The sequence below is a fragment of the Yersinia sp. J1 genome (genome assembly GCF_050586585.1).
Lineage (GTDB): Bacteria > Pseudomonadota > Gammaproteobacteria > Enterobacterales > Enterobacteriaceae > Yersinia > Yersinia entomophaga.
The window spans coordinates 1-57,671 of record NZ_JBOBDP010000016.1; the positions used below are offsets into that span (position 1 = coordinate 1).

The window sequence follows — 57,671 nt, forward strand, 5'->3', positions numbered from 1 at the left end:
AACCGTTAATGTTAGAAGTGAAACGGTTGGCAATCGCCTGACCCGCTGCATCGTCCTTCGCGCTGTTGATACGCAGGCCGGAAGACAGACGCTCAATGGCGGTGCCCAAAGAAGACTGGGATTTGTTCAGGTTGTTCTGTGTCATCAGAGACAGGCTATTTGTATTAATTACCGCCATAGTGATATTCCTTCAATGTAGCTAATGAGTATTATTGGCGATTGGACTGAGTTATCGTCGCCATCACAAAAGGCTATCGGCACCTGCGCCGAGAACTTTAATCCGCAATTGAAATCATTCTGCCTTGATGCATAAATATGCACACGATATACCCGTCATTCAGTTCAATAGCGCAAATAGCTGTACTTAATGCCCCGCTATTCCATCCATCACTATTTGTATTTTATGTGTAAACTTTTTTTCCTCCTGGCCGATAACGCTATCACGACACTTGAATATTAAGGATTAGACATGGCAAGTATCAGCTCATTAGGTAGCGGTTCAGGAATGAATTTAAGTGAACTGTTAGACGGTTTGTCTGCAGCAGAACAAAAGCGTCTTACCCCTCTGACCCAGCAACAAACCAGCTTTAAAGGGAAACTATCTGCATTTGGCGTGCTGCAAAACGCACTGGCAAAAGTGGAAACTGCTGCGGCGGCCCTGAAAAAAGCAGACACAATAAACGGCACGTCGGTCAGCAGTAAAAATGAAGCATTTAGTGCAACAACCGACAGTGCTGCCAGCGCCGGTAGCTATAATATTGAAATTTCTCAATTGGCTAAGGCGCAATCCTTGCTATCCGGCAAGATGCCTAACACAAAAGATAATTTGGGCAATAGTAATGAAACAAGAACCATTACTATTACTCAGCCTGGCCAAGAAAAGCCGATGGAAGTTACATTGGCAAAAGATAAAACCTCCCTGAATGATATCCGCGATGCTATCAACAAGCAGGAAGGCAATGTTACCGCCAGTATTATGAAGGGTGATGACGATACCTATTACCTTTCGCTGACTTCAAAAGAAACCGGCACCAAGTCGGAAATGACCGTTAGCGTGACTGGCGATGATGATTTAGGCAAGATCCTGAACTATACGCCGGGAAGCACCAGCACCGATGGCATGAAGCAAACCGTTCCAGCAGCGGATGCCAAATTGAAAGTCAACGGCATTGATATTACTCGTCAAAGTAACGTAATTACCGATGCACCTGCTGGTGTGACGCTTACGTTGAAGAGCGTCACCAAACCTGACACCCCAGAAGTTCTGAGTGTGGTACGCGATCCCAAAGCGACCAAAGATGCGATCCAGGCTTTTGTTGATGCCTATAACTCACTGCAAACCACTTTTAGCTCACTGACCAAATATACCGCGGTTGAAGCGGGTCAAGAGCAGTCGTCCGGCAACGGTGAATTGGTCGGTGACAATACGCTGCGTAATATTCAGACCCAACTGAAAGCCCAGTTATCTTCTGCTCAAGGCGGCGATGTCAAAACCTTAGCTAGCCTGGGGATCACTCAGGATCTTAATGGGAAGCTGAAAATCGACAACGAGAAACTGGATAAAGCGCTGAAAGAAAAACCAGGCAGCGTTAACCAGTTCTTTGCCGGGGACGGTGAAACTACCGGGTTTGCTACCCAAATGGATAAACTGCTGAATGGTGCCCTTGATACCTCGAAAGGTACGCTGAAAAGTGCAACCGACGGGATCAACCGTTCATTGAAAAATCTGGATAAACAGGTTATTTCAACAACAGCCAATATCAATGCCACGATTGAACGCTACAAGATCCAGTTCGGTCAGCTAGATAAATTGGTTACCTCGTTCAAAAACACAGGCAACATGCTGTTGGCACAATTTAAATAACAAAGGATAGAAAACATGTACAACCGGTCAGGGAGCCAGGCTTACGCACAGGTAGGATTGGAAAGCGGAGTCATGAGCGCCAGCCCCCACCAGTTGATCGTGATGCTGTTCGACGGGGCGCAAAGCGCCCTGGTTCGCGCACGTATTTTGATGAATCAGGGGGAGATTGCCGCAAAGGGATTAGCTATTTCCAAAGCTATCAATATTATTGATAACGGCCTGCGTACTGGGCTTGATATGGAAAAAGGCGGCGAGCTGGCAGAAAATCTGTCAGCGTTGTATGACTATATGTCACGTCGCTTACTGCATGCCAATTTGCATAATGACGAGCAGGCTATTGTCGAAGTCGAAGCCTTGCTTGAAAATATTGCTGATGCCTGGCGGCAGATCGGCCCCAATTATCAACCCAATTAGGACCCCATTTAATGGAACGTCACCAGCACCTTCTATCCGAATATCAACATATCCTGACCCTCAGTGAACAAATGCTTGCCTTTGCAATTGAGGGAAATTGGGATGCGCTGGTTGATCTGGAAATGACTTATCTGAAAGCTGTTGAGAGTACCGCCAACGTGACCATTTCTTCTTGTTCGTCTCTTTCACTGCAAGAGATATTAAGAAAGAAATTAAAAAACATTTTAGATAATGAAACTGAAATTAAGCGCTTATTACAGCTACGCCTTAATGAATTAAGCGAACTGGTCGGACAATCAACCCGACAACAAGTGGTAAATAATACTTATGGTCAGTTCCCAGACCATGCGGTGTTATTAGGTGAAACACAATAGCGATGGTTTTATCAACATAACAACAAGATAGATATTCTCATTTTACATTCGAATGAAATCATTAACATTGCAAGTAATGTTTTTTTATTACTCCGGATGAGCGTGATTTTATCGGTGTGTTTGCCCTGTTTACATGGCTATTTGTGTGCGCCAACAAACCAGTTTTTTTTCTCGACGAAATAGCACTACGCACTAAATTTGTATTAAAATAAGTTGCTTGTCTGGTGCGCAACGCGTAAAGATATTCTCAGGTAAAGACTGTGAAATGAATATCGATGGAACGTACAATTAATCTATGTTCGGGGATTGGCAGTTCAAGGCATGTTATTCAACATACTGAACTTGCACTCACCTCGATTTATATACAACACCCACTGCTGATTATGGTTAACCACGGCCATAAGGTTATTCGCTGGGAAAACCAGGAATGTATAATCCTGCCCGGCGAGATGGCCGCTATCAGCGGTGGTCAAACTATAGATATAGTCAACGGGTTATCTGCTGATGGGGTTTTCTTCAGCCATACGCTGAGTATTGAACCTCAGTTAATCAATACATTTGCCCATAATCCCAAAGCCCATGACCTGTCCGTAATACCAGATGTCATGCCGGTGCGTAATCCTGCGCCGGAGTTTATCAATGCTTTCACCAATACTTTTAAGGTATTAGCTGATAACAATGATATTCCGAAGCCCATCATTCGCCATCGCATGGTGGAGCTATTGCTTTGGCTGACCCAGCGTGGCGTTAAGTTCTTAATAAAAGATGCAGAAACGCTGACAGAAAAAGTACGCTGTTGTCTGGCAACCGACCCTCATAAAATATGGACGGTTGCCGAGGTCGCAGAGCGAATGTCTATGAGCGAAGTGGTATTACGACGGAAACTTTCTGCCGAGAACGTTGTATTACGCAATTTAATGATCGATGTCCGCATGACTAGCGCATTAACGCTGTTACAAGCGACCGACTGGCCGATATCATTAATTGCCAACCGCGTCGGCTATGAAAGTTCATCACGCTTTGCAGAGCGATTCCGTAAACGTTTTGGCTTCGCGCCAACAGCCATACGCGGCCACCACCGACTGGCGTCAGGCTCGTTGGAAACAGAGTCGCAATACAATAGTGATTTCAAACCGTCTTATTCCTAGCCTATTCCTGTTATAGAGCAAGGCGGCGGGTAAGCTATTTTAAAATGTTTAATGTTATTCTTAGTTGAATCTAGACGCGTTAGCGTATTACCAACCCGCATTTTTTATCTTCGAAAAAATAAATAAAAGAGTTTAATATCAACAAATTAATGATGATACTTATGTCTCTTGAATACAGTTTTTGCAATAACAACTATTATAAAAGTAATCGGAGGTAATCTGCACGCAGGTACCTATGCTACGAATGACTTTGAGTCTTAAAAACCGTTACCCTCTTCATATCCAGATAGCATCCTTATTTACGCTGCTAATTCTGATCATTGGCACCGTCATTATTTTGTTTAATCACCACCAGCTCACCAAACTGACCGAAAGCAGTACTCTGGAACAATATCAAAAAACAGGGAAAGCCATTGCCACAGAACTGGATAGCATTACTCACTCTATGTCTATGTCAGTCAATATCTTAGCTAGCTTACCCATAACCGACAACACCGTCTTTGAACGACAAATGGTCTCGATTGAACGGCTCAGCGAGATTTTAAATTCAAATAAGTATGCCAGTGCTATTTATAGTGGTTATGACAACGGTGATTTCTTTCTGCTAAGGCGAGCCAGTAATACTAATCGCCCTATATTAGGTGCTCCCCCCAATACCGAATGGATAATACAGCGCAGCCAAATAGCCGGTGAATCACCAATAAAAGACTATATTTTCCTTGATGCGAAGCAACAAATAATTGCTAACAGGCGGTTAGAAAAGGATCCTTTCGATCCGCGATTACGCACCTGGTTTACCTCGGCATTGCAGAATAACGGTGTCACTATTTCGCCAGTTTATATCTATCATGCGACTAAAGAACCGGGGATAACCTTTAGCAAAAGAGCGTTAAATAGAAGCTCAGTAGTGGGAATGGATATATCTCTCGCTTCACTGAGTGAGTTCTTACAACAGCAAAATTTACCTATTGGCAGCCAGGCCGTCATTATTGACGCAAAGAATGATGCTATCGCGAGTTTAAATTCAAGAGGAGAGAGTCAAAGTATTAGCCCAGTATTAGTGTCATTGTTAGGCCTCAAAACATCATCTACGGGGGCAACCAGCCAAAGCCATATATTCACCAGTGAACAGCAAGAATGGTATGGCAGCATCATTCCGATAAATGAGAATAAATATCAGTTAATTATTGCCACACCATCGTCGTATCTTACCGCTAATGCTAACCAGATTCGTAATAACTCGACTCTCATTGCCTGCGCGCTCCTGTTATTAACCTTACCCATCATTTGGTTCTTTTCTCTGAGAATATCTCACCCCTTAATACGGCTACGTCAGGATGCCGATGCCATTAGCCATTTACATTTTGATGAACGGGAAAGTGAACCGTCAGTTATTCAGGAAATTGACGAATTACACGCATCAATGAAGAAGATGAAATTGACGCTCAATCAATTTATTTCGATGGGGAATATACTCGCCGCTGGCCACAATTTTGCGGCACAAATGGAAGGTTTATTATTGGAAACCACGCAAATTGCGAGTATGTCCGGCGGTGTTATTTTCCTGAATGATGCCAAAAACCCCGCATTCCTCCCTATCGCCTTTCAATGGAAAAACCAGTCCATTGACGTTAGCAACATGCCTAAACTGGCTATTAGCGATAGCTATTTCACTCCGTTTAATCCTGTGATGTACGGCAGAACCTCATCGGGAATAGTGAATAAAGATAATTTATGGCCTGCCCTGTATGAGGTATTGGCCGACCAGCTTCCTCTGCGTTTTATTATTGCCCCGATACGAGGACATGACGATCATTTACTCGGATTCTTATTACTCTTTGATGATGAGTCGATCAATCACGAAAGGAAGTATTCACGGATACAACTGGTTAATGCGCTAGTCGGTAGCCTGTCCATTTCTGTCGAGGCTCAGCATTTGCTGCAGGAACAAAAAAACCTGCTGGATTCCTTTATCAAGCTGATTGCAGGCGCTATTGATGCCAAAAGCGCTTATACCGGCGGCCATTGTCAACGGGTTCCGGTTATTACCGAAATGCTGGCGAAGGTTGCCGTTGAAATGAAAGAAGGCCCCTTTGCCGATTTCAGTTTAAGTAATGACGAATGGGAAGAACTGCGTACTGCGTGCTGGTTACATGACTGCGGGAAAATTACCACTCCTGAATTTATTGTTGATAAAGCCACCAAGCTGGAAACCATTTATAACCGGATTCATGAAATTCGTATGCGTTTCGAAGTATTAAAACGAGAGAAAGAAATCGATTTTTTACGCCAATGCCTAGCCCAATCTGGGCAAGAGCCAGATTGCTCGCAAATAAATCAGGAATTACGGAAACTGGATGAGGACTACTATTTCATCGCCCAGACCAATATTGGTCAGGAGGGATTATCCGATGAAGCCATTAAGCGCATTCATGATATTGCTCAACACCGCTGGACACGGACGCTCGATGATAGAACCGGCCTAGGCAATGAAGAGATGTCTAGGAAAAACCGCACACCGCAAAAACCCTTACCGGCTCAAGAGCCACTTTTGGCCGACAAAGAGGAACATATTATTTATCGGGACGATAAAATCAAACATCCGGAATATTATGACTTCAAATTGCAACCACCCACTCATCTGTATAACCATGGTGAAATGTATAACCTCAGTATTAGACGAGGGACACTGACGGAAGAAGATCGTTATAAAATCAATGAACACATCATGCAGACGATCATCATGCTGAAAAAGCTCCCCTTCCCTCGTACCATGTCAAACGTACCAACCATTGCCGGTGGACATCACGAAAGAATGGATGGGAAAGGTTATCCTAACCAACTGAATGCCCAGCAGATGAGTCTGACCATGCGTATGATGGCCATTGCTGACGTATTTGAAGCGCTGACTGCAGCAGATCGCCCTTATAAAGCAGGTAAAAAACTGTCCGAGTCATTGAATATCATGGCGAATATGGTTAACGACAATCATCTTGATCGACAATTGTTTATCTTGTTTATCGAATCGGGAATCTGGCAAGACTATGCCAAAACCTATATTCAACCAGAACAAGTCGATCTCATCGATATTACCACTCTGCTACGTAAGGTTGGCACCCCGTAATACCAAGAGATATGACCGTGAGCGCTACGGATACAGATTATGGTGATTAAAGATATCGTTGCTGATAATAGCTCCACGCCGGAATGGGCGTTACCGGCGTGGGATAAAGGCTATTGGCACTTAACGGAATATCGTCAGTGCTGTCTGAAAAATCAATTTGCCTTCACGCAACTGCCAAAGAACATTTCAGTGATCAGCTCATTATTGATAGTTTCACCACTGAGTGTTCTGACTAACAATTCACTCCCCAATAGCTGTAGAGAAAAAACCATATCGGGATTAACTCGCTTAATTTTCGGCTGATTCTGGCTTTCATTGACTAACGAAATTGTTTTCGTCTCTGGCCCTGCCACTTCTTTCGCAGCCAAAAGGGTAAAGACATTCTCGGCATCGCTATTACATAGGGTAATAATATATTTCGCCTTATCTGCACCTGCGACTTTCAAAGTCGCTACGGATGACGGATCGCCAGTCACCACGTCTGCGCCTTTCGGTAACTCCGCCGTTGTTCCGGTAGCCACCACCAGGGTAACCAGTTCGCCACGATCCCGCAGACCTTGATACACATTCAGTGCCAATGGGGTTGTACCGACAATAATAAAATGATTTTTACGTATCACGTGAGAGATCCTGCCTTTAACGATTCGCTGGATATTATGGCTAATCATCGGCCCGACAATGGCTGTAATCGATGCCGCAAATACCGTAATACCCATAATAATAATCGAAAGCGTAAACATGCGAGCATGCGTGGTCGCCGGAACAATATCGCCAAATCCTACCGTTGACATCGCCACTATCGCGAAATAGAACGCCGTCGGTAGATCCTCCACCGCAGGAGAGAATTCAGCGCCTAAATAAAGCGTGCCAATCACCGCGTACAACAATAATGAAGAAATACTGACGATAGCAAATAAGCTGCTACTGGCCAGGCTTTGATGATCGAACTGCCGCCAACAAATCAGTAAGCCAAGAATAATAGCGACGGACAAACCGGTAATATGCACATCACTATTACCGTTCATAAAATTCAGCAATGTCATTGCCAGCAGCAAAAACAGAGTGAAAACCCAAGCAGTACGCGCTTTAAGAGCTAAACCTATCGCCATCAGAATAAGGCTAAGACCAATGACAAAACGGGGAATTTCCAATAGCCCTAACATGGACAACGTTTCTTTCCATGTACCTATGCTACCCAGGGTTTGGGGAACATAACTTAAGGTACGGGAAAGTACCGGCCCTAATATCAGGTAACCGTTAATAGCGACCATGACGGCCAGACAAAAAGTGGGGGATATACGCCCTTTAATCCTGTGAAATAATCTCATCAATAGACTAACCATCAGTGATAAAGTGGCTTCAGTATAGGTTTTATCTGAGTGAAAATATAGGGTTAAGCCGCCGATGACTCTACGACAGATAAAACCCGGAATATATCTCCCGGGTTTATTTCTTTTTTAGGCTGCCCCACTACATTTTATGCTTTGGCTGGCGAGCATCCCATTTGCTCTGATAATACGCCGGGCGTTTTTTTCAATCCCGCCTGAATTTCAGTCGGTAAGTTCGACCACAAAGTTAAACCGGCGCGACGTTCAACGTCACTGACCGTGGCTTGAAAATCACAGAAATTGGCCGTGGCGGGCGTATCCTGATCCAGGATAAAAGTGGCGTAATGATTGACTGCCGGGCTGTTATTGATAAAAATGATTTTCCAGTAACCGCTTGGAATTTGGTGCGGTTTTTTCGCATTAGGCAGTTTTTCCATAGAACGTTCATACAGCGGGCCGGTGACGGTGTAAACCGCGCTAATGTCTGCCCTGTTCGCCAGTTTACGTTCCTGATCTTCCAGCCTCGCCCATGCCCCCTGATTTAACGCGGCTTTTTGCGGTGTAATATTGGACAAATAATTAAGACTCTGCCAGTCAGGGGCAGCGGCCAAACTGGCTAGTGGAGCCTGATGTCCCCGATCGATTTTCAGCACTTGATTCGCATTCTTATAATCATCAGGGCTTAGAGTATCGCTGGCAGGTAAATCAGGATCGGTTTTCCAGTTACGCGGTCGGCTGCTGGCCTGAGTAGATTTTGTAATCTTGTAGGCAACCCAGTTAGCAAACTTAGTACTTGGATTATTGTTCAACGTATAACTATCTCGAACCAGGGTTTCATCACTCTGGCTTCCCGTTGGACACCCTACCGCACAGTTATCTATTCCTGCCATGCCGCGATCTACGCCCAGCAAAGCCTGCGGTACTGGGGGTAATGGCGTCGTGGTACAGGCTGCGACCAACAATACCGGAGCAAAAGCAAAGATTTTACTGCTTAATTTCATACTCATGGATTCATCCTTTTTATTCCAAGATTTGTATGTAAACACAGCATTGATTAATACAACAATTGTGTTGATAACAAATAGTGAGTTTTAACTGTGGCATGACAATATCCCTAGACTCCACCCATTATCACTAAAATGAATGTAATTAAAGGATGTACAAAAAATCAATTAAATCATGTCGAATATAGCATTCGACTATAGCTGTTCCTTTCATGTTAATTGGCCATTCTTATTTAACATTAATTGAAATAAACAAACATATAAATAATAGACGCCAACACATATAATAGCGACGCTTTATAATATAAGGCTTTCCTGCTGACTGATTGAGTCCTTACTGCGGAAACTCCGTTGATTAATTGAGGCTTGATTAATAAATTCAGTTAAACGAAAGATTAATCGAAATTTAAATTAAGGATATTTAATATCATACGCCACATATCATTACTGGCTATTCCGATATTAAGCGCCTGCTGCCTAGGCTTCTTTTAATATGATTCTCTGCCCGTTGTTCAGGCGACGATTTTCACTACCTAAGCCACTAAACAATCGGGGATAAACACCGGCGGGACACCGTATATCATGATGATAATCAGTAAGATAAGAGGGGGTTGCCTTCATGATACTTAACGGAAAGATGGCCATAGCTCACCGTTCTTCGTCGCCTTAAACCGTTATAATCAGGCAGTAGAACAGGGTTATATGAATTGTCCGGAAGCTGACAGCAGGATTACGTCGAATAGCCCCCCTGAATGACTCCACATTATCCTATGACAATGTGGAGTCATTCAGGGAAAAGCATTTCAGTGGCGCTAGGAAATCAGCGTTTTGCTAAGCGTCATAACATAAATAGAAAAATAATGATCAACTCGGGCAGCCCTATCGTTCGGAGCTACCAGTAGCATTGATGACAAGTGGGGAGCCAATAATAATAGAAAATTATAATCCCGTAGTATGTTTAATTACGTACCATACCAGATAACCAACGCCACCTATGGCCGCAAACATAGCAATTCTTTGATTCTTACTCATACATTCATCCTTGTTAGTTAATTATCTTAGTCCATTATATCCATGAAAATAACTTTTCTGCTCTCAACCTTATTTTATGGGCAAGCATCATCTGAATAGCTGCGTTGCCATCAAACGCCCATATTCATCACTTCCTGATAGGCCGAAACCAGCTTATTACGTACCTGAATTCCCATTTGCATGGAGATTGAGGATTTTTGCATATCGACCATCACATCGTTTAAACCAATGCCCGGTTTGCCTAGTTCGAAATTCTGCGCCTGAGTACGAGCCGTTTGCTGCACTTCACTGATTTTACCCAGTGCGGCCTTCAGTTCGCTGGCAAAACCCGGCTCAGCCGGCAGCACTTTGGCCGTTCCTGCCGCCTGTAATGCGCTGACCTGCATTTGTTGCAAAACACCTTCAATACCTTGAATGGACATAAAACCTCAGTAAAAAGCGCGTGCTCAGGACGGATATTCTTTAAGCCCGGCACAGATTGGTATTTTCAGGCTGACACCCTAACACATCATTTTTTAGCTAAACCGGCTAATTAGATACAAAAACATCGCCTTATTGACTCATCAAATTCCCTTAATCCGACAAATAATGGCATGCCCATAAAAGGGGAGACCGGCGATTGCTGCTTTGTCGCTTACGTACCAGGGAGTCTGTTTTGTTTCGATACACTACTTACACAAATACTAACGTCAACGTTGTCCAGCCTGGCAAGGAATGCGTATGAATGCCTCGATAACTGGCGTAGAGAACCGTGAGAATGGCTTTAGCGGGCTGTTGAATCGCCTGCGCGCCAATCCAAAAATTCCGTTACTTATCGCCGCTGCTGCCGCAGTGTCGATCGTTGTCGCCTTAATGTTATGGGCGAAAAGCCCGGATTATCGCGTCCTTTACAGCAATTTGAGCGATCGCGATGGCGGCGCTATTGTCACTCAACTGACTCAGCTCAATATTCCTTATCGCTTTGCCGAAAACGGCGGTGCGCTGCTGATTCCGGCAGACAAGGTGCATGAAACCCGTCTGCGCCTGGCGCAGCAAGGGCTGCCGAAAGGCGGTGCCGTTGGCTTTGAACTGCTGGATCAGGAAAAATTCGGCATCAGCCAGTTCAGTGAACAAATCAACTACCAACGGGCGTTGGAGGGAGAATTATCCCGCACCATCGAAACCCTCGGCCCGGTCATGAACGTACGCGTTCATTTGGCATTGCCGAAGCCTTCGCTGTTTGTTCGTGAACAAAAATCCCCCTCGGCTTCCGTCACACTGGCTTTACAGCCTGGGCGCGCATTGGATGATGGCCAGATTAACGCCATTGTTTATATGGTTTCCAGCAGCGTGGCCGGTCTACCTCCGGGTAACGTCACCGTCGTTGACCAAACGGGCCGCCTGTTGACGCAATCAGATAGCGCCGGTCGCGATTTGAATGCCGCTCAGTTGAAATTTACCAATGAGGTGGAAGCCCGCTTCCAACGCCGCATTGAGTCTATTTTGGCTCCGATGGTCGGTAACGGAAATGTCCACGCTCAGGTCACCGCGCAGGTTGATTTTGCGACCCGCGAGCAGACGGACGAAGAATACAAACCAAACCAACGCCCTGAACAGGGCGCGGTACGGTCACAGCAGCTAAGCCAAAGCGAACAGGTTGGCGGCACGCCAATCGGCGGCGTTCCGGGCGCTTTATCCAATCAGCCTTCGGCCACGCCGGTTGCTCCGATTGAAACTCCGCCAGTTGGCGCAGCGCCGGGGGCTACCGGTGCAGCAGCGAATACCGCCGCAGCCACTGCGGCTAACCGCAACAACACCGCCGGCACTGGCAACCGCAATAGCGTTCCGGGCAGCAGTCGTCGGGATGAAACCACTAACTATGAAGTTGACCGGACTATTCGTCACACCCAGCAACAGGCTGGCATGGTGCAACGCCTGTCCGTCGCCGTGGTGGTTAACTATCTGGATATCGACAAGAAAACCGGCAAGCCGATCGCGCTGAGCAAAGATCAGTTGGCGCAAATTGAGGCGCTAACCCGTGAAGCCATGGGCTTCTCTACCGCGCGTGGCGATACGCTAAACGTGGTCAATACGCCGTTTACCGCAACCGAAGAAACCAGCAGCGCCCTGCCGTTCTGGAAACAACAATCCTTCTTCGAGCAGTTGATGAGTGCCGGTCGTTATCTGTTGATTCTGCTGGTTGCCTGGATTCTGTGGCGCAAACTGGTACGTCCGTTTATCGCTAAGAAACAGGAAGTGAATCCGGCGATTACTGCGGCTAATAACGCAGCGCAGACGGCACAAACCGCTGAAACAGTGAAACAGAGCAAAGAAGAGCTGGCCCTGCGTAAGAAATCACAACAGCGTGTAAGCGCTGAAGTTCAGGCCCAGCGTATCCGCGAACTTGCAGATAAAGATCCACGCGTTGTCGCGCTGGTAATTCGTCAATGGATGAGTACAGACCAATGAGCCTGACCGGAACTGAAAAGAGCGCCATCATGCTGATGACGTTGGGCGAAGACCACGCCGCAGAAGTTTTCAAACACCTCTCGTCGCGGGAGGTGCAGCAACTGAGTACCACCATGGCGAGTATGCGTCAGGTTTCTCATCAGCAATTAATTGACGTGTTAGTCGAGTTTGAAGACGACGCCGAGCAATATGCAGCGCTGAGCGTCAACGCCAGCGAATACCTGCGCGGCGTGCTGGTGAAAGCCTTGGGGGAAGAACGTGCCTCCAGCCTGCTGGAAGATATTCTGGAGTCTCGCGAAACCACCAGCGGCATGGAAACCCTCAACTTTATGGAACCGCAGATGGCTGCGGATCTGATTCGGGACGAGCACCCGCAGATCATCGCCACCATTTTGGTTCACCTGAAACGCGGTCAGGCTGCCGATATTCTGGCGCTGTTCGACGAACGTCTGCGCAACGATGTCATGCTGCGTATCGCCACCTTCGGTGGGGTTCAACCGGCGGCGCTGGCGGAATTGACTGAAGTGCTGAACAACCTGTTGGACGGCCAGAATCTCAAACGCAGCAAAATGGGCGGTATCCGCACCGCTGCCGAGATTATCAACCTGATGAAAACCCAGCAGGAAGAAGCGGTTATGGACGCCATGCGCGAATACGATGGCGAACTGGCACAAAAGATTATCGACGAGATGTTCCTGTTCGAAAATCTGGTTGGCGTCGACGACCGCAGCATTCAGCGTTTGCTGCAAGAGATCGACTCCGAGTCCCTATTGGTGGCATTGAAAGGGTCGGATCAGGCTCTGCGCGAACGTTTCCTCAGCAACATGTCTCTGCGTGCTGCCGAGATTCTGCGCGACGATCTGGCCACGCGTGGGCCAGTGCGTATGTCACTGGTGGAAAGCGAACAGAAAGCGATCCTGCTTATCGTCCGTCGTTTGGCGGAAAGCGGCGAGATCGTAATTGGCGGCGGCGAGGACATCTATGTCTGATCAGCTTAATGCCCTGCCCTGGCAGCCTTGGGCTCCCAAGGATTTCGCCAGTCAGTTTGATGACGCTCCGGCTACCCAGCCGGAAGTCGCGATGACCGAGTTTACCGACGAAGCAGGCGAACCACAGGAACCCGACCAACAGCAGGTGCTGCAAAGTTTGCAACAGCAGGCGGAGCAACAGGGTCGGCAGCAAGGTTTCGCCAAAGGTTTGCAGGAAGGTCTGGATCAGGGCTATCAAACCGGGCTGCTGGAAGGGCGTGAACAAGGTTTGCTGGAAGCGCAGAAACTGCAAGAGCCGATGACCGCTCACTGGCAGGCGCTGGTCGCTGATTTCCAAAATACGCTCGATTCCCTCGACAGCGTCATCGCCTCTCGTTTGATGCAATTGGCGCTGACGGCGGCGAAACAGATTTTGGGGCAACCGGCTATTTGTGACGGCACCGCACTGCTGGGTCAAATCCAACAGCTGATTCAGCAAGAGCCAATGTTTAACGGCAAACCGCAGTTGCGCGTAAATCCGGACGATTTGGCGATGGTGGAGCAGCGCTTAGGCGCCACCCTGAGCCTGCACGGTTGGCGTTTGCTGGCCGACAGCCAGATTCACGCCGGTGGTTGTAAAGTCAGCGCGGAAGAAGGCGATCTGGATGCCAGCGTCGCAACCCGTTGGCATGAGCTGTGCCGCCTGGCCGCACCGGGAGATTTGTAATGACCGCCCGTCTTGGCCGCTGGCTGACTACACTGGATAAACTGGAACAGCGAATCGTTCAGTCGCCTTCGGTTCGGCGCTATGGTCGTCTGACCCGCGCCACCGGTCTGGTTTTGGAAGCCACTGGCTTGCAATTGCCCCTTGGCGCAACCTGCCTGATTGAACGACACGACGGCGGCGAAGTGCAGGAAGTAGAAAGCGAAGTGGTTGGTTTTAACGGCCAGCGCCTGTTTTTGATGCCGTTGGAAGAAGTGGAAGGCATTGTGCCCGGCGCGCGCGTCTATGCACGCATTACCGCCAATGGCGCTTCCGCCAGTAAACAACTGCCTCTCGGCCCTGAATTGCTCGGACGCGTACTGGATGGCAGCGCCAAGCCGCTGGACGGTTTACCCGCGCCAGAAACCGGCTATCGCGCACCATTGATTACGCCGCCGGTTAACCCGTTGCAGCGTACCGCTATCGAACAGGTTCTGGACGTGGGCGTGCGCACTATCAACGCCCTGCTCACCGTTGGTCGCGGTCAGCGTATGGGTCTGTTTGCCGGTTCCGGCGTCGGTAAAAGCGTGTTGCTTGGCATGATGGCACGCTATACCCAGGCGGACGTCATTGTGGTCGGGCTAATCGGTGAACGTGGTCGTGAAGTAAAAGACTTTATTGAAAATATTCTTGGGGCAGAAGGTCGCGCACGTTCGGTAGTCATTGCCGCACCGGCCGACGTTTCCCCTTTATTACGTATGCAGGGTGCCGCTTACGCGACTCGTATCGCCGAAGACTTCCGCGATCGCGGTCAGCATGTGCTGCTGATTATGGACTCCCTGACGCGTTATGCCATGGCACAGCGTGAAATCGCGCTGGCCATTGGCGAGCCGCCTGCCACCAAAGGCTACCCGCCTTCTGTCTTCGCCAAGCTACCGGCGTTGGTCGAAAGAGCCGGTAACGGCGTCAGCGGCGGCGGTTCTATCACCGCTTTCTATACCGTATTGACCGAGGGCGACGATCAGCAAGATCCGATTGCCGACTCCGCCCGCGCCATTTTGGATGGCCACGTGGTGCTGTCCCGCCGTTTGGCCGAATCCGGCCATTATCCGGCTATTGATATCGAAGCCTCCATCAGCCGAGCCATGACGGCGCTGATTGATGAGGATCACTACAGCAAAGTTCGTCAGTTCAAACAGTTACTGGCGAGCTACCAACGCAACCGCGATTTGGTCAGCGTCGGTGCCTACGCGGCAGGGAGCGATCCGCTGCTCGACCGCGCAATCTTGCTTTACCCCCAGATGGAAACCTTCTTGCAGCAAGGAATGTTTGAGCGAAGTAGCTATGAGGATGCCTGTCAGCATCTGAAGGCGCTGTTTCCCGGCTGATTGGCCGTCAGCTCACTGACGCCAATCTTCATTCCGTAATAGATGAGGAATACGATGAAAAGTCAATCACCTCTCGTTACCCTGCGCGACTTGGCGCAGAAGGCCGTCGAAAAGGCCAGTACACAGTTGGGACAGGTGCGTCAATCGTACCTGCAAGCCGAGCAGCAATTGAATATGTTGCTCAACTATCAGGATGAATATCGGGTCAAGCTGAACGATACCTTATCCGACGGGATGGCCTCCTCAACCTGGCAGAATTATCAGCAGTTTATTCAGACGTTGGAATTGGCAATCGATCAGCACCGGCAGCAGCTATTGCAATGGAATCAGCGCGTCGATTTAGCCGTCAAGCACTGGCAAGAGAAACAGCAACGCCTCAACGCGTTCGAAACCTTGCAGGAACGGGCGGAAACCACCCAGCGTCACCATGAAAACCGTATGGATCAAAAATTGATGGATGAGTTTGCCCAGCGCAGCTCACAAAGGAGCCTGAATTCATGAATCTGTCTGTACTGCCCGGTGTTGCGACACCAACCGAAACTGAGGGTGCAGCGTCTTCTTCTATCGCTGCGTTATTCAGCGATGCGGGTTTACCGGCGGATTTTGCCGAGCTGCTAGGCGGCCAATTGAGCCAATTGGCTCAGAAGCTGGATGCCGCCGATGCCAAAGCGCTGAAATCTTCTTTAGCCGCCGTCACCGGTAACATTGCCGATGTCGAAGGGGATAAAACCAGCCAAGGCAGTAGCAAGCTTAACCAGTTGCTGGCCGCATTGGGTGATATCACCGCGACCCTGCCGGCAGGATTAACGGCCGCAGGTCAGACAGGCGAGTCTCATGGCAAGAAAACAACGCCAGAAGACGATCAAAAACTGGAAATTCAGCGCGATAAACCCGACCTGAACCCATTACATACTTTGCTGGCGATGTTGCCCCATCAGGTAGCGACTACACTGGCAAGCGGTAACAGCCTGAAATCAGGGCTGACCGCACAGGATAATCTGAATGCTGGCTCCAAAAGTAGCCCCGCAGGTAAAGGCGAAGCGCTGGGCAGTCTGCTGGGCTTAACCGGTCAGGATAAAGAGCTGGGCGCGCTGTTGAGTACCACTTTGAGTAACGGTAAAAAAGAGGGTGGTAACCCCGCGAATAACCTATTGGCCGAGGTAAAAACCAAAACCGAAAAGGTAGAACTGCGTCAGAACCGCCCTACCGGTCAGACACAGGACAACAGCGCCATAGCCGCCAATAAAACCGCTGCGCTGAGTGCGTTAATCGCCCCGACAGAAGCAGTCAATAGCGGCGAGAAAGCCTTGTTAACCAGCGCTATCACCCCTTCATTACCGCCGGTCTCCAGCCCAATCATGGCTGCGCCTACCGGCGGCCTTGCTTCCGCCCCGGTTGCCGGCCATTTGAGCGCTCAGTTGGGCAGTCAGGAATGGCAGCAGGCGTTAGGCCAGCAGGTATTAATGTTTAGCCGCAACGGCCAGCAAAATGCCGAACTGCGTTTGCATCCGCAGGAATTGGGCGCGCTGCAAATCAGTCTGAAGATCGAAGATAATCAGGCGCAGCTGCACTTCGCCTCAGCTCACGGTCAGGTTCGCGCCGCGCTAGAAGCCGCTCTGCCGGGGCTGCGTCATGCTTTAGCTGAAAGTGGGATTCAATTGGGCCAGAGCAGTGTCAGTAGCGAAGGATCGTCTCAGTGGCAGCAGGCTCAGCAACAGCAGCATCAACAAAATCAGCAAAACTATGCGGCTAATGGCCAGCCTGCTTACGGCGAAAACGCTGAATCGGCTGATTCTCTGACACCGTTGGTGACGCCAGCCGCACTGCAATCTTTAGCATCCGGCAACGGCGGTGTTGATATTTTCGCCTAAAATTGAACAAACGGGCGAGGTAGGCCGTTTTTTCCCACCTATTCTGCCTATTGCCGGCGGTGATACGCGGGATAATCATCACCATTATTCGTTTAACGCGGGTAGGTTGTCAGAAGTTGCCAAGGTGGCGACATCCGTCAACGAGTCATACCCGCGTTATTATGCAGATACACGAAACAGGAATTTGTCTTCCCCATGTCTGATAACACCATCCCGGCCAAGCGTAAAAGTTCAATCTGGGTGATTCTGCTAGTACTGATTGCCGTGGCTTCTGCTGCGGGCGGCGGCTATAGCTGGTGGGTACTGCACAACAGCAAGCCTGCGAACGTTAAACCTGTCCCTGTGGCTCCGGTCTTTATGCCGCTTGATACCTTTACCGTTAATCTGATCACGCCGGACAACAACCTGGATCGCGTGCTGTACATCGGTTTGACTCTGCGCCTGCCAGACGAGAATACCCGTCGCGCGCTGAACGACTATTTACCGGAAGTTCGCAGCCGTCTGCTGTTGTTGCTGTCTCGCCAGACTGCCGAAAGCCTGGCGAACGAAGAAGGCAAACAGCGGTTAATGGCGCAAATCAAAACCGTCCTCAGCCCGCCAATGGTTAAAGGTCAACCTAATCAGGTAATCAGCGACGTGCTGTTTACCGCATTCATACTGCGATAATCATTATGGGCGACAGCATACTTTCACAAGCAGAGATTGACGCACTGTTAAACGGCGACAGCGGAAACGATGAGCCGGTTGCCATAGTCGGCAGTGACAGTGACGTTAAGCCTTACGATCCGACAACCCAGCGCCGCGTGGTGCGTGAGCGTCTGCACGCGCTGGAGATCATTAACGAGCGTTTTGCCCGTCAGTTCCGCATGGGGTTGTTCAACCTGCTCCGTCGTAGCCCGGACATCACGGTAGGCCCGATTAAAATCCAGCCTTACCATGAATTTGCCCGTAACCTGCCGGTGCCAACCAACCTGAACCTGGTACATCTCAAACCGCTGCGCGGCACTGCCCTATTTGTGTTTGAGCCAAGTTTGGTGTTTATCGCCGTCGATAACCTGTTCGGCGGGGATGGCCGTTTCCCGACTAAAGTGGAAGGCCGCGAATTTACCCATACTGAACAACGGGTGATTACCCGCATGCTGCGTTTGGCGCTGGACGCCTACCGCGACGCCTGGGCCGCCATTTACAAGATCGACGTGGAATATGTCCGTTCCGAGATTCAGGTGAAATTTACCAACATCACTACCTCGCCGAACGACATCGTGGTCACCACGCCATTCCACGTGGAAATCGGCGCGCTAAGCGGCGAATTCAATATCTGTATTCCTTTCGCCATGATCGAACCGCTGCGCGAGCTATTGACCAATCCGCCGCTGGAAAACTCACGTCAGGAAGACACCCACTGGCGCGAAACGTTGGTAAAACAGGTTCAACACTCCGAGCTGGAGCTGGTGGCCAATTTTGCCGAGATCTCGCTGCGTTTGTCTCAGATTTTAAAACTGAAACCGGGCGATGTATTGCCGATAGATAAGCCAGACCGGCTGATCGCCCACGTTGATGGCGTACCGGTGCTAACCAGCCAGTACGGTACTCTGAACGGGCAATACGCCCTTCGTGTTGAACATCTGATTAACCCTATTTTGAATGCTCTAAATGAGGAACAGCCCAATGAGTGACCCTAAGCTGCCGTCTGGCGATGGAAAGGAATCCGTGGATGATCTGTGGGCTGATGCGTTTAACGAGCAGCAAGCGACAGAAAAACCAACGGCAACAACTGAAGGCGTATTCAAATCGCTGGAGGCACCGGACGCACTTGGCAATTTGCAGGAAATCGATCTGATTCTTGATATTCCGGTAAAACTGTCCGTAGAGCTGGGCCGCACCAAAATGACCATCAAAGAATTGCTGCGCCTATCGCAAGGTTCAGTGGTTTCTCTGGATGGTCTGGCTGGTGAGCCGCTGGATATCCTGATTAACGGTTACCTGATAGCGCAAGGTGAAGTGGTAGTGGTTGCGGATAAATACGGCGTACGTATTACCGACATCATTACGCCATCTGAGCGTATGCGCCGTTTAAGCCGCTAATGAGTGAAGCACAAACGCCGGTCACCGGTTTCGCCAATTCTCACCCTGGAGTGAGTAGCCAAACAGCCGTTCCCGCGGCACCTGCCCTTCCGGCTGGTGCGGTATTAACGCAGGTTGGCAGCGTTCTCGGCGGCGTTATTTTACTGATTCTGTGCGGTGCCTGGCTGGTAAAACGGCTGGGCTTTGCTCCGCAGGCGCGCAATAACAAATTGCTGAATGTGCGCGCTAGCTGTCAGGTTGGCCAGCGCGAGCGCGTAGTCATTGTGGAAGTAGATAACACCTGGTTAGTGCTGGGCGTCACTTCACAGCAGGTCACTCAGTTGCACACGATGGAACGCCCTCCGGTAGACCCTACCGTCGAGCCAGATACCACTAAACCGGCTGATTTTCGTCAGCTACTGCAAAAAATCCTGAAACACCCGGAAAAATCGGCATGACGTCTCAGCGCCCTGAATTCAAGGCCACTTTTGCCTTAACGGTGCGGATGCGCCGTCTGCTTACCCCCCTATTCACTTTCACCGCCCTGTTGTTCTCACCGGCGGTGTTTGCGCAATTACCCGGTATTATCAGCCAGCCTCTCGCCAACGGCGGGCAAAGCTGGTCACTACCGGTACAAACCTTAGTCCTGATCACTTCGCTGAGCTTCTTACCGGCGGCGTTGCTGATGATGACCAGTTTTACCCGAATCATTATCGTGCTGGGTTTGTTACGTAACGCCCTCGGCACGCCATCGGCACCGCCGAATCAGGTTTTGTTAGGTCTGGCGCTGTTTTTGACCTTCTTTATCATGTCACCGGTGTTCGACAAAGTTTATCAGGATGCTTATCTGCCGTTTAGCCAGGATAAGATCACCATGGACATCGCCATAGATAAAGGCTCGCAGCCGCTGCGGGAATTTATGCTGCGACAAACCCGGGAAACCGATTTGGCGCTGTACGCCCGTTTAGCCAATCTGCCTGCGTTTGAAGGCCCAGAAGCGGTGCCAATGCGTATTTTGCTTCCGGCCTACGTCACCAGCGAGCTGAAAACCGCCTTCCAGATCGGTTTTACCGTATTTATTCCGTTCCTGATTATCGATTTGGTGGTCGCTAGCGTATTAATGGCCCTCGGTATGATGATGGTGCCGCCGGCGACGATCTCGCTCCCCTTTAAGCTGATGTTGTTTGTTCTGGTGGACGGCTGGCAATTGCTGCTAGGTTCACTGGCGCAAAGTTTCTACAGTTAGCCTGAAATTATCTCATCCAGCTCATTTTATACAAAGGTAGGCTATGACTCCTGAATCGGTAATGGCGCTTGGCACTGAAGCGATGAAAATCGCCCTGGCACTGGCCGCGCCGCTATTGCTGGCTGCGTTGGTCAGCGGTCTGTTGGTCAGCCTGCTACAGGCCGCCACGCAGATTAACGAAATGACCCTGTCTTTCATTCCTAAAATTCTGGCAGTCTTCGCCACTTTGGTTATCGCCGGGCCATGGATGCTGAATTTGATTCTGGATTACATGCGTAATCTTTTCACCAGCTTGCCTACGCTGATCGGCTAAACATGCTTTCTTTTGATACCAGCCAGCTTAGCCATTTAGTCAGCCAATATTTTTGGCCGCTGGTTCGTGTATTGGCGCTGATCAGCACCGCGCCGGTTCTGAATGAAAAATCGATCAACCGTAAGGTCAAAGTCGGCCTTGGGGTAATGATTACCTTTCTGATTGCACCGTCCCTGCCGGTCATTGATATTCCCATTTTTTCCGTCGGCGCTATTTGGGTCGCCATTCAGCAAGTGATCATCGGCGTCGCTATTGGCCTGACCATGCAGTTCGCCTTTGCAGCCATTCGTTTAGCGGGAGAAATCATCGGGTTACAAATGGGGCTGTCTTTCGCTACCTTCTTCGATCCCTCCGGTGGCCCCAATATGCCCGTGCTGGCGCGATTGCTGAATCTAATCGCAATGCTGCTCTTTTTGTCCCTCAACGGCCATTTATGGCTGATTTCTATGTTGTCCGACAGCTTCCACACGCTGCCCATTCAGTTTGCGCCCCTAAACGGCGGCGGGTTCCGCGCCTTAACCGAGATCGGTTCTCTGATCTTTATCAGTGGACTTATGCTCGCGTTACCCATGATCACTATTCTGCTCACGCTAAACATGGCACTGGGGATGTTAAACCGCATGACGCCGCAGCTTTCGGTATTCGTGATCGGTTTCCCCCTCACTTTAACCATAGGTATGCTGGTTCTGGGCTTGTTAATGCCGAGTCTTGCTCCCTACTGCGAGCATCTGTTCGGTGAGTTCTTCGATCGTCTGGCCGGTGTTGTTGGCGGGATGGCCTGAAGTTAGCGCCCTCTTTCTCTGAGCCCCATCATTTCACGTCACTAATTACTTGCAGCAATAGCAATAATCACTCTGCCATAACGGATTGTTATAGCGATGCTTTAGGGTTGGAAGTTAACTTGAAACGAGGCTAAAGATGGGGGGACGAATAAAAAGGTGGTATGCCATCCCAAACCTTAGTGGGAAAAGATGACATACCGAAAAGTGCACCCGGTTTAAGTACACTTAAAAGGGGACCCGCCGAGCTGGTCAGCGGGTAAGAACGCAGGGTATTAACGGTTAAGCTGGAACAGGGACATGCCTTGCATATCGCTGAAAGCTTTATACGAAGCCTGTAATGCGGCTTGTTGCATAACGTAGGATGAAATCGCGGCGTTCCAATCTACATCCTGTAAATCGCTAAGCTGTTGTTTGTTTATCAGAGTACGGTCGTCGCCCAGGCTATCCAGACTGTCCAATTCCTGCAATTGGGTACCAATTTCGGCCTGAACGGACAGGATATTATTCAACGAGTTGTCTAACCCGCGAATCCCTTTATCCATCGCATCCGCGGAGAGCTTTTTATCTGCTTCCGATGCGCCATTCATTGGCATTTTCAGCGCGTTCAATACGGTATCGATGGTATTGAAAATATTGCTTTCTGACGCTGGCGTCGTGCCGGTAGCCGGATCCGTTGGCTCCGGACGCGCATTGGCGGTCAGACTCATAAACACGCTGGACCCCGTGTGGCCTACGGTCATGTTACGGAAAGAATCAACCTGTTGAGTCTTAGGCTCATCACCACCGTTATAGGTTACCGCGCCGGTCACCGGATCGGCAACGAAAGGAGGTTTGTCATTCTTGAAACCGCCAAACATGTAGTTGCCGTTGCCATCCGTGGAGTTAGCCTGATTTAACAATTGATCCTTCAGGCCCTGCAACTGAGTTGCGTAAGAAGCTCGGTCATCATCACTCAGGGAGTCTTTACTGGCACTGATCACCAATGCTTGCATTTGCTGCACGGTGCTGGTTGACTGCGCCAAAAAGTTGGTTTCCAAAGATGAAGTCTGGCGCGCATAGCTGCGGCCTAAGGCAAATTGCGCATTCTCAGACTGAGCCTGAGACAGCATGATCACCTGTGAGGCTGCCATGGGATCATCCGATGGGTTAATCACTCGTTTGCCGGTAGAAATCTGTTGGCCAGACTGCAACCACAGAGATTGGGCATCAGTGATGCCGCGCATATTTTGCTGATACAGCATGCTGGTACTAAGGCGCACGATGTCAGTTCCTTTTAGCGTCTGTTCTGCGAGCCGTATCGCAGAACAGTGATTGAGTATTTATCCCCGCAGGGTTCGGTTTAACGAATTTCCAGCAAGGAATTAAACAGAGTCGAAGCCACTTGGATAACCTGCGCATTGGCCAGGTAATATTGCTGGAAACGCTGAAGATTGCCGTACTCTTCATCCAGGTTTACCCCGGAAATGGACTGCTGCTGCTCATCAAGCTGCTTCACGATATTGAACTGCGCGGTACTGTTCACTTTCGCCGTACTGGTTTGGTTACCCACGTTACTGACTAAACCGGCGTAAGCACCGGACAACGTCGCTTTGCCGTTGACCAATTGTTTGTTTTGCAGATCCAGTAACGCCTTGGCGTTGTTATTATCGCCTTTCCCACCGTCTACACCGGTTGGATCCGCGCCCGCAGCAGCAATTTTGGAGGAATCCTTGATTGCCACATCCAGGTTAGAAATGGTATTAGCCACCGGTTTGATGGTGAACTTATCGTTCGCCGCTACGCCTGCGCCGACAGAAACATTCAGGCCATCAAAGCTCAGACTGCCGTCAGCTTCGGTTTTAGGCGCGATTTTACTGTTATCTGATAGACGCGTAACCTGCCAGTTGGTGCCGTCGAATTCCATGCTGTAATCACTGGCCTGCACTTCGCTAGTGTTGCTGTAGCTCACATCCAGATGGCCGGTGCCGGTGTTTTTGGCATTGCTGACGCTGTTTGGCTGAGCAAAGTTGAAGAACTTCTCTCCTGGATCGCCGTTGATATCAAAGCCTTTTTCGTGCTGCTGGTTAAAGCTGTCGGCCATCACCAACGCCAACTGCCCTAATTGGTTGCGAGCGCTATCCAGTGCTTCACTGCGGAATTTCAGCGTACCGCCCAAAGAACCGGATGTAATGCGGGATTCGTCCAGCTCAGCCACACCGCCCAGACCGCGGTCATAACCGATGGTCATACGAGTACCGTCTGCGCTAGAAGGAATTGCACGCATATTATAAGAATTCGACCCCTGTACCAGCGATAAACCACCGGCGAAGGACACGTTATAAGCGTCGCCGTCTTGCTGGGTTACGGTGACAGGAATAATGGTGTTCAGCTCGCTAACCAACTGATCGCGCTGATCGAGCAAAGCATTTGGCTCGCTGCCGCTGCTGCCGCGTAAACGGGTGATCTGGTCGTTAAGTTTGGCGATCTGCTCAGAATAGTTATTAATCTGGTTAACGCTGTCGCTAATTTTCTGGTTAACACCGTTATTCATGTCTTGCAGATATTTATCCGCATTCTTGAATTGGTTTACCAAACCTTCGGCTTTACCCAACACGGTTTTACGCGTCGCGTCGTCATTAGGAAGCGTTTCCAGACCTTTTAGATTGCTGAAAAAATCCTGCATGGTAACGGACAGGCTGTTATTTTTATCCGCCAACAGGTTATCAATCTGCGAGATCTGATTGTAATAAGTTGTCAGACCGGCGCTTTGAGTTTGGGCTGAGCGTAACTGATTATTAATAAAGGAGTTGTACTCACGATTTACGCCGGTCACGTTAACACCATTACCGAGGAAACCCGCTGGAGACAAGGTGCCGCCCGCTTGCGCAAAAATAGCGTTCTGGCGGTTATACCCGGCGACCTGGAAGTTGGTAATATTATTACCCACGGTGCTCAGGGCGTATTGCGCCGCACTCAGACCACTCATCGCGGTATTAATCAGATTGTTGGACATAAAGAAATCCTTTTACGGCAGGCGATCGGTAGTTTGTGTCACCTGCGGTGATGAATAAGGTTACTGTCTGAGGGGTACAAGTCCCCGCGCAGCCTGTAATATTTATCGGCCAAAGATCGGATAACTTGAGTAAATTTGGCAAAAAATACCCATTTTTCCCGATGGATTACGGCGATATTCCTGCTAAAAAAAACCGCCCGGGGATAAATCACAGGGCGGTCGGGGTTTTACGCCGTCAGTTTGCTGCCTGCCGTTAGAAAATTTGACTTAAATCATGGGTATAGGCTTTGACCGCCTGATTCCCAGCGCTCTTCATTTGCTGAATAACGCCCACCAATTTCTGCGCGTATTGTGGATCGGTTGCGTAACCCGCTCGCTGCAAGGCATGTGCCGCCTGCTCCGGCGTATTCGCCGCCGCCACTTCCGCATAGCGAGGATTTTTGGTCAGCAATTTGACGTAGTCGCTAATCGCTTCGACGTAAGAACCGTAAACGCGGAAGCTGGCCTTGGTTTTCTTCGCCACGCCTTGCTCGTACTCAGTGGTTGTGATTTCACTAACCGGCCCTTCCCAATTGCTGCCTGCTTTAATACCAAACAGGTTGTAGCTGGATTTGCCTTCCGCCGTCGGGATCTCGCGGCGCCCCCAGCCTGATTCCAGCGCCGCCTGAGCCACAATCAGTTGATGAGGAATGCCACTCTGTTGGCTGGCCATTTTGGCCGGGATCGACAAACGCGAAACAAAGTTATTGTTATTGAGCGACAGCGGGCTGGTACCTTCCGGCGGCGGCGTGGGAATTGCCCGACGCATCATCTGCGCCAGCGCCTGCGCCGGCAGGGTTTGCATGACTTCTTTATCCAGCGCCATCGGCACAGTACCGGCCGTTTCACTTGGCGACTGGCTACCGGAAAGTTGCTTCACCATCATATCGGCCAGGCCGAGACCTTTCACCGACATTTCCTGCGCAATCTGCTGGTCATACATAGAGGTATAGAGCCGGGTTTGGTCGCTGCTCAGCGGGCCGTCTTCCGGCATGGCGGAACGCATACTTTTCAGCATCATTTGCACAAACATCCCTTCGACCTGCTGAGCCACCTGTTTTAGGTTGCCCTGCGGATCTTTTGCCACATCACGCTTTAAGGCGTTCAGGGATTGGGCGTCGTATGCCGCCCCGGACATGGCCATCAAATCGCTCATCAAATAATTTCCAGTTTAGCCCGCAGACAGCCGGCGCTTTCCATCGCCTGCAAAATAGACATCAGGTCGATTGGCGTTGCGCCCAGAGAATTCAGCGCGCGAATAACGTTGTTCAGATTCGGGCTGGCATTCACTTTTTGCAGCGCGCCCCCTTCCTGACGTACGGATATCTGGGTATTTGGCGTGACAACGGTCTGACCGCCGCCGAACGGCGTATCCGGCTGGCTTACGGTATTTTGTTTATCCACCACAACCGACAGATTGCCCTGCGCCACCGCACAAGAATCCAGCACAACGTTACGGTTCATCACCACCGAGCCGGTGCGGGAATTGATAATGACCTTGGCATCGCCCGGATCGACATTAACTGGAATATTCTGAATATCGGCCAGGAAACGCACCTGTGAGCTGCTACCGCTTGGCACCAGAACCTGAATGGTACGGGCGTCAATCGCGGTGGCAGAACCGAAGCCACGCGAACGGTTTATCGCATCGCTTATCTGCTGCGCCAGCGTAAAATCTTCGTTATTTAACTGAAGGTTAAGCACGCCGCTGCTGCCAAAGGTAGTCGGTAATTCTCGTTCTATGGTCGCGCCATTGCTGATTCGTCCACCGGTCAACTGGTTAACGGTTACGCTGCTGCCGCCTGAAGACGCCCCTGCGCCTCCGACCAGAACGTTGCCCTGCGCCAACGCATAAACCTGATTATCCACGCCTTTCAGCGGAGTCATCAGCAAAGTCCCACCGCGAATACTTTTGGCGTTACCCATGGAAGAAACCACCACATCGATGGTTTGCCCAGTGCGAGAAAACGCAGGCAATTTAGCGGTAACCATCACCGCCGCCACGTTTTTCAGCTGCATATTGGTGCCCGGCGGCACAGTAATCCCTAACTGGGACAACATGTTGCTCAGGCTTTGAGTGGTAAAGGGAGTCTGCATGGTCTGGTCACCGGAGCCATCCAGCCCCACGACCAGCCCGTAGCCAATCAGGGCGTTATCCCGCACGCCCTGAACGGTAACCAAATCACGAATTCGCTCTGCCGATGCCGGCAGCCACACCAATGACAACAGTGCGGCAAAAAGCGGGATGAGAGATTGTTTACGCATTAATCGGCCTCTTAGAACGGCGAAACATTAAGGAAGAACCGCTGCAACCAGCCCATGGTTTGCGCTTCATTGATATAGCCATTACCCACGTATTCGATACGTGCGTCCGCCACCTGAGTTGAGGTAACGGTGTTGCTGCCGCTGATGGTGCGCGGATTGACGACCCCGGAGAAACGAATAAACTCGGTTCCCTGGTTGATTGCAATCTGCTTCTCCCCCACGACATGCAGGTTACCGTTGGCCAGAACCCGATCCACGGTCACGGTAATAGTGCCGTTAAAGGTGTTATTGGCATTGGCTCCACCTTTGCCGCCAAAGGTGCTATCGCCGGAAATATCCAGATCGGCACGGGCGTTGCCCAGTAAACCTTCCAGATAGCGCGGCGCAGTGGCTACGCCAAATTTGCTGGCACCGTTACGGCTGGCGTTGGCAGAAGAGCTTTTGCTGGCGCTGACGTTTTCCTGCAAGGTAATGGTTAGCGTGTCGCCGATATTGCGCGGGCGACGGTCTTCAAATAGCGGCTGATAGCCATAGTTCATCGGCTGAACAGCCTGAAATATTGAGCCATTCGGCAAGGGCGCACTCGCTGGCGCGGGTTGCGCAGAGGTGGTGCCATCCACCAGTGGTTTATGCGGAATATACGCACAGCCATTGAGCAGCAGCACCGCCATTGTTGGCGCACAGACCCATCTCAATCCACTTAATTTTCTGAACGGCGAAGTATCCATCTCTGTTTTTATTACCTGTAACCAAAGGGGTAAGCTGCCTTGAACCCCAAAATTCCAATCGGCCTAACGCAGTCAGGGGGCAATCCAGCCCCCCGAAAGCTATCTTAGATCTGAGTCAGTTTTTGAAGCATCTGATCAGAAGTTGTTACCGCTTTACTGTTGATTTCATAGGCGCGCTGGGTCTGGATCATGTTGACCAACTCTTCCGCCACGTTGACGTTAGAGGTTTCAACATAGCCCTGATACAGCAAGCCTGCGCCGTTCAGGCCCGGCGTACTTTCATTCGGTGCGCCGGAGCTGGCGGTTTCCTGATACAGGTTTTCGCCTACGCTTTCCAGACCGGTGTCGTTGATAAAGGTAGTCAACGTCAGTTGCCCGACCTGCTGAGCGGCGGTTTGCCCCTGCTGAGTCACGCTAACGATACCGTCACGCCCTACCGTGATGCTCAAGGCATTGGCAGGAATCGTGATGGCAGGCTGCACCTGAAAACCACCGGCGGTTACCAGTTGACCGTTCTGATCCATCTGGAATGAACCGTCACGGGTATAGGCATTGGTGCCGTCAGGCAATTGCACCTGGAAGAACCCCTGCCCTTTGATGGCGATATCTTTACTGTTATCAGTCTTGGACAGGTTCCCCTGGCTGTGTAGGCGCTCGGTGGCCACCGGACGAACACCCGTACCAATTTGCAGGCCGGACGGCAAGGTAGTCTGTTCCGAAGATTGAGCCCCCGGCTGACGCATGGTTTGATACAGCAAATCTTCAAACACGGCGCGCTGACGCTTAAAGCCATTGGTGCTAACGTTTGCCAGGTTGTTGGCAATAACGTCCATGTTGGTTTGCTGGGCATCTAAACCGGTTTTGGCAATCCATAATGAGCGGATCATCAGTGTACTCCTCTGCGCCTGGGCGCTTAACTCATAGCTAACAGCTGGTTAGCGCGCTGTTCGTTCTCATCCACGCTGTGAATGACTTTCATCTGCATTTCAAAACGGCGGGCGTTGGCGATCATATCCACCATAGTTTCCACCGGTTTGACGTTGCTGCCTTCAATCACGCCAGGCATCACTTTGACCAGCGGATCGTTCGGCAACGTAGCACCACGTTGCTGTTGCGTAGCCGGCGTCAGATGGAACAAACCGTCATCGCCGCGCGTCAGCTCACTGCCCTGCGCCTGAACCAGTTTTAACCGGCCAATCTGAGCAATGGTGTTTGGCGGATCGCCCGCGTTCAACGCCGAGATGGTGCCGTCAGCCGCGATCGTGACTTCCGCCTGCGGCGGGACGTCAATCGGGCCGTTATCCCCCATCAGCGGATAACCCTGCACCGTCATCTGACCGTCGGCAGAAACCTGAATGTTACCGTTGCGGGTATAACCTTCGGTGCCGTCTGGCAACTGCACGGCCATAAAACCGTCTTGCTGCAGCGCCACGTCCAGCGGGCGACCGCTGTAGTTCATTGGCCCCTGACTCATATCCGCACCGGGCGTCGATGCCGCCACCAAAGTACGCGTCGCCATGCTCGGCCCGTCAATCGGTACTGCTCGCAACGCAGATAACTGCGCGCGGAAGCCCGGCGTTGAAGCATTTGCCAGATTGTTCGCGGTAACGGCCTGCTGCTCCAGCGTCTGCCGGGCGGCACCCATCGCGGTATATATTGCGTGATCCATGCTGCTATCCCGTTAGCGCGATTAGCGCAGGTTGACCAGAGTTTGTAAGATCTGATCCTGGGTTTTGATGGTCTGGGCGTTGGACTGGTAGTTGCGCTGGGCAACGATCATATTTACCAGTTCTTTACTCAGATCCACGTTGGAAGATTCCAACGCACCGCTGGTCAGCGTACCGAAACCACCACCGCCTGCCGTACCCAGAATCGCGTTACCGGAAGCCGCAGTTTCTTTCCAAACGTTATCGCCCTGTGAAGACAAGCCTTCCGGGTTAGCAAAGTTAGTCAGTACGATCTGGCCCAGCAGCTGTTTCTGTTGGTTAGAGTAAGTACCGATCACGGAACCGTCTTTTTCGATCTGGAAGCCAGTAAACTCACCTGCCGCATAGCCGGTTTGGTTCTGGGCTGAGATGCTGTCAGTACCGGTATTCTGCTGCTTGGCACCGGCCAGATTCAGTGTAAACGTCTGCGCTGGCGCACCATTCAATGCGGACATTGGCACATTCAGAGTGAATGGCGTTGCGCTTGGAGCACCTGCCCCATCGGTCGTGCCGGTGAGCAGACCGTTGGTATCGAAGTTCATGGTGCCTTGCTTGTCGGCTTTAGAACCGGCCACGCTGGTGTCTTGGGTGTACACGTCCCAGGTGTTGTCTTTGGTTTTCACAAAGAACACGCTGACATCGTGGCTGTTACCCAGACTATCGAAGGTGGTGATATTGTTGACGAAGCTATAAGTATCAGGCTTAGCCGGATCAAAAGTTTCGGTGATTGGCTTGTGAGATGAATTCAGGTTAGCGATCATGTTGCCGGAAGTGGTCGCTTTCGCGCTGATCATGCCCTGTGGAATCGTCAGCGGAATCGGCTGAGCACCCTGCTGAACCGTTGGCGGTGTACCTGTGGCAGGATAGCCGGTCAGGTGCAAGCCTTGCTGGTTAACGATGTTACGGTTTTCATCCAGTTTGAACTGGCCGTTACGCGCGTAGAAAATACCGCCGCTGCTGTCTTGCATACGGAAGAAACCGCTTTGGCTGATAGCCAGATCCAAACGACGGTTAGTGGTGGTTGGGGTACCGTCGTTGAAGTCCTGAGTGATACCGGCAACTTTTACGCCCATACCGGTTTGAGAACCGGCAAACATATCGGCGAAAGATACGGAACCTGCTTTAAAACCAGAGGTAGCCGAGTTGGCAATGTTGTTACCGATCACATCCAGATTACTAGACGCTGCGTTTAAACCGCTGACTGCTTGAGAAAAACCCATGTTACTCTCCGTTAGGATTCAAGGCGTTGATACAACATCAAAACGCCGGGTAAATGAGAGAACCAAACTCTTGTCTGGCCCACTGCTTTATCAAAATGCCTTCCGTGCACGAAGCAGCGGACTTACAGAATCTGGCGAACTTCATCCATCGTCACGGTGCCACGCGGGCCGAGATCCAGCTTGGTACCCTGAGCGCCCTTGGTGACACCGTTCACCACGCCAAAGCTCAGCGCCGTTGGGTTCAGTGACTCCACACCGCTGCTGGCGGCGATACTGACGCTGTAGGCGCCATCCGGTGCGTTGCTGCCGTCTTCCAGCTTGCCATCCCAAGTAAAGACATGAACGCCTGCCTCTAAACCACCAGGGAATTCAATAGTTTTGACCACGTTACCGTTGGTATCGCTGATAGTGGCGGTCACTTTGTCGGCTCCGCGCACCAGTTCCATACCGAACGGCGTCGTACTCACGATGTCGTCCTTCGAACCGGCCAGAATACTGTTGCCCGGCACCATCACGCCGTGGCCAATGAGCGCACTAGCCTGTAACGATTGACCGTTATCAATCTGACCTGAAATCGAACCCAAGGTCGTATTCAGTTTCTCAATACCTTGTACCGTACTGATTTGCGCCAGCTGAGTGGTCAATTCATTGTTTTGTAGAGGATTAGTTGGGTCCTGGTTTTTCAACTGGGCAACCAGCAGCGTCAGAAAGCTGTTTTGCATCTCTTCGCTGCTACCAGCACCGCCGAGAGTCTGTTTTTGCTGAAGCTTGGCAGCGGTATTGGGAATAGTGTTGTCCAAGCTGTCATTCATTGAGGTATTAATTGCCATTGTCGGCTCCGATTATTGGCCCAAAGTCAGCGTTTTGAGCATCATGGATTTAGTGGTATTCAGCACTTCCACGTTGGCCTGATAGCTTCGGGAAGCGGAAATGGTGTTCACCATCTCACCCACCACATCCACGTTCGGCATACGCACATAACCTTTGGCATCCGCCAGTGGATTACCCGGCTGATACACCAAACGATCCGGAGCCGTGTCTTCTACGATCTGTGCGACACGAACGCCGCCGGTTTCCTGAGCGCCTTGATTGGCAACCTGAAACACTACCTGCTTTGCGCGATAAGGCTGGCCATCCGGCCCGGTTACGCTGTCGGCGTTGGCCATGTTACTGGCGCTCACGTTCATCCGCTGGGATTGCGCAGACAACGCAGAACCGGCGATATCAAATATATTCAGTAAAGACATACGCCTTATCCTTGTTGTAACACTGACATCATCCCTTTGATCTGGCTGCCAAGAATGGTCAGATCGGTTTGATATTTCAGACTATTATCGGCGAAATTGGTACGTTCACGGTCCATATCTACCGTGTTGCCGTCCATCGAGGGTTGGTCTGGAACCCGGAATAGCAGATCCAGATCCGGCGGCTGAATATTTTGAGCCGGAATATGACGGGCTGCGGTCAAACTGAGTGACATCCCGCTGCCGTTAACACGCCCTTGCTCCATCACTTTTTGCAGTTGGCTGGAGAAATCGATATCGCGAGCCTGAAAGCCCGGCGTATCGGCGTTGGCAATATTGGCAGACAAAATTTCCTGCCGCTGAGCGCGAAGATTTAGCGCCTCTTGTTGAAAGCGCAGAGCACCGTCCAGTTTGTCGAGCATAGCCCCCCCGCGAGGTTAGAATTTGGAGTCGACAGCATAAACGGCGTTAGGGAAAGCCTATCGTTTGAATAAGGGCAAAATGCGTCGCTATTTATCCCCTTAACCCTTTTCAGCTACAGGTACACTAGTGGGGAAGCAGTCAATCTATCGGGCCATTAAATCGGCCTCAAGACGTAGGGGATTCCATGAAAGCAGGCGGTGTCATCGGGTTAGGCGTGGCGTGGCTGTGTGTAGGAACAGCGCAGGCAACGGATCTGGCCGAACAGATTGACCAGTTCTTTCACAGCCAATTCCCCTCGGATACCCGGCAGGTTGAAGTGAAAATAAAAACGCCACAGGCTCAATGGCCGCAGTGTGAAAATCCCGAAATCTCGCTACCGGCCAACGCGCGCCCATGGGGTAACGTCAGTTTGTCGGTGCGCTGTGGTCAGCAACGGCGTTTTATGCAGACGCAGGTGCAGGTCACGGGGAAATATCTGGTGGCCAGCCGCCAGATCACTGCCGGTGAGAAGCTGGCAGAAAAAGACATGGCTTATAAGGAAGGACGGTTGGACACCTTGCCGCAAGGCGCGTTAAACGAGGCACGTTTTGCTAAGGGTACGATCAGTTTACGCCATATTAATGCCGGACAACCGCTGACCAAGGCCATGCTCAGGCGCTCATGGGTGATCAAGGCCGGTCAGGCGGTTCAGGTTGTCGCGCAGGGAGAAGGCTTTAATATCAATAGCGAAGGCAAGGCGATGAACAACGCCGCCCTTCAGGATAACGTTCGGGTGCGTATGGCGTCGGGTCAAATCGTCAGTGGCACCTTGGGTGACGATGGCGTTATTCGCATTATGTTATAGTGATTAAAGTTTTTATCATCGTTGCCGATAACCATTAACAAGCAGTTATTCGCGGGTGAATTAGCGTAAATCCCGCCACCAGTTTGCGGGTCACTAATCTAAATCCCGCCATGAAGGGAGTAACACCATGAGCATCGATCGCACACAGCCACTGGTGCCGGTCAGCCCGGTACAACCGCGCGAAACCAGCGAGGCAGCGCAGCAAATGCGTAAGTCTACCCAGGCTAAAGCGCAAGTTAGCGGCACGCAGGTTAAACTCAGCGACGCGCAAGCCAAGCTGATGCAACCGGGCAGCCAGGATATTAATGTAGAACGTGTAGAAAGTTTGAAACAGGCTATTCGCTCCGGCCAACTGACCATGGACACCGGTAAAATTGCCGATGCCCTGTTAAAAGACGCTGCGGATTATCTTAAAAATAGTTAATTGTGTAAGGATAAGTGGCGGTGGAAAGATTACAGACCAATCTGGATCAACAGCTGGAATGTTTAGATACCCTGTCCGTGGTTATCGCTGAAGAGCAGCGATTACTGTGCGACGGGCGAATTCACGGCGTGGTTCTGCAAGGGATAACCGAGCAAAAAAGTTCGTTATTAGCGACTCTGGATTATCTGGATCAAAACCGTCTGGCGGCAGAAACAGCGGCCAAAATCAAAGCCCCTTATCAGCAAGTTCCTGCGCTGACAGAGCGCTGGGAGCGAATCCTGAAAAAAGCCGAAAAGATGCGTTATACCAATTTGCACAACGGTTTTTTGCTGAATCAGCACATCGCGCACAATGATGAGGCGCTGGCGGTATTGAATACGCGCCACGGTCAGTCTCTGTATGGCCCCGATGGTCAGTCCCGCGGCGCTAGCCTGCTGGGGCGTAAAATCGGCGTTTAAACTTCAACCTGCGGTTGATTTTTGAGCTAATTATCTGACGGTGGTGGCGTTCGTCACGCATCACCGTTAAAGGTGAATTTTTTCCTTTCTAATTTCCTCTGGTTTTTCACGTTATTATTCTTCATAAAATTAATATTTTTCTTGTACTGTGTTCCTTCCGGGTCGTTACATCTACCGCAAGGTAACTTACCCATCTGACTCTCACTCATCTATTGATTGTTATTGCTGAAGGTTTCAGATAACGCTTCTGGTCAACATCACAAGCCTGATGAAAATTGGGTGCTGGATCAAATTTCGGTTGACGGAACGCCGCGATTCGCGCCTGTTCAAGCGCGGCGCCCATGCTTCGCGTCCTGCCTGCATTCTTCATTCGACAACTCAAATGCGCTCTGAAAGGTCAAGCTCAAGGTCAAAAGCCATATCAACGGCGAAAGACAAATTATGACTCATAAGAAAAATGGTTTTAATTTTAACAAGGCGCAATCGGGAAGTAGGCCAAGCCGGGATAAGAACCAGAGTGAACAGCCGGCAGTTGTTTAAAGCGCTTTGAGCCGTAGGGTCAGGATGCGCCCGCTGCTGAATCTAGCGCTGGCTCACCGGACGAAGAGTGCACGAGGGAGGAAACAGTGAGCTACCGGGCTTTCGAAACCAGATCCGAACTTAATCTTCGTCTGACTTAGATGGGAAAACACAATAAGAAAGCGAGGGAAAAGCCGAACGACGAGGCTTTAAAAATCGGCTCCAGTTTTATATTTATCTTTTATTACTCTAAGGTGAATCTGATAGAAAAGGGTAAATATCCTCAATTTAGAGCCACTGAAAAGCGGCTCAATTGAAAGATATTGGCAATCTGAATCTGTTTACCTTAAAAAGGGAATTCTATTGATAATTCACTATCACCTGGTTACTCATCACCTGTAACGGCGGATTCACTCGCCCCTGCCCTTGAATCAGATAGACAAAAGTCAATGGACTGGTTGCAGACTCACCCGCCAGACCCCGGCTGGAACCGCTACCGCCGTTCAAATCAATACAACGAGAGGGGGAACAAAGCTTCATTTGCAGACCATTGGGAGCGGCGGAAAGCAACTGTATCCGCCAGCTAACCGACACAATGCGATGCTCCGCGGTGACATAAGGCGTGGTCGGACGCAATACCGGCGATGAAGTCGGCACGCCACGTAAATTCTGCGTCACACCAATATCATCGGCAACCCAACTGCCGGAAGCACTGTAAGCGCCCCACGACACTGACGCTAACGCGGCTAAAACCAAAGCATGAAACTTCATTAGGCGGCTCCAATGGTGGATGTCATGCGAATTTGACGATTGTCGCCAATCTCCAGATTGGACAGCACCACCATTTGCGGCAGACTGCGACGCAGGAAGCGAGCCAGCAACGCACGCAACGCGTGGTTAACCAGCAATACCGGCGGTGCGCCCAACATTTCCTGACGCTGCAATGCCTGTTTCGACTGATCCAGCAAACGATCCGCCAGACCCGGTTCCAAACCGCCACCACCTTGCAAGGCTTGCAACAACAAACGCTCCAACGCCGCATCCAGACCGATAACCTGAATTTCTCCGGTACCAGGGAACCACTGCTGTGCAATCGAACGACCCAGCGCCACGCGCACTACCGCCGTCAGCTCGTACGGATCGGTTTGGTTCGGCGCATGTTCCGCCAGCGTTTCAATAATGGTTCGCATATCGCGAATAGACACCCGCTCGGACAACAAATTCTGCAACACTTTGTGGAAAATTGTCAGAGACACCACACCCGGAATGAAATCTTCCGTCAGCTTAGGCATTTCCTGCGACACACGCTCCAGCAACTGCTGCGTTTCCTGACGACCGAATAATTCGCTAGCATATTGACTGATCAAATGGTTTAAGTGAGTCGCCACCACGGTGCTGGCCTCAACCACGGTAAAGCCCTGAATCTGCGCCTGCTCACGCAAAGCACTCTCAATCCAGACCGCAGCCAGCCCAAAGGCTGGATCCTGTGTCGCTTCACCGGGTAATGTTCCCACGGCATTGCCAGGGTTAATAGCCAGCCAGCGCCCCGGATGGGCTTCGCCGCTGCCGATCTCCACCCCTTTCATCAGAATACGGTAGCTGGCAGGTGGCAATTCGAGATTATCCCGAATATGCACCACCGGCGGCAGATAGCCCATTTCCTGCGCAAATTTCTTACGAATACTGCGGATACGCCCCAATAATTCGCCGTTTTGCTGGAAATCCACCATAGGAATCAGGCGATAACCCACTTCCATGCCCAGCGGATCCTCCAGTTGTACATCTGACCAAGTCGCTTCGGCAGCCTGCTGCTGATCCTGCACCACGGGCTGTTCTGCCACCGCAGGCTGACTGGTCTGTTTGCCCTTTAAACGCCAGGCCAAAGCCAGTAAAGCCGCGGTGAACAACAGGAAGACAAAGTTCGGCATTCCCGGCACCATGCCCAGTAACCCCAGAACGCTGGCGCTCAGCACCATCACGCGCGGGTTATTGAACAGTTGGGTGACCATTTGCTGGCCCACGTCCTGATCGGTACTCACGCGGGTGACGATAACACCGGCAGCAGTAGAGATAACCAAGGCAGGAATCTGCGCAACCAGACCGTCACCGATGGTTAGCAAGGTATAGGTTTCTGCGGCGTGGCCCACGGCCATATCATGCTGCATCACCCCAACCAACAAACCGCCGATCACGTTAATCACCATGATCAGCAAACCGGCTACGGCATCACCGCGAACGAACTTACTGGCACCGTCCATTGAACCGTAGAAATCGGCTTCCTGGGTAACTTCAGAACGTCGTTTTTTTGCTTCCTCTTCGCCAATCAAACCGGCGTTAAGATCGGCATCGATAGCCATCTGCTTACCGGGCATTCCGTCCAGTACAAAGCGCGCGCCTACTTCGGCAATACGTCCTGCACCCTTGGTGATAACCATAAAGTTAATCACAACCAGAATGATAAACACGACGATACCGATGGCAAAGTTACCGCCCACCAGGAAGTGGCCGAAAGCTTCTACCACCCGCCCCGCCGCCGCCGCACCGGTATGACCATCCATCAAGATGATTCGGGTCGAGGCAACGTTAAGGGATAAGCGTAATAAGGTAGAAAACAGCAGGATAGTTGGGAAAGCGGCAAACTCCAGCGTGCGCTGAGTAAACATCGCAACCAGCAATACCATGATGGACAACGCAATATTGAAGGTAAACAGCAGGTCCAGAATGAACGGCGGCAATGGCAAAACCATCATCGACAAAATCATCAAAATCAGAATTGGACCGGCAAGTATCTGCCACTGCGTGTCTTTAAAATTGCCCGGTAAACGAAGCAGGGCGGCCAAGTTAGCCATTAGTCTCACTCTCTCCAGCAAAATCCAGTGCATCCGGCACCGGTAGATTTTCAGGTTTTTTAGGAATCAGCCCACCTTCCAGCTTCCAGCGTTTAAGCTGATAAACCCAGGCAAGAACCTCTGCCACCGCCGCGTACAGGGTGGCCGGGATATGCTGACCGATCTCACTATGACGATACAGAGCACGAGCCAGCGGCGGTGCCTCTAACATCGGGATGCGGTGTTCAGCACCTAACTCACGAATTCGTAACGCTATTTCTCCTGCACCTTTGGCTAACACTCTCGGCGCACTCATCTTGTTCTCGTTATACTGCAAGGCCACCGCATAGTGCGTCGGGTTGGTAACAATCACATCCGCCTGCGGTACATCGGCCATCATGCGGCGACGGGCCATCGCGCGCTGCTGCTGGCGAATACGTCCTTTAACGTGCGGATCCCCTTCCTGATCCTTGAATTCGTCGCGTATTTCCTGCTTGGTCATGCGGAGCTTTTTGATATGACTCATAATTTGATAAAACACATCAAAACTCACCATAGGCGTTAAGCCCAACACCACGATAAAACCGCAGAACAAAATCAAACGCAGGGCATCACCCAGTGCGGCAAGGGGCGGAGCCGCTATCAGCCGCAGCATGTCAGGCCAGTAGTGCCACAAAAACATGCCGGTGACCCAACCGACTAACGTGGCTTTAAGAATCGCTTTCAGCAGTTCGGCCAGCACTTGCGAAGAAAACATGCGCTTCAAGCCGGAAAGCGGATTCATACGTTTTAAATCGAACTTAAAGGATTCGGCGCTAAATGAGATGCCGCCCAATAACATCGGAACCGACAGCGCGACCAATACCAATCCAATAAATACCGGTAACAGCGCCGTCACGGTTTGCATCAGCAGCATGCCAATCTGTCGCAGCATATGCTTTTCATCACCAATCACGCTGTGGTCAAACTGTAATCCCTGCGCGATCATCGCCGCCAGTTGCCGCCCGATGGATTCGCCAAAAACCCACAGGATCGACAAACCGGCCCCGAGCATCAGCATCGAGGTCAGTTCGCGCGAGCGAGGAATCTGGCCTTTTTCGCGAGCCTTCTCCAGCTTATGGGCTGTGGGTTCCTCGCTCTTTTCCAGATCGCTATCTTCAGCCACAGTCAGTGTCCCTGTTCAGCTTGGGCGTTCCTGTTAAGAATAAAAAATTAAAGGAAAAATAATTGCCGCTAGCATGACAAAATTTTTCTGGGGTGATGGACGGAACAAAGCAGCAATTAGGCGGTTATTTCTCTGATAAGGCGATGGGCTTCGCCTCGCTCCACGCATAATTTTTAAGCCACAGGGAGATATCGCCAGTTGAAAATTCAACGCTGCATTCGGTTTTATCATTTTATTTTTAGCAAAAATAACGCTTAGGCTAGCTAATGATAATGAATATCCCGTCATAAACGCCTGATAGTCATTAGCGAGGCGTTTATGTAAAAGACAGGTTCCAGGTGATATAAATAAATAGAAGTTGGGAGTGATTAATTATATCAAAGCCATTAACCAAGAATAACTAACATTCACTGTTAGCATAATAAACCGATGACCAATTCAATCAAAAAGGATTTGAAATGAAAAGATTTGACGTTACTTATGACATTAAAGATAACCATAGAAAAATTTTACCTTTGGTTAAATCCGGCGATTTACTTATTGTAAGAATGAAAGCTGGAAAAGAATTTTCCGATACAATGGATAAAATCATTAAAGACGAACCCTTACATTACAATTTATTGTTTAATATCAGTAATGTAAACGTCTATGTGGTTAGGGTTGAAGGGGAAGAAAACGTTATCAATGAATTGAGAGAAAAACTTTCCACCGATCGGGATGTCAGATTTGCCGGTTTCGGTTTTAGGAATGAACAAACTGCTGAGCCGATCGTTTATACAGAAAATATCTTTATCAAATTCAAAAATGACATAAAAAAAACCCAATGTGAATATATCATTAATAAATACAATCTTATTATAAAAAATGAAATTTCATTCCTTAAAAACGCCTATTTTATTTCAGCCATAGAAGATACCGGCGATGATATATTTACTCTCGCGGAGGACATACTGAATTGTGAAGAAGTGGAATATTGTCATCCTGAATTAATTCACCAAAAAATGCCTAAAGCGATTCACCCCAATCAATGGCATTTGAAGAAAACTACCGTGAGAACAGAAACGGATGTCGACGCCAGCGCTAACGTTGAAGCCGCCCACGAAATAACACGCGGCGCGGGTATCACCATTGCCATTATTGATGATGGCTTTGATATTCAGCACCCTGAATTTATGCGGCCGGGTAAAGTCGTCCATCCCCATAACTATGAAATGGGTTATGAGAATGAAAATCCCTTGCCGGATAAAAGTAACCGACACGGAACCGCCTGCGCCGGCGTGGCCTGCGCCGATGGTTTGTATGGCGCATCCGGCGTAGCACCGGAGGCAAATCTGATGCCTATTCGTCTGGTCGATGGCTTAGGCTCCATGGGGGAAGCTCTCGCTTTCGTTTGGGCTGCGGATAAAGGCGCGGATATCATTTCTTGCAGTTGGGGGCCCGCCGACGGTATTTGGTTTGATCCTGATGATGAATATCACGATAGAGAAACCGAATTACCGGCGCTTACGCGTCTAGCCATAGACTATGCGGTAGAAAAAGGGCGTAACGGGAAAGGGTGCGCGGTTTTCTTTGCCGCAGGCAACGGTAATGAATCGGTCGATAATAACGGTTACGCCAGTAATGACAAAGTCATAGCCGTTGGTGCCTGTAATGACCGCAGCACCCGCTGCGCCTACAGTGACTTCGGCAAAGCGCTGTGGTGTACCTTCCCCAGCGGGGATTTCGCCCATCCTGAGAAATTCCACCCCGCCCCACTCACCTCCGGCATCTGGACCACCGATGTACGTAATCAGGACGGGTATAATACCGGTATGACGCTAACCGGCGATCTCTTTGGTAATTACACCAACAAGTTCGGCGGCACCTCCAGTTCCTGCCCCGGCGCCGCTGGCGTGGCCGCCCTGATTCTGTCCGTCAATCCATCGCTCACCTACCTTGAGGTCAGAGATATCATCCGCGACTCCTGCGATAAGATTGATCGGAAAAATGGCAAATATGATAAAAATGGGCACAGCAAATGGTATGGCTACGGGCGAGTCAATGCGGAAAAGGCAGTGTTGTTAGCCAAATGCAGGCAGGAAGAAGTGAGGGACGTACTATAAATCTGTGACAACGAGTGAAGCGCCATTTTTCAGTTGGATAACCAGTCAAAATGATGGCCAAGCAGTAAATTGCAGATGAGGGAAATGTCCTCATCTGCATTTAAACGTTCACCGTCAGCTTAGAAACCTAGGCTATCCAGTAAATCATCAACCTGATCCTGGTTTGCAATTACCCCTGCACCGTTTTTATCCAGCTGAGGGCCATTAAGTAAACTATTGACTGGCTGAGGTTTTGCCGTTTGTTCCGGAATATTTTCCATCAGCACCATTAATAACTGTTTCTCAATTTCCTGCACCACATCCATCATGCGCTTGATCACCTGACCGGTAAGATCCTGGAAATCCTGCGCCATCATAATCTCCAACAGCTGCGCGTTGGTGAAAGAAGTGTGTTCTGGTACCAAATCCAGATATTCGCGAGTATCAGTGACCAGTGAACGTGCATCAGACAATTCGATCGGATTGGCAAACCATTCATCCCAGCGAACTTTAAGCGCTTTAGCCGATGACTCCAGCTCGTTTTGGCGTGGTTGAGCCGCCTCAACACAGTTCAGCGCACGTTCCGCCGCCTGTGCCGTCATGTGAACCACGTAGTCGAGACGATCGCGTGCATCTGGAATCGCTTCCGCCGCCTGAGCTATCGCCTGATCAAGCCCCAGCTCACGCAGGCTGTCACGTAGCATACGTGTCAGATTACCAATCCGGCTGATTATATCACTGGCTGATGCCGCATCAGTTGCGGGCATTGGATGGTTATTCATCTCGACTCCTTACATGCCCAATTTTTCAAAGATCTTATTGAGTTTTTCTTCCAAGGTCGCTGCAGTAAAAGGCTTCACTACATAACCGCTGGCACCCGCTTGCGCAGCCGCGATAATATTTTCTTTTTTGGCTTCTGCGGTCACCATTAGCACCGGTAAAGCTGCGAGCGCGCCGTCCGCGCGAATGGTTTGCAACAATTGCAGGCCATCCATGTTTGGCATGTTCCAGTCAGAAACCACAAAATCAAAACCGCCTGCGCGTAATTTGTTCAATGCGTCGACGCCGTCTTCAGCTTCGTCCACATTGTTAAAGCCCAGCTCTTTTAGCAGGTTTCTGACAATACGACGCATGGTCGAAAAATCGTCTACCACTAAGAATCTGAGATTTTTGTCCGCCATACTTACTCCTAAGGTTTGTTGCTCACCGCTGAGCTATTGAAAACAAAAGCCGATTTACACCGGAATATTAAAATCTGAAGCCGATCCCTAGATACGTAAGGCTTGACCACTGCTTATCTGCGCCAACATACGCTGGCTTACCTGGTTCAGATCCAGTACTTCATTGACGCCACCCATGCCGATGGCTTCACGTGGCATACCAAACACCACGCAACTGGCTTCGTTCTGGGCAATGGTATATGCGCCAGCCCGATGCATTTCCAGCAAACCGGCGGCACCGTCATTGCCCATACCGGTTAAAATCACGCCGACGGCGTTACGCCCCGCGCACTGGGCAACGGAACGAAACAGTACGTCAACCGACGGGCGATGGCGATTCACCGCCGGGCCATCGTGAATACGTACCTGATAGTTCGCGCCGCTGCGGGTCAGTTCCAGATGGCGATCCCCCGGTGCGATGTAAGCATGTCCCGGTAACACACGTTCGCCGTCCTCCGCTTCCTTTACCGTAATTTGACAAAGCTTGTTCAAACGTTCGGCAAAAGAACGGGTAAATCCCGGTGGCATATGCTGAGTAATCAGCAACGCCGGACTGGTCGGCGGCAAAGGCTGCAATACGGTACGAATCGCCTCGGTTCCTCCGGTGGATGCGCCAATGGCAATCAGTTTTTCACTACTCAGCAGCGGAGCATGACTCAGCATGACCGGCGCATTATCCGTAATGCGTCGTGGCAAACGGGCTTTCGCCGCGGTGCGGATTTTTTCTGCAATCAGCTCGCTATAAGCCAGCATGCCTTCGCGGATACCCAATTGAGGTTTAGTGACGAAATCAATCGCCCCAAGCTCCAGCGCTCGCATAGTAATTTCGGAATTCTTACCAGTTAATGACGAAACCATCACTACCGGCATAGGTCGCAGTCGCATCAGTTTTTCAAGAAAATCCAGGCCATCCATGCGCGGCATTTCAACGTCAAGTGTCAGTACTTGCGGATTAAATTTCTTGATCAAATCACGGGCAACCAGCGGATCTGGCGCCGTAGCGACCATTTCCATATCCGGGTGACTATTAATAATCTCGGTCATTAACTGGCGCATTAATGCTGAATCATCAACGCACAATACTCTGATTTTACTCATCACCTCTCCTTGGTCAGTCCATAAACGGTCTGCCCGCGCAAATAGAATTCCCGACTGATTTGACTGAAATTCTCCGAGTGGCCAGCAAACATCAGGCCGCCGGGTTTTAGCAAAGGAACAAAGCGGCGCAAGATGCGTTCCTGCGTCTCTTTATCAAAATAAATCATAACATTACGACAGAATATCGCGTCGAACTGTCCCGGCAGCGCCCATTCTGGCGCTAACAGATTAAGCTGCTGAAAAGTCAGCATATTAGACAGTTCCGGTCGTACCCGAACCAAGCCTTGATGAGGGCCGGTTCCGCGTAAAAAATAGCGCTGCATCTGTTGAGCAGAAAGCGAGCGCAATTCATCCTGTCGATAAACGCCACTGGTGGCCTTTTCCAATACCTGAGTATCAATATCACTGGCCAAAACCTGACAGCTACCGGCACGATGCCCTAAGGTATCGCTCAACGTCATCGCGATAGAATAAGGTTCTTCTCCCGTCGAGGCCGCGGTACTCCAGACCGAATAATTCCCTGGTCGCTGGCGAGCATGTTCAGCCAAAATCGGAAAATGATGGGCTTCGCGGAAAAAAGCCGTCAGGTTAGTGGTTAAAGCATTAACAAACGCTTGCCATTCTGCGCTATTCGGATCGGTTTCCAGCAACGCCAGGTATTGACCAAAATCATTAATATTCAGCAACCGCAGGCGTCTCACCAGGCGGTTGTAAACCATTTCCCGCTTATGATCGGCCAGTACGATACCTGCCCGCTGATAAATCAGCTGGCAGATACGTCGGAAATGCACATCCGACAGCGGTAACCGTTGTACCATCTGGTTTAATATCGACCCAGAATCTGGGGGGGTTGACTTAGGAGATGGTTTCATCCGGCCTCACCCTTAAAAAATGACATGCTACGCCGTTTAACAATCTGAGATTTCCTTAACAACAGGTTGCTTATCTGCACCTGTAGCCTCCTGCCAATCCCCATCGTAGCCATCTTGCGCCAAACGGAAGACTGACACCGCATGGGAGAGATAACCTGCTTGCTCTTCCAATGCGTTGGCTGCAGAAGCTGCCTCTTCCACTAATGCGGCGTTTTGCTGTGTTACCTGATCCATTTGGGTGACCGCCAGCGAAACCTGCTCGATCCCGCGGCTTTGCTCATCCGAAGCCGAGGCAATTTCCCCCATAATGTCGGTAACTCTTGTTACAGAGCGGACAATTTCTTCCATGGTGGTGCCTGAGTTTTCTACCAAAGTAGAGCCCTGACGCACGCGACCAACGGATTCGTCGATCAGTCCTTTAATTTCTTTTGCGGCCTGCGCACTGCGCTGAGCCAGATTCCGCACTTCACCGGCGACAACGGCAAACCCGCGACCTTGTTCACCGGCACGAGCCGCTTCTACCGCAGCGTTCAGCGCCAGAATATTGGTCTGGAAAGCAATGCCGTCGATTACGCTGGTAATTGCACCGATTTTATGAGAACTCGCAGCGATTTCGTGCATAGTGCTAACCACGTCGCTGGCCAGAGCGCCACCTTTAGCGGCGGTTGCCGAAGCATCCTTGGCTAATAGCGTTGCCTGACGGGCGTTATCCGCATTCTGTTTTACCGTTGCGGTTAATTGCTCCATGCTGGCCGCGGTTTCTTCCAGCGAAGCCGCCTGCTGTTCCGTACGGGCGGAAAGATCGTTATTACCTGCGGAAATCTCCTGAATACCGGTCAACATTGATTCGGTGCCGTCTCGGACTTTACTCACAGTGCTAATCAGCGACTGCTGCATAATGCGCAAACTGCCGAATAATTGACTGATTTCATTACGCCCGGTAACCGAAATATTGCCCGCTAAATCGCCTTGAGCAATCCGGTCAAAATGCTCACGCATAATCGCCAGCGGCTTCACAAACATGGTACGCAGCCAGATCAGGCAAGAAATCGCCATAGAAATCACCAGCACAATTGCACCAGCAAAAATCCATTTGGAAAGCAAATAAGCCTGCCCATTTTCATGGCCAGATTCGGCAATAATTTCAGAGGTATGCTGTAGGTATTGCACAAAATCAGCTTCAAACAGATCCTGAGTTTTCTGGGTCGGTTGATCCATAAACTCTTGTAACTTGCCGGCTTCGAGGAACACGATCAATTCCCGCAGCGCCGCGCGTAAATTCTGATAGCTGGCTTGTGTCGCGTCGGTTAATTCAACGGCGCTGGCATCAACACGGGGTACAGCCAGGAATTGGTTAAAGTAGAGATCTGCTTTCTGTAACGAACTGCGGGCATTGCCCATTAATTCGTTGACCTTTTCCTGTGGTACGTTGAGAGCCGCACGGGTAGCCGCGCGGTTTAAGGTATTACGAGCCTGAAGCAAGGATACCCAACTCAGGCTTAATGCATCCCGTTGCTGGCTACTTAGATCCACTCGGTTGAGATTTTGGTTGTCTGCACGAAAAGCAGTAAACGACAGACCACTTGATATCAACTGTATAGAGCAAATCATCATCAGTAACAGGAAAAAGCTGGTAGAAATCCGGATTCGGCCAAACATCGTAACCTCTTCTCAGCCGGCTCTAAGGCCGGCTTTTAATATTATATTTTGTAGGGTCTAGAAAGTTTCCCAATTCTCTTGCAGGTCACTTCCCAGTGTTTTTTTAGCAGTACCGGTCTGTTCCACTACCGGCTGCTTGGTTCTTCTCACATCTTTATTACTATTACCGTTATCCACCCGCAGGATGAAAACAGACATCGATTGGGTCAGCAGGCTGGCCTGCTCTTCCAAAGCCGCAGCGGCGGAAGCAGATTCTTCAACCAACGAGGCGTTTTGTTGCGTTACGCGGTCCATTTCTGTCACCGCCTGACCAACCTGATCAATACCGCGACTTTGTTCATCAGAGGCGGAAGCGATTTCGCCCATGATGTCAGTGACGCGGGTCACTGCATTCACAATGTCACCCATGGTTTCCCCGGCGCTTTCTACCAGCACGGAGCCCATGTCTACCCGGTTAACCGAGTCTTCGATCAGACCTTTAATTTCTTTTGCCGCCTGTGCACTACGCTGCGCCAGGTTACGAACTTCACCCGCTACCACCGCGAAGCCTCGACCTTGCTCACCGGCGCGCGCGGCTTCTACCGCGGCGTTCAACGCCAGAATGTTGGTCTGGAAAGCAATACCATCAATTACGCTGGTAATATCGGCGATCTTCTGTGAACTACCGGCAATGTCATGCATGGTTTGCACCACGTTAGCCACCACTTTGCCGCCTTTTTGCGCGGTTTCAGAGGCGCTCAGAGCCAATTGGCTTGCCTGACGAGCGTTTTCGGCATTCTGTTTCACTGTTGCGGTCAGCTGTTCCATGCTGGCGGCGGTTTCTTCCAGAGAAGCGGCCTGCTGTTCAGTACGAGCAGACAAATCGTTGTTACCCGCAGCGATTTCAGATGCGCCACTATAAATAGCATCGGCACCCATACGCACGCCGCTCACGGTGTTGATCAGCTCTGACTGCATGTTTTTCAAACTGGCTGCCAACGCGCCCATTTCGTTACGACCCAGCACTTCGATCGGCTGAGTCAGATCACCGCCAGCGATGTGTTTGATGTGTTCAATCAAACGATTTAACGGATTAATCAGAATGTGTTGGATACCGAACCAAACGATCAGCATCACTGCTACTACCGCGATCAGAATCGCAATCAGGATACCCATAGCAACGGTGAATGACTTATTACTGTCTTCTACCGCTGAGGCATACAGGTTGTCGTTTAGCATACGGTAAGCGGTGTAATCTTTTTCAAAGGCGTCCTGGAAACTGGTGGTCGGCTGATCGAAGAACTCTTTGATTTTGCCGGCTTCCATTAACTGGATCAGTTCGGCCAACGCGCCTACGTATGCATCGTAAGTCTGTTTCATGCGTTGGGTACTTTCAGCGCTCTGTCGGCTATCCACTGGAATCTGTTCGAAATCAGCGTAACTTTTTTGCGCTTTAACCAGCGTGTCTTTCGCCAAGGTCAACAACTCAGGCAACGGCGTACCGCTACCGGTACCGTTCGCATCCGCCATATAGCGAATCCCCGCGCGGTTCAGGGTATTTCGGGTTTGAACCAGATTGACCCAGCTATCGCTCAGTGAAGATTGTTGCTGACGAATAACCTGCAAAACGGCAAAGTTTTCTTTATCGTTTTTGAGGGCATTAAAGAAAAGCCCGCCAGAAATAAGCTGTAAGGCACCAAATAACACCAACACCAGCAATAAACTGGTGACTACTTTCATACGCTTGAACATGTTATCCCTTCATAAGTACGTCAAATCAAAAGTACGTCAATTACATGTGTTATCGGCAGCGGCAGGGGGAACTTTACCTGAGGGCACAACTATTATTTTGCGGCACCTGAAGGGAGCTATTGAGCGGCAGACACGGTATTCACCTGTAAAAAAGCGGGGTTTCCCCCGCTGGTATCTACTTAACCTTTCGCAACGCTGTCGATTAACGACATTTCTTCGCTACTCAACAGCTTTTCGATATCCACCAAAATCAGCATTCTTTCCCCGAGAGAGCCAAGGCCCGTCAGGTATTCAGTTGCCAGAGTCACGGCAAACTCAGGTGCCGGGCGGATTTGCTCGTTAGTTAATGACAGCACGTCGGACACGCCGTCAACCACGATACCCACCACGCGCTGATCGAAATTCAAGACGATCACCACGGTATTTTCGTTGTAAGACACGTTGTTCTGCGCGAACTTCACGCGCAGATCGATAATCGGCACAATGACGCCGCGCAGGTTGGTGACGCCTTTAATAAACGCCGGGGTGTTTGCAATGCGCGTGACCTGATCGTAACCGCGAATTTCCTGCACTTTCAGAATATCAATGCCGTACTCTTCATCACCCAGCGTAAAAATCAGGAATTCTTGTCCTACCGTTTCGCCAGCCAATTTAGTGACGGTTGCTAGTCCTGCCATGTTTCTACCCTTCAATCAATAGGTTGAATTTATAATCTATTCCACGAAGCCGTTTAGCCCGGCCAGCGCGATTAAACTCAACTAACCGCACGGCGTGAATAGATTGTTATGCTTATATTCAGGACTGCCAACCTTAGTCGGCATCCTGTGTCCATATTCGGACTGGCTACGCGGCATCCTCAACGGATACACGCTTTTCCCGGTTTAACGCCTGTAGAGCAGAAACATCCACGATCAGAGCAACGCTGCCGTCCCCCAGAATGGTTGCGGCAGAAATACCCGGCACTTTGCGATAGTTACTTTCCAGGTTTTTCACTACCACCTGATGCTGACCAATCAACTGATCGACCAACAGCGCATAACGACGGCCTGCACTTTGCAGAATCACCACAATGCCCTGAGTGGCTTCGGTTTTAGCATTAGGAACGTCAAACACCCGGTATAGCTCAACCAAAGGAAGATACTCACCGCGTACCTGTAATACGCGCTCGCCGCCAGCCAACGGATGCAAATCCTCCGCCTGAGGTTGCAGAGATTCCATAACCGCATTCAATGGCAGAATGAACACTTCATCATTCACTTTGACCGACATACCGTCCAGAATCGCCAGCGTTAGCGGCAGCAGGATGCGAATAGACGTGCCCTTCCCTGCCTGGAAACTGACTTGCACATGGCCGCCCATTTCCTGAATATTTCGTTTCACTACGTCCATGCCCACGCCGCGGCCGGAAACATCCGTTACCTGCTCAGCGGTGGAAAAGCCCGGTGCAAAAATCAACATGCCGACGTCTTCATCGCTCATGTGTTCATTCACCGCCATGCCTTGAGACATCGCTTTAGCCAGAATTTTTTGACGATTCAGACCGGCGCCGTCATCGATCACCTCAATACAGATATTGCCGCCCTGATGCTCCGCCGACAGCGTCAGATTGCCGACCGGGGATTTACCTGCTGCAATACGGGTTTCAGGATTTTCAACGCCGTGATCCAGACTGTTACGCACCAAATGCGTTAACGGATCGATAATGCGTTCGATCAGGCTCTTGTCCAGCTCGGTAGAACTGCCCAATAACGTCAGTTCTACTTGCTTATTCAGCTTGCTGGCCAGATCGCGAACTAAACGCGGGAAGCGGCTGAATACATATTCCATCGGCATCATACGAATCGACATTACCGACTCTTGCAGATCCCGAGCGTTACGCTCCAACTGCCCCATGCTGTTAAGCAGATCGCCATGAGCTACCGGATCCAGAGTGCTGGAACGCTGGGCCAACATGGATTGGGTGATCACTAATTCACCCACCAGATTGATCAATTGGTCAACCTTCTCAACCGCTACGCGAATACTGGTTGATTCGCTGGCTTTTGGCCGCGGTTTCGCTGGCTCAGCGCCGGTAGCCGGAGCCGGTTTCACCGCTTCCGCTACCGGTGCAGCGGCTGTAACAGGCGCCGCTTCCACTGCTGGCGCACTTGCCGCAGGTGCATTTGTCGCTGGTATAACAACGTCCGCTACTGCCGGTGCTTCTACAAAACTGATTTGTTCCGGTTCCAAAACGAAGCACAGCACGGCACAAATATCGTCTTCACTCACTGAAGTTATCAGCGTCGCTTCCAGGCTGTTTTCACCCTGATGAGGGTCTTTCACTTCCCCCAGATTGCCCAGTTCTTCCAGCATCAGCGGGATTTCCTGTGGCTTCAGGCCAGACAGGCAAATACGCATTCCTCCCTGAACCAGAGCCGGGGTCGCTGTGGTTTTAGCCTCGTTAGCCGCCGCAGGTGCGTTAGCCGCAGCCGCCGGTTCTAATGCTTCAAGTGCCAGTTGGCGCAATGCCTGACAGATATATTCAAAGCTATCCCGATTGGGTTCTTGGGAGGTTTTATAGGCGTCCAACTGTTCTTGCATGATGTCTTTTGTTTCCAAAAACAGGTTGATGATGTCAGTGCTCAGGCGCATTTCATTGCGTCTGGCACCATCCAACAAGTTTTCCAGCAGATGGGTTGTTTCTTGTAACACGGTAAAGCCGAAGGTTGCGGCCCCGCCCTTGATTGAATGCGCTGCACGAAAAATCGCATTGAGCTGTTCATTATCAGGCGCTAATGGGTCCAGCAATAACAGGTGCTGTTCCATGTCTGCCAGCAGTTCGTCTGCTTCATCAAAGAATGTTTGATAAAACGCGGTAATATCCATGCTCACGTTGTCACCTCTACTGTGCGTCGCGGCTTGTCGGAGAGACAGGTACTTGAGATTCAGGTGCAGCTGGCAACGATGTTGTTGGCCCAGTGGCGACTGAGGTAGCCGTCTCCGTATTCGGTTGTGGTGGCTCTGCTGCCGGCGGCGGAGTGACATCCGCGCCGACCGGCGGTGTCGCTACCGGTGCGTCAGGTGCTGCCACTGAATTCCCCACTACCGGCGACTCAGCAACCGGCGCAGATTGTGTTGTTACCGCAGATACAGCTGGCTCGACGGCCGGTGCGGCCTGCGGTGCAACCGTTGCAGTGGACTCCGTTCCTGCGACAGGTTGTGCACTGGATTCGAGCTGTTTCAAACCTTCAGCTTTCTCAATATCCAGCGCTTTGTTATCCAGATTTTCGTGTTCAATGCTTTGCTGCGTCTGTTTGTTCAACACCAAAATACTGATGCGTCGGTTCACTGGATCGGTGGCTCTCTGCTCCTTTAACCCCATTGTAGACGCCATGCCCACCACCCGCAGCACCTTCCCTTCCGACAACCCGCCGGTCAGCAATTCGCGTCGTGAAGCATTAGCACGATCGGCAGAGAGCTCCCAGTTACTGTAACCTCGTTCACCGTTGGCATAAGGCAAATCATCGGTATGGCCTGACAGACTGATTTTATTCGGAATATCATTCAAAATTGGCGCAATCGCCCGCAGAATATCGCGCATGTACGGCTCAACCTGCGCGCTGCCCATCTGGAACATAGGCCGATTTTGACTATCAATAATTTGAATGCGTAACCCTTCATCCATCATGTTAATCAGTAGGTGTGGACGTAGCGCTTTCAGGCGAGGATCGGACTCAATCAGTTCGTCCAGCTTCTCGCGCAGTTTATTCAACCGATTTTCTTCCTGCCGGGCTTCGGCCGATTTGCTTACTTTCCTCACTTCGCCCTGTTGTTGGGTGGGATCGTCACCACCGCCAGGTATCGGGCTAGTGCTGGAGCTGCTTTTATCACCGCTGGTTAAAGCCACCTTCAACGGCGTACGGAAATATTCTGCAATCTGCGTCAGCTCTTGGGGGCTGGAAATCGACAGTAACCACATCACCAAAAAGAAAGCCATCATCGCTGTCATAAAGTCAGCATAAGCAATCTTCCATGAGCCGCCGTGATGGCCTCCCCCATGTTTGCCTTTACGCCTCTTAACCAGAATAACGGGGTGATTCTGATGCTTCATGCGTCCTCTTCTGTCGCTTGAGGTGCAGGAGCTTTCACTCTACGCACATGTTCTTCTAGCTCGATAAATGACGGGCGCTCGGTGGTGTAAAGGGTTTTGCGGCCAAACTCTACGGCGATTTGCGGCGCATAGCCGTTCAGACTGGAAAGCAGCGTCACCTTGATGCACTGCATCATTTTGGTCGTTTCAGCACTTTGCTGACGCAATAGGGTTGCCAGCGGAGAAACAAAGCCGTAAGCCAATAAAATACCGAGGAAAGTACCAACCATTGCATGAGCAATTAACGCGCCCAGTTCAGCCGCAGGTCTATCCGCAGAAGCCAGGGCATGAACAACCCCCATCACCGCGGCCACAATACCGAAAGCGGGTAATGAATCGCCCGCCATGGCCAAGCTACCGGCGGGGACTTCGCTTTCCTGTTCGAAGGTCTCTATTTCTTCTTCCATCAGCGCTTCAATTTCGAAGGCATTCATATTTCCGCTGACTATTAAACGCAAATAGTCGGTAATAAACTCGACTAATATTTTATCGGCGAGAATACGGGGATAATTAGAGAAAATTTCACTTTGCTGGGGATCTTCAATATCATTTTCGAGTGACAACATCCCCTGCTGACGCGATTTAGCTAATAACCGATACAACAATGCCATTAAATCCATATATAGCACTTTGTTATATTTAGATCTGCGCAATAGCTTCGGCATTGCGCGCAATGTGGCTTTTATCGCTTTACCGTTGTTACCAACAATAAATGCCCCAATACCGGCACCAGCGATAATTAAAAATTCCGACGGCTGATAGAGCGCACCAAGGTGGCCCCCTACCATCATGTAGCCACCGAGTACCGCACCTAGTACCACGATATAACCCAAAATAACTAACACGTGACATCCTTAGCAAAGTGTGTGGGTGGAAGGTGAGGTGTTTTGCGGAGTTTAAGATCCATCGAAAGTCGCTAGTATCAGGCAAACCGAGTATCCATACCGGGCCTGCCTGACAAAAATCTAACAATCAAATCTCACTTAAACTGCGCGTCTAACCTGCTCATCCAGCAGTTGTGTAGTTATATCGGCAGGTTGCGGAGAAAGTTTACGTTTTTTTACTGCGCGGGAAGGAGGCTGGCAAAGACTACAGACAAAACTGTTACGCGGTTGATGGGCGTGGGTGATAAAAGTCCCCCCACAGCAGCTACAGCCAGATAGCTGCAACATACCGCTATCAACGAATCTCACTAAAGTCCAGGCACGGGTCAAAGCCAGTAACGGCGGCTCTTCCACCCGATCCGGGCATTGTTCCAAATAGAGCCGATAAGCTTTAATAACCGCTTCAACGCCGGTGCATTGCCCACTTTTCAGTAAGAAACTGTAGGCATTATAAAACATCGATGAATGAATATTTTGTTCCCACGTCATGAACCAATCCGTCGAGAATGGCAACATTCCCTTCGGCGGCGGACTGCCTCGTAGCTCTTTGTAAAGTTTAATCAGACGGCCACGACTGAGCTGAGTTTCACTTTCTAGCATTTGCAAACGCGCACCTAAGGTAATCAGCTCCATTGCGAGATGAATATCTTTGGCTTCCTGAACAATACTTTTCTCAACCATCGTCATGCTCTTTTTTTAGACGCACTACCGTCTTTCAACGATAACTCATGCAGTAAGTGGCTTGACAATAAAATCCCAGTATGGATTTGCTGCAAATCATCCACGCGAGATTCTTTCGTCAGATGATGAATAGTGTTGTGATCGTTAAAGCGGAAATGGCAAACTAATTGATTGGTTTCCGCCAATTTAACCATTTGAGGCAACGTTAATTGAGATAATGCGTCGGCCATAGTATCCGTGATACCTAAACGAAACATGGCAGATGCTTTCTCATCATTAATTAAACGCTGTGCTAAAAGTAAATATGACAAATTAATATCATAAATATGTTTGAGTAATTCAGACGTACTCATCTTATACATCCCGACAGATTATGTTTTAAAACATAAGTTGGGTGAAGGTGTTTATCACCCATGACCAGGGATCCTTCCCGTTATACCGTTTATTAAAACGTATAGAACTAAAAGTAATTAAAAGACTACTGGTATCACAGAAAAAAACCATTTTGTTACGTAGCCTCATGTCAGACGCTTGGGCTACAGTATTTTTCGACCGTTCTATTATTGCGTCATGTTCATGAAACTTTTCTTACAAATATTAGGAATATTCCTAAAGAGGGCCAACTCTACTCCCGAATCGTCGGCACATACAACGTGAGTAGTGATTTATTTTAAATGTAATGTGACACAAGTCACAAAAATAAAATATAATTTTCTGAAATATGGTGTAGCTAGCTTATTTTTTGATCAATTTGACGGTTAAAAAACAAGCCCAAGTCAGAAACCGTCTTAAAATCCAATCATATAAGCCTAATTCTTAGCTTTTTTAGATCAATTCGAACAAAAACATCACCAAACCAAAATAACGGAGCATAAATCTGCCATGAGGCGGGAATCCCAGAATTAATCGCTATTAAGTAAATTAAATGATCGTCAAAACTATAAATAACTTAAGTAAACTATATTTTTTCCCGAGTAATCGCGACGATTAAAAACCATTAGCAGCCACTTAATAAGTGTTCGAATAATAACCAACTAGGAATAATCGGTTAAAAATGTCCAAAAGAGGTCTGGAAAGCCACAACAGACGTAACAAAACATTTCAGATAGCGTCATTGTCTACTGCGCTTGGAGAGAATTTATTAAATGTGGTACATACCCATACTTTTTGCAAAGGTATAATCTCGTTTTGGGTAAAATTTACACATAAAAACCGTTTATAAGGTCATTTTGCATACGATTGGCGCTATTTTATGCTATGAATTTAACAAAAAGATTAACTGTGAAGCAGATCTCATCCTCAAGCCGGCCTATCCCCTACTCTTTAGCTATGATGTTGTTTAGTGGAGAGAATAATGAAATATCAAAATGTACTGGTTGCTGTTTCACTTTCGCCGGACAGCCAGCAATTAGTCGACAAGGCGGTTTCAATCGTTCGCCCACATAACGGTATTATTTCTTTGGTCACGCTGACTACCGAACCGGAAATGTATAATAACTTTGCAGCGCCAATGCTGGGCGATCTGCGCAACCTGTTACAGGAAGAAGCTCGCTTATTTATGGCTGAGTTACAGGCCAAAACCAATTATCCCATTGCTGAAATGGCCATTCTCCACGGCGAATTAGCGGATAGCCTGAATTACGTCAGTAATAAACGGCAAATAGACTTGGTTATTTGCGGCCATCATAGCGCCAGCATGATGAATAAAATTTATTGCTCAGCTACCCGATTAATCAATGCCAGCCGCGTTGATGTCCTGATCGTCCCGCTATAACGGCTGCGCCTTACTGAGGCATTTTGCGTAATACCCATTATTCTTTTTGCAGCACCTAACGAGGTTTGCGCTAGCCGCACCTCATTCAGATCTGTCAAACGAGCAAGGAACTCAACATGCCTCAAGATAAAATCCATAACCGTCGTATTGTGCTGGCCTCCAGACCCAAAGGCGCACCGACAGCGGATAATTTTCGTTTAGAGATCAGAGATATCCCTCAGCCAGCGGCAGGACAGATCTTGCTGAGAACCCGCTATTTATCTCTCGATCCTTATATGCGTGGTCGCATGAGCGATGCCCCATCATATGCCCCTCCAGTTGCCATTGACGACGTGATGGTTGGCGGCACGGTTTCCCGGGTTGAAGCCTCGCAACATCCTGATTTTAAAGTCGGTGATTGGGTATTGTCCGTTAACGGATGGCAGGATTACGCGGTTTCTGACGGCAGCAATGTGAAAAACCTTGGCCCATTACTGTCTCATCCTTCTCGCTCACTTGGTGTTTTGGGCATGCCTGGATTTACCGCCTATATGGGATTACTGGATATAGGTCAGCCAAAAGAAGGCGAAACACTGGTGGTGGCGGCTGCCAGCGGCGCGGTAGGTTCTGTTGTTGGACAAATTGGGAAAATTAAAGGCTGCCGTGTAGTTGGCATTGCCGGTGGCACAGAAAAATGTCGCTATGTGGTAGAAGAACTGGGATTTGACGTCTGCATTGATCATCAATCTACTGATTTTCCTCAGCAATTAGCTAAAGCCTGCTCTGACGGTATAGATATTTACTACGAAAACGTCGGCGGTGCCGTATTCGATGCGGTCTTACCTCTGCTAAACACCCAAGCACGTATTCCTGTTTGCGGCATTATTTCACAGTATAACGCCACCGCATTACCTGACGGCCCAGATCGCCTGCCGTTATTGCAAGGTCTGATTTTACGTAAACGCATCAGAATGCAGGGGTTCATCATTTTTGACGACTATGCTCATCACTACGGCGAATTCATCAAACAGATGAACGAATGGCTCGAACAGGGCAAGATCAAATTCCGCGAAGATTTAGTTGATGGATTGGAGAATGCCCCACAGGCCTTTATGGGTCTGCTACAAGGTAAGAACTTTGGTAAGTTGGTTATTCGCGTGAGCAACGAATAAACAATAAAACCGGGGTCAGAAGACCCCGGTGAATAATTGTACGACGCCGTTTAATCAGAATCTTTAATTTACAGCCACTCCCCAAAGCGACGGATATAGAATCGCTTCATCAATTGCGCAACCACGCAATAACTAATCAATGTACCCGCTAACCACGGGAAATATTGCCACGGCAGCGGCTGCAGACCGACCAGCGCGCCAAGAGGTGAGAACGGAATATAAATACCAATCGCCATAACCAATCCGGTCATCAATAAAACCGGCAACGCAGCAGTACTTTGGATAAACGGAATTTTTTGCGTGCGCAACATATGCACAACCAATGTTTGCGAGAGTAGCCCCTCAATAAACCAGCCAGACTGGAATAGCGCCTGATGCTCTACGCTATTAGCCGCGAAGACAAACCACATTAATGCGTAAGTAGTAATATCAAAAATAGACGAGGTTGGGCCAATCCATAGCATAAAGCGGCCAATGTTTTTCGCATCCCACTTACGCGGTTTGCGCAAAAATTCTTTATCCATTTTATCCCAAGGCAATGATAGCTGGGAAATATCGTACATCAGATTTTGCAGCAGTAAATGAATCGCCAACATCGGCAAAAAAGGAATAAAAGCACTGGCAACCAATACGGAAAACACATTGCCGAAGTTGGAACTGGCGGTCATGTTTAGGTATTTGATGATATTACCAAAGGTTTCTCGCCCTTTGATTACGCCCTCCTCCAGCACCATCAGATTTTTTTCCAGCAAAATGATATCCGCGGATTCTTTCGCTATATCGGTTGCGGTATCAACGGAAATTCCCACGTCTGCATCGCGCAACGCCGGAGCATCATTGATACCATCGCCGAGGAAACCGACCGTATGCCCGTTGGCCTGCAACATTTTCAATACGCGAGATTTTTGTAATGGTGTTAGTTTGGTGAATACCGTGCGCAACTCGACTTCACGCGCCAGCGTTTCATCATCCATCAATTCAATATCGCTGCCACCGAGTGGTTCTCCCGGTTCCAAACCAACATCGCGACAAATTTTGCTGGTGATAATCGGGTTATCGCCGGTTAAAACTTTTACCGCTACGCCATTTTCACGCAGTGCAGCAATGGCCGCCGCCGCACTTTCCTTTGGCGGATCGAGGAACGTCAACACCCCTTCGACAATCAGCTCTTTTTCATCGTGAATACTGAGTGGAACATTGCTGACCTGCGATCCCATATCCCGAGTTGCTAGCAGCAGAACCCGGAAACCGTCCTGATTATATTGGCTGGCTAGTGTCAGCAATGCCTGCCGACGCGCATCATTCATCGGCAAAATCTGATCGCCATCGCGAATATGGCTACAGATTTGGAGCATTTCTTCCACCGCACCTTTGCAGATCAACTGCTGCCGCTGATCCTTATCTTTCACCACAATCGACAAGCGGCGACGCACAAAATCGAAAGGTAATTCATCGACTTTATTGT

The 57,671-nt window shown here is 49.9% G+C and carries 55 protein-coding genes and 1 pseudogene (1 of these 56 running past the window's edge); 24 read left to right on the forward strand and 32 right to left on the reverse strand.

Annotated elements, in window-relative coordinates; translation table 11 throughout:
- A pseudogene (locus ACQ4OC_RS16640) lies at positions 1-178 on the reverse strand (flagellin FliC); the annotation flags it as partial.
- A gap of 291 nt (positions 179-469) precedes the next feature.
- On the opposite strand from ACQ4OC_RS16640, the gene fliD reads away from it, so the two are divergent.
- The 5 genes from fliD to ACQ4OC_RS16665 all read left to right on the forward strand — a co-directional run bounded on the left by fliD (position 470) and on the right by ACQ4OC_RS16665 (position 6,924).
- Positions 470-1,864, forward strand: a complete 1,395-nt coding sequence (gene fliD / locus ACQ4OC_RS16645; RefSeq protein ID WP_064517671.1) for a flagellar filament capping protein FliD — start codon at positions 470-472, stop codon at positions 1,862-1,864.
- 15 nt (positions 1,865-1,879) lie between these two features.
- Positions 1,880-2,278: a flagellar export chaperone FliS gene (fliS, locus tag ACQ4OC_RS16650; RefSeq protein WP_038241981.1), complete on the forward strand. Its 399-nt coding sequence runs from the start codon at positions 1,880-1,882 to the stop codon at positions 2,276-2,278.
- An 11-nt stretch (positions 2,279-2,289) separates the two neighbouring features.
- Positions 2,290-2,652, forward strand: a complete 363-nt coding sequence (gene fliT, locus ACQ4OC_RS16655) for a flagella biosynthesis regulatory protein FliT (protein ID WP_064517668.1) — start codon at positions 2,290-2,292, stop codon at positions 2,650-2,652.
- Positions 2,653-2,927: 275 nt separating this feature from the next.
- A complete protein-coding gene (locus tag ACQ4OC_RS16660) occupies positions 2,928-3,800 on the forward strand; it encodes a helix-turn-helix transcriptional regulator (RefSeq protein WP_064517667.1) in 873 nt (290 codons plus the stop codon).
- A gap of 235 nt (positions 3,801-4,035) precedes the next feature.
- On the forward strand, positions 4,036-6,924 hold the full coding sequence (locus ACQ4OC_RS16665; protein ID WP_430971425.1) for an HD domain-containing phosphohydrolase: 2,889 nt from the start codon (positions 4,036-4,038) through the stop codon (positions 6,922-6,924).
- 152 nt (positions 6,925-7,076) lie between these two features.
- Here ACQ4OC_RS16665 and kch read toward each other — a convergent pair whose 3' ends face one another.
- The 3 genes from kch to fliE form a co-directional block, all read right to left on the reverse strand.
- A complete protein-coding gene (kch, locus tag ACQ4OC_RS16670) occupies positions 7,077-8,252 on the reverse strand; it encodes a voltage-gated potassium channel protein (RefSeq protein ID WP_064517663.1) in 1,176 nt (391 codons plus the stop codon).
- Between the two features lie 149 nt (positions 8,253-8,401).
- Positions 8,402-9,253 carry a DNA/RNA non-specific endonuclease gene (locus ACQ4OC_RS16675; protein WP_430971429.1) on the reverse strand — a complete coding sequence of 284 codons (852 nt, stop codon included), beginning with the start codon at positions 9,251-9,253 and terminating at the stop codon, positions 8,402-8,404.
- A gap of 1,145 nt (positions 9,254-10,398) precedes the next feature.
- A complete protein-coding gene (fliE, locus tag ACQ4OC_RS16680) occupies positions 10,399-10,710 on the reverse strand; it encodes a flagellar hook-basal body complex protein FliE (protein WP_064517658.1) in 312 nt (103 codons plus the stop codon).
- 298 nt (positions 10,711-11,008) lie between these two features.
- Between fliE and fliF the strand changes: the two genes are divergently transcribed.
- The 13 genes from fliF to fliR all read left to right on the forward strand — a co-directional run bounded on the left by fliF (position 11,009) and on the right by fliR (position 22,071).
- Positions 11,009-12,736 (forward strand): flagellar basal-body MS-ring/collar protein FliF, encoded by a 1,728-nt coding sequence (fliF, locus tag ACQ4OC_RS16685; protein WP_064517656.1) that lies wholly within the window; start codon positions 11,009-11,011, stop codon positions 12,734-12,736.
- Complete coding sequence (gene fliG, locus ACQ4OC_RS16690; RefSeq protein WP_049597523.1) at positions 12,733-13,725, forward strand: flagellar motor switch protein FliG; 993 nt, start codon at positions 12,733-12,735, stop codon at positions 13,723-13,725. Before fliF ends, fliG begins: the two co-directional genes overlap by 4 nt.
- A complete protein-coding gene (gene fliH, locus ACQ4OC_RS16695; protein WP_064517654.1) occupies positions 13,718-14,431 on the forward strand; it encodes a flagellar assembly protein FliH in 714 nt (237 codons plus the stop codon). Before fliG ends, fliH begins: the two co-directional genes overlap by 8 nt.
- Positions 14,431-15,795 carry a flagellar protein export ATPase FliI gene (fliI, locus tag ACQ4OC_RS16700; protein WP_064517652.1) on the forward strand — a complete coding sequence of 455 codons (1,365 nt, stop codon included), beginning with the start codon at positions 14,431-14,433 and terminating at the stop codon, positions 15,793-15,795. The genes fliH and fliI overlap by 1 nt, the downstream gene beginning before the upstream one ends.
- Before the next feature lie 54 nt (positions 15,796-15,849).
- Entirely contained in the window at positions 15,850-16,296 is a 447-nt protein-coding gene (fliJ, locus tag ACQ4OC_RS16705) for a flagellar export protein FliJ (RefSeq protein WP_064517650.1), read from the forward strand.
- Positions 16,293-17,666, forward strand: coding sequence for a flagellar hook-length control protein FliK (locus tag ACQ4OC_RS16710; protein ID WP_064517648.1), 1,374 nt, complete (start codon positions 16,293-16,295; stop codon positions 17,664-17,666). The genes fliJ and ACQ4OC_RS16710 overlap by 4 nt, the downstream gene beginning before the upstream one ends.
- 195 nt (positions 17,667-17,861) lie before the next feature.
- A complete protein-coding gene (fliL, locus tag ACQ4OC_RS16715) occupies positions 17,862-18,332 on the forward strand; it encodes a flagellar basal body-associated protein FliL (RefSeq protein WP_064517646.1) in 471 nt (156 codons plus the stop codon).
- A gap of 5 nt (positions 18,333-18,337) precedes the next feature.
- The gene (fliM, locus tag ACQ4OC_RS16720; protein WP_049597517.1) at positions 18,338-19,342 is read left to right on the forward strand and encodes a flagellar motor switch protein FliM; all 1,005 of its coding nucleotides are present in this window, start codon (positions 18,338-18,340) and stop codon (positions 19,340-19,342) included.
- A complete protein-coding gene (gene fliN / locus ACQ4OC_RS16725) occupies positions 19,335-19,751 on the forward strand; it encodes a flagellar motor switch protein FliN (RefSeq protein WP_049597516.1) in 417 nt (138 codons plus the stop codon). The genes fliM and fliN overlap by 8 nt, the downstream gene beginning before the upstream one ends.
- Positions 19,751-20,188 (forward strand): flagellar biosynthetic protein FliO, encoded by a 438-nt coding sequence (fliO, locus tag ACQ4OC_RS16730; RefSeq protein WP_064517644.1) that lies wholly within the window; start codon positions 19,751-19,753, stop codon positions 20,186-20,188. The genes fliN and fliO overlap by 1 nt, the downstream gene beginning before the upstream one ends.
- A gap of 47 nt (positions 20,189-20,235) precedes the next feature.
- Complete coding sequence (gene fliP, locus ACQ4OC_RS16735; RefSeq protein WP_064518546.1) at positions 20,236-20,976, forward strand: flagellar type III secretion system pore protein FliP; 741 nt, start codon at positions 20,236-20,238, stop codon at positions 20,974-20,976.
- Positions 20,977-21,019: 43 nt separating this feature from the next.
- On the forward strand, positions 21,020-21,289 hold the full coding sequence (fliQ, locus tag ACQ4OC_RS16740) for a flagellar biosynthesis protein FliQ (RefSeq protein WP_049597514.1): 270 nt from the start codon (positions 21,020-21,022) through the stop codon (positions 21,287-21,289).
- A gap of 2 nt (positions 21,290-21,291) precedes the next feature.
- Positions 21,292-22,071, forward strand: coding sequence for a flagellar biosynthetic protein FliR (gene fliR / locus ACQ4OC_RS16745; protein WP_064517642.1), 780 nt, complete (start codon positions 21,292-21,294; stop codon positions 22,069-22,071).
- Between the two features lie 272 nt (positions 22,072-22,343).
- Here the strand turns inward: fliR and flgL are convergent, their stop codons facing one another.
- From flgL to flgB, 11 genes are all read right to left on the reverse strand, one after another.
- Positions 22,344-23,330: a flagellar hook-associated protein FlgL gene (gene flgL, locus ACQ4OC_RS16750; protein ID WP_120806733.1), complete on the reverse strand. Its 987-nt coding sequence runs from the start codon at positions 23,328-23,330 to the stop codon at positions 22,344-22,346.
- A gap of 80 nt (positions 23,331-23,410) precedes the next feature.
- A complete protein-coding gene (gene flgK / locus ACQ4OC_RS16755) occupies positions 23,411-25,063 on the reverse strand; it encodes a flagellar hook-associated protein FlgK (RefSeq protein WP_064517640.1) in 1,653 nt (550 codons plus the stop codon).
- A gap of 253 nt (positions 25,064-25,316) precedes the next feature.
- Positions 25,317-26,258 (reverse strand): flagellar assembly peptidoglycan hydrolase FlgJ, encoded by a 942-nt coding sequence (gene flgJ, locus ACQ4OC_RS16760; protein ID WP_064517638.1) that lies wholly within the window; start codon positions 26,256-26,258, stop codon positions 25,317-25,319.
- A complete protein-coding gene (locus ACQ4OC_RS16765) occupies positions 26,258-27,367 on the reverse strand; it encodes a flagellar basal body P-ring protein FlgI (protein WP_064517636.1) in 1,110 nt (369 codons plus the stop codon). The genes flgJ and ACQ4OC_RS16765 overlap by 1 nt, the downstream gene beginning before the upstream one ends.
- Before the next feature lie 11 nt (positions 27,368-27,378).
- Positions 27,379-28,095, reverse strand: coding sequence for a flagellar basal body L-ring protein FlgH (gene flgH, locus ACQ4OC_RS16770; RefSeq protein ID WP_049597508.1), 717 nt, complete (start codon positions 28,093-28,095; stop codon positions 27,379-27,381).
- A 104-nt stretch (positions 28,096-28,199) separates the two neighbouring features.
- Positions 28,200-28,982: a flagellar basal-body rod protein FlgG gene (gene flgG / locus ACQ4OC_RS16775; RefSeq protein ID WP_049597507.1), complete on the reverse strand. Its 783-nt coding sequence runs from the start codon at positions 28,980-28,982 to the stop codon at positions 28,200-28,202.
- A gap of 26 nt (positions 28,983-29,008) precedes the next feature.
- On the reverse strand, positions 29,009-29,764 hold the full coding sequence (locus tag ACQ4OC_RS16780; RefSeq protein ID WP_049597506.1) for a flagellar basal body rod protein FlgF: 756 nt from the start codon (positions 29,762-29,764) through the stop codon (positions 29,009-29,011).
- A gap of 21 nt (positions 29,765-29,785) precedes the next feature.
- Positions 29,786-31,021, reverse strand: coding sequence for a flagellar hook protein FlgE (flgE, locus tag ACQ4OC_RS16785; protein ID WP_430971426.1), 1,236 nt, complete (start codon positions 31,019-31,021; stop codon positions 29,786-29,788).
- A 122-nt stretch (positions 31,022-31,143) separates the two neighbouring features.
- The gene (flgD, locus tag ACQ4OC_RS16790) at positions 31,144-31,851 is read right to left on the reverse strand and encodes a flagellar hook assembly protein FlgD (RefSeq protein WP_064517631.1); all 708 of its coding nucleotides are present in this window, start codon (positions 31,849-31,851) and stop codon (positions 31,144-31,146) included.
- Between the two features lie 12 nt (positions 31,852-31,863).
- The gene (flgC, locus tag ACQ4OC_RS16795) at positions 31,864-32,268 is read right to left on the reverse strand and encodes a flagellar basal body rod protein FlgC (RefSeq protein WP_049597503.1); all 405 of its coding nucleotides are present in this window, start codon (positions 32,266-32,268) and stop codon (positions 31,864-31,866) included.
- A 5-nt stretch (positions 32,269-32,273) separates the two neighbouring features.
- The gene (gene flgB, locus ACQ4OC_RS16800; protein WP_049597502.1) at positions 32,274-32,687 is read right to left on the reverse strand and encodes a flagellar basal body rod protein FlgB; all 414 of its coding nucleotides are present in this window, start codon (positions 32,685-32,687) and stop codon (positions 32,274-32,276) included.
- 185 nt (positions 32,688-32,872) lie between these two features.
- Here flgB and flgA point away from each other — a divergent pair, with 185 nt between their 5' ends.
- The 3 genes from flgA (at position 32,873) to ACQ4OC_RS16815 (ending at position 34,414) form a co-directional block, all read left to right on the forward strand.
- Complete coding sequence (flgA, locus tag ACQ4OC_RS16805; protein WP_430971427.1) at positions 32,873-33,532, forward strand: flagellar basal body P-ring formation chaperone FlgA; 660 nt, start codon at positions 32,873-32,875, stop codon at positions 33,530-33,532.
- 127 nt (positions 33,533-33,659) lie between these two features.
- Positions 33,660-33,956, forward strand: a complete 297-nt coding sequence (gene flgM / locus ACQ4OC_RS16810; RefSeq protein ID WP_064517627.1) for a flagellar biosynthesis anti-sigma factor FlgM — start codon at positions 33,660-33,662, stop codon at positions 33,954-33,956.
- A gap of 14 nt (positions 33,957-33,970) precedes the next feature.
- A complete protein-coding gene (locus ACQ4OC_RS16815; protein WP_064517625.1) occupies positions 33,971-34,414 on the forward strand; it encodes a flagella synthesis protein FlgN in 444 nt (147 codons plus the stop codon).
- Positions 34,415-35,293: 879 nt separating this feature from the next.
- On the opposite strand, the gene ACQ4OC_RS16820 is transcribed toward ACQ4OC_RS16815, so the two are convergent.
- Genes ACQ4OC_RS16820 through ACQ4OC_RS16835 form a run of 4 tightly spaced genes read right to left on the reverse strand, consistent with a single transcriptional unit; the run spans position 35,294 to position 39,214 of the window.
- Positions 35,294-35,704: a flagellar protein FlhE gene (locus ACQ4OC_RS16820; protein ID WP_064517623.1), complete on the reverse strand. Its 411-nt coding sequence runs from the start codon at positions 35,702-35,704 to the stop codon at positions 35,294-35,296.
- Complete coding sequence (gene flhA / locus ACQ4OC_RS16825) at positions 35,704-37,782, reverse strand: flagellar biosynthesis protein FlhA (protein ID WP_064517621.1); 2,079 nt, start codon at positions 37,780-37,782, stop codon at positions 35,704-35,706. The genes ACQ4OC_RS16820 and flhA overlap by 1 nt, the downstream gene beginning before the upstream one ends.
- Positions 37,775-38,926, reverse strand: a complete 1,152-nt coding sequence (flhB, locus tag ACQ4OC_RS16830) for a flagellar biosynthesis protein FlhB (RefSeq protein WP_064517619.1) — start codon at positions 38,924-38,926, stop codon at positions 37,775-37,777. The genes flhA and flhB overlap by 8 nt, the downstream gene beginning before the upstream one ends.
- Before the next feature lie 33 nt (positions 38,927-38,959).
- On the reverse strand, positions 38,960-39,214 hold the full coding sequence (locus tag ACQ4OC_RS16835; RefSeq protein ID WP_128821883.1) for a hypothetical protein: 255 nt from the start codon (positions 39,212-39,214) through the stop codon (positions 38,960-38,962).
- A 170-nt stretch (positions 39,215-39,384) separates the two neighbouring features.
- On the opposite strand from ACQ4OC_RS16835, the gene ACQ4OC_RS16840 reads away from it, so the two are divergent.
- A complete protein-coding gene (locus ACQ4OC_RS16840; RefSeq protein WP_064517616.1) occupies positions 39,385-41,028 on the forward strand; it encodes a S8 family peptidase in 1,644 nt (547 codons plus the stop codon).
- Positions 41,029-41,147: 119 nt separating this feature from the next.
- Here ACQ4OC_RS16840 and cheZ read toward each other — a convergent pair whose 3' ends face one another.
- The 12 genes from cheZ to flhD form a co-directional block, all read right to left on the reverse strand.
- Positions 41,148-41,789: a protein phosphatase CheZ gene (gene cheZ / locus ACQ4OC_RS16845; protein ID WP_049597494.1), complete on the reverse strand. Its 642-nt coding sequence runs from the start codon at positions 41,787-41,789 to the stop codon at positions 41,148-41,150.
- A 9-nt stretch (positions 41,790-41,798) separates the two neighbouring features.
- Complete coding sequence (cheY, locus tag ACQ4OC_RS16850) at positions 41,799-42,188, reverse strand: chemotaxis response regulator CheY (RefSeq protein WP_049597493.1); 390 nt, start codon at positions 42,186-42,188, stop codon at positions 41,799-41,801.
- An 87-nt stretch (positions 42,189-42,275) separates the two neighbouring features.
- A complete protein-coding gene (locus tag ACQ4OC_RS16855; protein WP_049597492.1) occupies positions 42,276-43,325 on the reverse strand; it encodes a protein-glutamate methylesterase/protein-glutamine glutaminase in 1,050 nt (349 codons plus the stop codon).
- The gene (gene cheR / locus ACQ4OC_RS16860; RefSeq protein ID WP_064517614.1) at positions 43,325-44,197 is read right to left on the reverse strand and encodes a protein-glutamate O-methyltransferase CheR; all 873 of its coding nucleotides are present in this window, start codon (positions 44,195-44,197) and stop codon (positions 43,325-43,327) included. The genes ACQ4OC_RS16855 and cheR overlap by 1 nt, the downstream gene beginning before the upstream one ends.
- A gap of 36 nt (positions 44,198-44,233) precedes the next feature.
- The gene (locus ACQ4OC_RS16865) at positions 44,234-45,856 is read right to left on the reverse strand and encodes a methyl-accepting chemotaxis protein (RefSeq protein ID WP_430971428.1); all 1,623 of its coding nucleotides are present in this window, start codon (positions 45,854-45,856) and stop codon (positions 44,234-44,236) included.
- Positions 45,857-45,913: 57 nt separating this feature from the next.
- Entirely contained in the window at positions 45,914-47,587 is a 1,674-nt protein-coding gene (locus ACQ4OC_RS16870) for a methyl-accepting chemotaxis protein (RefSeq protein ID WP_064517610.1), read from the reverse strand.
- A 179-nt stretch (positions 47,588-47,766) separates the two neighbouring features.
- Positions 47,767-48,264 (reverse strand): chemotaxis protein CheW, encoded by a 498-nt coding sequence (cheW, locus tag ACQ4OC_RS16875; protein WP_049597488.1) that lies wholly within the window; start codon positions 48,262-48,264, stop codon positions 47,767-47,769.
- A gap of 166 nt (positions 48,265-48,430) precedes the next feature.
- A complete protein-coding gene (cheA, locus tag ACQ4OC_RS16880) occupies positions 48,431-50,452 on the reverse strand; it encodes a chemotaxis protein CheA (RefSeq protein ID WP_162975217.1) in 2,022 nt (673 codons plus the stop codon).
- Between the two features lie 16 nt (positions 50,453-50,468).
- The gene (gene motB / locus ACQ4OC_RS16885; RefSeq protein ID WP_064517605.1) at positions 50,469-51,677 is read right to left on the reverse strand and encodes a flagellar motor protein MotB; all 1,209 of its coding nucleotides are present in this window, start codon (positions 51,675-51,677) and stop codon (positions 50,469-50,471) included.
- On the reverse strand, positions 51,674-52,561 hold the full coding sequence (gene motA, locus ACQ4OC_RS16890; protein WP_064517603.1) for a flagellar motor stator protein MotA: 888 nt from the start codon (positions 52,559-52,561) through the stop codon (positions 51,674-51,676). Before motA ends, motB begins: the two co-directional genes overlap by 4 nt.
- A gap of 138 nt (positions 52,562-52,699) precedes the next feature.
- Positions 52,700-53,281, reverse strand: coding sequence for a flagellar transcriptional regulator FlhC (gene flhC, locus ACQ4OC_RS16895; RefSeq protein ID WP_049597484.1), 582 nt, complete (start codon positions 53,279-53,281; stop codon positions 52,700-52,702).
- A gap of 2 nt (positions 53,282-53,283) precedes the next feature.
- Positions 53,284-53,634: a flagellar transcriptional regulator FlhD gene (gene flhD / locus ACQ4OC_RS16900; protein WP_038242066.1), complete on the reverse strand. Its 351-nt coding sequence runs from the start codon at positions 53,632-53,634 to the stop codon at positions 53,284-53,286.
- A gap of 1,001 nt (positions 53,635-54,635) precedes the next feature.
- Here flhD and uspC point away from each other — a divergent pair.
- Both uspC and ACQ4OC_RS16910 read left to right on the forward strand, forming a co-directional pair.
- Positions 54,636-55,055, forward strand: a complete 420-nt coding sequence (gene uspC / locus ACQ4OC_RS16905) for a universal stress protein UspC (RefSeq protein ID WP_064517600.1) — start codon at positions 54,636-54,638, stop codon at positions 55,053-55,055.
- A 116-nt stretch (positions 55,056-55,171) separates the two neighbouring features.
- A complete protein-coding gene (locus tag ACQ4OC_RS16910) occupies positions 55,172-56,206 on the forward strand; it encodes an NADP-dependent oxidoreductase (protein ID WP_120806730.1) in 1,035 nt (344 codons plus the stop codon).
- Between the two features lie 68 nt (positions 56,207-56,274).
- On the opposite strand, the gene mgtA is transcribed toward ACQ4OC_RS16910, so the two are convergent.
- Positions 56,275-57,671, reverse strand: the 3' portion of a protein-coding gene (gene mgtA, locus ACQ4OC_RS16915) for a magnesium-translocating P-type ATPase (RefSeq protein WP_120806729.1). 1,312 nt of this gene lie beyond the right edge of the window; the window shows 1,397 of its 2,709 coding nt (coding positions 1,313-2,709); its start codon lies off the right edge, out of view; its stop codon occupies positions 56,275-56,277.

Excerpts from the sequence above, each read along its gene's own strand:
- fliD (WP_064517671.1), top strand. The coding sequence starts at position 470 with ATGGCAAGTATCAGCTCATTAGGTAGCGGTTCAGGAATGAATTTAAGT.
- fliS (WP_038241981.1), top strand. The coding sequence starts at position 1,880 with ATGTACAACCGGTCAGGGAGCCAGGCTTACGCACAGGTAGGATTGGAA.
- fliT (WP_064517668.1), top strand. The coding sequence starts at position 2,290 with ATGGAACGTCACCAGCACCTTCTATCCGAATATCAACATATCCTGACC.
- ACQ4OC_RS16660 (WP_064517667.1), top strand. The coding sequence starts at position 2,928 with ATGGAACGTACAATTAATCTATGTTCGGGGATTGGCAGTTCAAGGCAT.
- ACQ4OC_RS16665 (WP_430971425.1), top strand. The coding sequence starts at position 4,036 with ATGCTACGAATGACTTTGAGTCTTAAAAACCGTTACCCTCTTCATATC.
- kch (WP_064517663.1), bottom strand. The coding sequence starts at position 8,252 with ATGAGATTATTTCACAGGATTAAAGGGCGTATATCCCCCACTTTTTGT.
- ACQ4OC_RS16675 (WP_430971429.1), bottom strand. The coding sequence starts at position 9,253 with ATGAAATTAAGCAGTAAAATCTTTGCTTTTGCTCCGGTATTGTTGGTC.
- fliE (WP_064517658.1), bottom strand. The coding sequence starts at position 10,710 with ATGTCCATTCAAGGTATTGAAGGTGTTTTGCAACAAATGCAGGTCAGC.
- fliF (WP_064517656.1), top strand. The coding sequence starts at position 11,009 with ATGAATGCCTCGATAACTGGCGTAGAGAACCGTGAGAATGGCTTTAGC.
- fliG (WP_049597523.1), top strand. The coding sequence starts at position 12,733 with ATGAGCCTGACCGGAACTGAAAAGAGCGCCATCATGCTGATGACGTTG.
- fliH (WP_064517654.1), top strand. The coding sequence starts at position 13,718 with ATGTCTGATCAGCTTAATGCCCTGCCCTGGCAGCCTTGGGCTCCCAAG.
- fliI (WP_064517652.1), top strand. The coding sequence starts at position 14,431 with ATGACCGCCCGTCTTGGCCGCTGGCTGACTACACTGGATAAACTGGAA.
- fliJ (WP_064517650.1), top strand. The coding sequence starts at position 15,850 with ATGAAAAGTCAATCACCTCTCGTTACCCTGCGCGACTTGGCGCAGAAG.
- ACQ4OC_RS16710 (WP_064517648.1), top strand. The coding sequence starts at position 16,293 with ATGAATCTGTCTGTACTGCCCGGTGTTGCGACACCAACCGAAACTGAG.
- fliL (WP_064517646.1), top strand. The coding sequence starts at position 17,862 with ATGTCTGATAACACCATCCCGGCCAAGCGTAAAAGTTCAATCTGGGTG.
- fliM (WP_049597517.1), top strand. The coding sequence starts at position 18,338 with ATGGGCGACAGCATACTTTCACAAGCAGAGATTGACGCACTGTTAAAC.
- fliN (WP_049597516.1), top strand. The coding sequence starts at position 19,335 with ATGAGTGACCCTAAGCTGCCGTCTGGCGATGGAAAGGAATCCGTGGAT.
- fliO (WP_064517644.1), top strand. The coding sequence starts at position 19,751 with ATGAGTGAAGCACAAACGCCGGTCACCGGTTTCGCCAATTCTCACCCT.
- fliP (WP_064518546.1), top strand. The coding sequence starts at position 20,236 with ATGCGCCGTCTGCTTACCCCCCTATTCACTTTCACCGCCCTGTTGTTC.
- fliQ (WP_049597514.1), top strand. The coding sequence starts at position 21,020 with ATGACTCCTGAATCGGTAATGGCGCTTGGCACTGAAGCGATGAAAATC.
- fliR (WP_064517642.1), top strand. The coding sequence starts at position 21,292 with ATGCTTTCTTTTGATACCAGCCAGCTTAGCCATTTAGTCAGCCAATAT.
- flgK (WP_064517640.1), bottom strand. The coding sequence starts at position 25,063 with ATGTCCAACAATCTGATTAATACCGCGATGAGTGGTCTGAGTGCGGCG.
- flgJ (WP_064517638.1), bottom strand. The coding sequence starts at position 26,258 with ATGAGCGATTTGATGGCCATGTCCGGGGCGGCATACGACGCCCAATCC.
- ACQ4OC_RS16765 (WP_064517636.1), bottom strand. The coding sequence starts at position 27,367 with ATGCGTAAACAATCTCTCATCCCGCTTTTTGCCGCACTGTTGTCATTG.
- flgH (WP_049597508.1), bottom strand. The coding sequence starts at position 28,095 with ATGGATACTTCGCCGTTCAGAAAATTAAGTGGATTGAGATGGGTCTGT.
- flgG (WP_049597507.1), bottom strand. The coding sequence starts at position 28,982 with ATGATCCGCTCATTATGGATTGCCAAAACCGGTTTAGATGCCCAGCAA.
- ACQ4OC_RS16780 (WP_049597506.1), bottom strand. The coding sequence starts at position 29,764 with ATGGATCACGCAATATATACCGCGATGGGTGCCGCCCGGCAGACGCTG.
- flgE (WP_430971426.1), bottom strand. The coding sequence starts at position 31,021 with ATGGGTTTTTCTCAAGCAGTCAGCGGTTTAAACGCAGCGTCTAGTAAT.
- flgD (WP_064517631.1), bottom strand. The coding sequence starts at position 31,851 with ATGGCAATTAATACCTCAATGAATGACAGCTTGGACAACACTATTCCC.
- flgC (WP_049597503.1), bottom strand. The coding sequence starts at position 32,268 with ATGTCTTTACTGAATATATTTGATATCGCCGGTTCTGCGTTGTCTGCG.
- flgB (WP_049597502.1), bottom strand. The coding sequence starts at position 32,687 with ATGCTCGACAAACTGGACGGTGCTCTGCGCTTTCAACAAGAGGCGCTA.
- flgA (WP_430971427.1), top strand. The coding sequence starts at position 32,873 with ATGAAAGCAGGCGGTGTCATCGGGTTAGGCGTGGCGTGGCTGTGTGTA.
- flgM (WP_064517627.1), top strand. The coding sequence starts at position 33,660 with ATGAGCATCGATCGCACACAGCCACTGGTGCCGGTCAGCCCGGTACAA.
- ACQ4OC_RS16820 (WP_064517623.1), bottom strand. The coding sequence starts at position 35,704 with ATGAAGTTTCATGCTTTGGTTTTAGCCGCGTTAGCGTCAGTGTCGTGG.
- flhA (WP_064517621.1), bottom strand. The coding sequence starts at position 37,782 with ATGGCTAACTTGGCCGCCCTGCTTCGTTTACCGGGCAATTTTAAAGAC.
- ACQ4OC_RS16835 (WP_128821883.1), bottom strand. The coding sequence starts at position 39,214 with ATGACGGGATATTCATTATCATTAGCTAGCCTAAGCGTTATTTTTGCT.
- ACQ4OC_RS16840 (WP_064517616.1), top strand. The coding sequence starts at position 39,385 with ATGAAAAGATTTGACGTTACTTATGACATTAAAGATAACCATAGAAAA.
- cheZ (WP_049597494.1), bottom strand. The coding sequence starts at position 41,789 with ATGAATAACCATCCAATGCCCGCAACTGATGCGGCATCAGCCAGTGAT.
- cheY (WP_049597493.1), bottom strand. The coding sequence starts at position 42,188 with ATGGCGGACAAAAATCTCAGATTCTTAGTGGTAGACGATTTTTCGACC.
- ACQ4OC_RS16855 (WP_049597492.1), bottom strand. The coding sequence starts at position 43,325 with ATGAGTAAAATCAGAGTATTGTGCGTTGATGATTCAGCATTAATGCGC.
- cheR (WP_064517614.1), bottom strand. The coding sequence starts at position 44,197 with ATGAAACCATCTCCTAAGTCAACCCCCCCAGATTCTGGGTCGATATTA.
- ACQ4OC_RS16865 (WP_430971428.1), bottom strand. The coding sequence starts at position 45,856 with ATGTTTGGCCGAATCCGGATTTCTACCAGCTTTTTCCTGTTACTGATG.
- ACQ4OC_RS16870 (WP_064517610.1), bottom strand. The coding sequence starts at position 47,587 with ATGTTCAAGCGTATGAAAGTAGTCACCAGTTTATTGCTGGTGTTGGTG.
- cheW (WP_049597488.1), bottom strand. The coding sequence starts at position 48,264 with ATGGCAGGACTAGCAACCGTCACTAAATTGGCTGGCGAAACGGTAGGA.
- cheA (WP_162975217.1), bottom strand. The coding sequence starts at position 50,452 with ATGGATATTACCGCGTTTTATCAAACATTCTTTGATGAAGCAGACGAA.
- motB (WP_064517605.1), bottom strand. The coding sequence starts at position 51,677 with ATGAAGCATCAGAATCACCCCGTTATTCTGGTTAAGAGGCGTAAAGGC.
- flhC (WP_049597484.1), bottom strand. The coding sequence starts at position 53,281 with ATGGTTGAGAAAAGTATTGTTCAGGAAGCCAAAGATATTCATCTCGCA.
- flhD (WP_038242066.1), bottom strand. The coding sequence starts at position 53,634 with ATGAGTACGTCTGAATTACTCAAACATATTTATGATATTAATTTGTCA.
- uspC (WP_064517600.1), top strand. The coding sequence starts at position 54,636 with ATGAAATATCAAAATGTACTGGTTGCTGTTTCACTTTCGCCGGACAGC.
- ACQ4OC_RS16910 (WP_120806730.1), top strand. The coding sequence starts at position 55,172 with ATGCCTCAAGATAAAATCCATAACCGTCGTATTGTGCTGGCCTCCAGA.